Source organism: Streptomyces sp. WAC00040 (assembly GCF_056835925.1).
This window is the reverse complement of the sequence record NZ_JAKQZE010000003.1, coordinates 1-57091: the sequence shown is the minus strand read 5'-3', so window position 1 is coordinate 57091 and position 57091 is coordinate 1. Positions and strand designations below refer to the sequence as shown.

At 71.8% G+C, this 57091-nt stretch carries 48 protein-coding genes (1 of these 48 cut by a window edge); 13 read left to right on the top strand and 35 right to left on the bottom strand.

Annotated elements, in window-relative coordinates; all coding sequences use genetic code 11:
* Positions 1–657: the 5' portion of a MurR/RpiR family transcriptional regulator gene (locus tag MDN94_RS25750; protein ID WP_482728285.1), read on the bottom strand. 222 nt of this gene lie to the left of the window's left edge; the window shows 657 of its 879 coding nt (coding positions 1–657); its start codon is at positions 655–657; the stop codon falls past the left edge of the window.
* A 727-nt stretch (positions 658–1384) separates the two neighbouring features.
* Positions 1385–2707, bottom strand: a complete 1323-nt coding sequence (locus tag MDN94_RS25745; protein ID WP_482728284.1) for a DUF6777 domain-containing protein — start codon at positions 2705–2707, stop codon at positions 1385–1387.
* Between the two features lie 159 nt (positions 2708–2866).
* On the opposite strand from MDN94_RS25745, the gene MDN94_RS25740 reads away from it, so the two are divergent.
* Positions 2867–4150: a streptophobe family protein gene (locus tag MDN94_RS25740; protein WP_482728283.1), complete on the top strand. Its 1284-nt coding sequence runs from the start codon at positions 2867–2869 to the stop codon at positions 4148–4150.
* Here the strand turns inward: MDN94_RS25740 and MDN94_RS25735 are convergent.
* From MDN94_RS25735 to MDN94_RS25725, 3 genes are read right to left on the bottom strand one after another with little or no spacing between them, the layout of a single operon-like run.
* Positions 4144–5169, bottom strand: coding sequence for a serine/threonine-protein kinase (locus MDN94_RS25735; protein ID WP_482728282.1), 1026 nt, complete (start codon positions 5167–5169; stop codon positions 4144–4146). The two genes, MDN94_RS25740 and MDN94_RS25735, sit on opposite strands and share 7 nt — an antisense overlap.
* Complete coding sequence (locus tag MDN94_RS25730) at positions 5169–5996, bottom strand: hypothetical protein (RefSeq protein WP_482728281.1); 828 nt, start codon at positions 5994–5996, stop codon at positions 5169–5171. Before MDN94_RS25730 ends, MDN94_RS25735 begins: the two co-directional genes overlap by 1 nt.
* A 12-nt stretch (positions 5997–6008) precedes the next feature.
* Positions 6009–8387 carry an ABC transporter ATP-binding protein/permease gene (locus tag MDN94_RS25725; protein ID WP_482728280.1) on the bottom strand — a complete coding sequence of 793 codons (2379 nt, stop codon included), beginning with the start codon at positions 8385–8387 and terminating at the stop codon, positions 6009–6011.
* A gap of 224 nt (positions 8388–8611) precedes the next feature.
* On the opposite strand from MDN94_RS25725, the gene MDN94_RS25720 reads away from it, so the two are divergent.
* Complete coding sequence (locus MDN94_RS25720; protein ID WP_482728279.1) at positions 8612–9124, top strand: ATP-binding protein; 513 nt, start codon at positions 8612–8614, stop codon at positions 9122–9124.
* A gap of 443 nt (positions 9125–9567) precedes the next feature.
* On the opposite strand, the gene MDN94_RS25715 is transcribed toward MDN94_RS25720, so the two are convergent.
* The 3 genes from MDN94_RS25715 to MDN94_RS25705 form a co-directional block, all read right to left on the bottom strand.
* Positions 9568–9801 carry a hypothetical protein gene (locus tag MDN94_RS25715; RefSeq protein WP_053557612.1) on the bottom strand — a complete coding sequence of 78 codons (234 nt, stop codon included), beginning with the start codon at positions 9799–9801 and terminating at the stop codon, positions 9568–9570.
* Positions 9802–9923: 122 nt separating this feature from the next.
* A complete protein-coding gene (locus MDN94_RS25710; RefSeq protein ID WP_441264628.1) occupies positions 9924–10841 on the bottom strand; it encodes a S1 family peptidase in 918 nt (305 codons plus the stop codon).
* An 826-nt stretch (positions 10842–11667) separates the two neighbouring features.
* Complete coding sequence (locus MDN94_RS25705; protein ID WP_482728278.1) at positions 11668–11922, bottom strand: hypothetical protein; 255 nt, start codon at positions 11920–11922, stop codon at positions 11668–11670.
* 477 nt (positions 11923–12399) lie between these two features.
* Between MDN94_RS25705 and MDN94_RS25700 the strand changes: the two genes are divergently transcribed.
* Genes MDN94_RS25700 through MDN94_RS25685 form a run of 4 tightly spaced genes read left to right on the top strand, consistent with a single transcriptional unit; the run spans position 12400 to position 15526 of the window.
* On the top strand, positions 12400–12786 hold the full coding sequence (locus MDN94_RS25700) for a hypothetical protein (protein WP_482728277.1): 387 nt from the start codon (positions 12400–12402) through the stop codon (positions 12784–12786).
* Positions 12787–12828: 42 nt separating this feature from the next.
* Positions 12829–14232: an NADP-dependent succinic semialdehyde dehydrogenase gene (locus MDN94_RS25695; protein ID WP_482728276.1), complete on the top strand. Its 1404-nt coding sequence runs from the start codon at positions 12829–12831 to the stop codon at positions 14230–14232.
* Between the two features lie 4 nt (positions 14233–14236).
* On the top strand, positions 14237–15202 hold the full coding sequence (locus MDN94_RS25690; RefSeq protein ID WP_482728275.1) for an LLM class F420-dependent oxidoreductase: 966 nt from the start codon (positions 14237–14239) through the stop codon (positions 15200–15202).
* Between the two features lie 12 nt (positions 15203–15214).
* The gene (locus MDN94_RS25685; protein ID WP_482728274.1) at positions 15215–15526 is read left to right on the top strand and encodes a hypothetical protein; all 312 of its coding nucleotides are present in this window, start codon (positions 15215–15217) and stop codon (positions 15524–15526) included.
* A gap of 84 nt (positions 15527–15610) precedes the next feature.
* On the opposite strand, the gene MDN94_RS25680 is transcribed toward MDN94_RS25685, so the two are convergent.
* The 22 genes from MDN94_RS25680 to MDN94_RS25575 form a co-directional block, all read right to left on the bottom strand.
* Complete coding sequence (locus MDN94_RS25680; protein ID WP_482728273.1) at positions 15611–16486, bottom strand: peptidoglycan-binding protein; 876 nt, start codon at positions 16484–16486, stop codon at positions 15611–15613.
* Between the two features lie 40 nt (positions 16487–16526).
* On the bottom strand, positions 16527–18077 hold the full coding sequence (locus MDN94_RS25675; protein ID WP_482728272.1) for a DUF6519 domain-containing protein: 1551 nt from the start codon (positions 18075–18077) through the stop codon (positions 16527–16529).
* Positions 18078–18117: 40 nt separating this feature from the next.
* Positions 18118–20277 (bottom strand): hypothetical protein, encoded by a 2160-nt coding sequence (locus MDN94_RS25670; protein WP_482728271.1) that lies wholly within the window; start codon positions 20275–20277, stop codon positions 18118–18120.
* Complete coding sequence (locus MDN94_RS25665; RefSeq protein WP_482728270.1) at positions 20274–24041, bottom strand: putative baseplate assembly protein; 3768 nt, start codon at positions 24039–24041, stop codon at positions 20274–20276. The genes MDN94_RS25670 and MDN94_RS25665 overlap by 4 nt, the downstream gene beginning before the upstream one ends.
* On the bottom strand, positions 24038–27220 hold the full coding sequence (locus tag MDN94_RS25660) for a putative baseplate assembly protein (protein ID WP_482728269.1): 3183 nt from the start codon (positions 27218–27220) through the stop codon (positions 24038–24040). Before MDN94_RS25660 ends, MDN94_RS25665 begins: the two co-directional genes overlap by 4 nt.
* A complete protein-coding gene (locus MDN94_RS25655) occupies positions 27217–27597 on the bottom strand; it encodes a GPW/gp25 family protein (RefSeq protein WP_307704818.1) in 381 nt (126 codons plus the stop codon). The genes MDN94_RS25660 and MDN94_RS25655 overlap by 4 nt, the downstream gene beginning before the upstream one ends.
* Entirely contained in the window at positions 27594–27962 is a 369-nt protein-coding gene (locus tag MDN94_RS25650) for a hypothetical protein (RefSeq protein ID WP_482728268.1), read from the bottom strand. Before MDN94_RS25650 ends, MDN94_RS25655 begins: the two co-directional genes overlap by 4 nt.
* 23 nt (positions 27963–27985) lie before the next feature.
* The gene (locus MDN94_RS25645) at positions 27986–28513 is read right to left on the bottom strand and encodes a phage baseplate assembly protein V (protein ID WP_482728267.1); all 528 of its coding nucleotides are present in this window, start codon (positions 28511–28513) and stop codon (positions 27986–27988) included.
* 38 nt (positions 28514–28551) lie between these two features.
* On the bottom strand, positions 28552–29691 hold the full coding sequence (locus tag MDN94_RS25640) for a hypothetical protein (protein ID WP_482728266.1): 1140 nt from the start codon (positions 29689–29691) through the stop codon (positions 28552–28554).
* The gene (locus MDN94_RS25635; RefSeq protein WP_482728265.1) at positions 29684–30064 is read right to left on the bottom strand and encodes a LysM peptidoglycan-binding domain-containing protein; all 381 of its coding nucleotides are present in this window, start codon (positions 30062–30064) and stop codon (positions 29684–29686) included. Before MDN94_RS25635 ends, MDN94_RS25640 begins: the two co-directional genes overlap by 8 nt.
* A gap of 5 nt (positions 30065–30069) precedes the next feature.
* Positions 30070–30765 (bottom strand): hypothetical protein, encoded by a 696-nt coding sequence (locus MDN94_RS25630; protein ID WP_482728264.1) that lies wholly within the window; start codon positions 30763–30765, stop codon positions 30070–30072.
* On the bottom strand, positions 30762–31451 hold the full coding sequence (locus MDN94_RS25625) for a hypothetical protein (RefSeq protein WP_482728263.1): 690 nt from the start codon (positions 31449–31451) through the stop codon (positions 30762–30764). The genes MDN94_RS25630 and MDN94_RS25625 overlap by 4 nt, the downstream gene beginning before the upstream one ends.
* A gap of 6 nt (positions 31452–31457) precedes the next feature.
* Complete coding sequence (locus MDN94_RS25620) at positions 31458–38240, bottom strand: eCIS core domain-containing protein (RefSeq protein ID WP_482728262.1); 6783 nt, start codon at positions 38238–38240, stop codon at positions 31458–31460.
* Positions 38237–38533, bottom strand: a complete 297-nt coding sequence (locus MDN94_RS25615) for a hypothetical protein (RefSeq protein ID WP_482728261.1) — start codon at positions 38531–38533, stop codon at positions 38237–38239. Before MDN94_RS25615 ends, MDN94_RS25620 begins: the two co-directional genes overlap by 4 nt.
* A complete protein-coding gene (locus MDN94_RS25610) occupies positions 38524–40686 on the bottom strand; it encodes an ATP-binding protein (protein ID WP_482728260.1) in 2163 nt (720 codons plus the stop codon). Before MDN94_RS25610 ends, MDN94_RS25615 begins: the two co-directional genes overlap by 10 nt.
* Positions 40687–40719: 33 nt before the next feature.
* Entirely contained in the window at positions 40720–41601 is an 882-nt protein-coding gene (locus MDN94_RS25605; protein WP_482728259.1) for a Pvc16 family protein, read from the bottom strand.
* A gap of 4 nt (positions 41602–41605) precedes the next feature.
* Positions 41606–42322 (bottom strand): hypothetical protein, encoded by a 717-nt coding sequence (locus MDN94_RS25600; RefSeq protein WP_482728258.1) that lies wholly within the window; start codon positions 42320–42322, stop codon positions 41606–41608.
* On the bottom strand, positions 42315–43079 hold the full coding sequence (locus MDN94_RS25595) for a T4 family baseplate hub assembly chaperone (protein WP_482728257.1): 765 nt from the start codon (positions 43077–43079) through the stop codon (positions 42315–42317). Before MDN94_RS25595 ends, MDN94_RS25600 begins: the two co-directional genes overlap by 8 nt.
* A 28-nt stretch (positions 43080–43107) precedes the next feature.
* Positions 43108–43632 carry a phage tail protein gene (locus MDN94_RS25590; RefSeq protein WP_159694533.1) on the bottom strand — a complete coding sequence of 175 codons (525 nt, stop codon included), beginning with the start codon at positions 43630–43632 and terminating at the stop codon, positions 43108–43110.
* Positions 43633–43669: 37 nt separating this feature from the next.
* Positions 43670–45520, bottom strand: coding sequence for a phage tail sheath family protein (locus MDN94_RS25585; protein WP_482728256.1), 1851 nt, complete (start codon positions 45518–45520; stop codon positions 43670–43672).
* Between the two features lie 746 nt (positions 45521–46266).
* A complete protein-coding gene (gene nagB / locus MDN94_RS25580) occupies positions 46267–47052 on the bottom strand; it encodes a glucosamine-6-phosphate deaminase (RefSeq protein WP_482728255.1) in 786 nt (261 codons plus the stop codon).
* A 271-nt stretch (positions 47053–47323) separates the two neighbouring features.
* On the bottom strand, positions 47324–47911 hold the full coding sequence (locus MDN94_RS25575) for a CGNR zinc finger domain-containing protein (RefSeq protein ID WP_482728254.1): 588 nt from the start codon (positions 47909–47911) through the stop codon (positions 47324–47326).
* A 161-nt stretch (positions 47912–48072) separates the two neighbouring features.
* Here MDN94_RS25575 and MDN94_RS25570 point away from each other — a divergent pair, with 161 nt between their 5' ends.
* The 4 genes from MDN94_RS25570 (at position 48073) to MDN94_RS25555 (ending at position 51008) form a co-directional block, all read left to right on the top strand.
* Positions 48073–48555, top strand: coding sequence for a VOC family protein (locus MDN94_RS25570; protein ID WP_482728253.1), 483 nt, complete (start codon positions 48073–48075; stop codon positions 48553–48555).
* 79 nt (positions 48556–48634) lie between these two features.
* Complete coding sequence (locus MDN94_RS25565; protein WP_482728252.1) at positions 48635–49570, top strand: pyridoxamine 5'-phosphate oxidase family protein; 936 nt, start codon at positions 48635–48637, stop codon at positions 49568–49570.
* The gene (locus tag MDN94_RS25560) at positions 49567–49755 is read left to right on the top strand and encodes a ferredoxin (protein WP_482728251.1); all 189 of its coding nucleotides are present in this window, start codon (positions 49567–49569) and stop codon (positions 49753–49755) included. Before MDN94_RS25565 ends, MDN94_RS25560 begins: the two co-directional genes overlap by 4 nt.
* 2 nt (positions 49756–49757) lie before the next feature.
* Entirely contained in the window at positions 49758–51008 is a 1251-nt protein-coding gene (locus tag MDN94_RS25555) for an NAD(P)/FAD-dependent oxidoreductase (protein WP_482728250.1), read from the top strand.
* 260 nt (positions 51009–51268) lie between these two features.
* On the opposite strand, the gene MDN94_RS25550 is transcribed toward MDN94_RS25555, so the two are convergent.
* Positions 51269–52048 carry an SCO2400 family protein gene (locus MDN94_RS25550; protein WP_482728249.1) on the bottom strand — a complete coding sequence of 260 codons (780 nt, stop codon included), beginning with the start codon at positions 52046–52048 and terminating at the stop codon, positions 51269–51271.
* A gap of 347 nt (positions 52049–52395) precedes the next feature.
* Here MDN94_RS25550 and MDN94_RS25545 point away from each other — a divergent pair, with 347 nt between their 5' ends.
* Positions 52396–52650 carry a hypothetical protein gene (locus MDN94_RS25545; RefSeq protein WP_482728248.1) on the top strand — a complete coding sequence of 85 codons (255 nt, stop codon included), beginning with the start codon at positions 52396–52398 and terminating at the stop codon, positions 52648–52650.
* 30 nt (positions 52651–52680) lie between these two features.
* Here the strand turns inward: MDN94_RS25545 and map are convergent, their stop codons facing one another.
* Positions 52681–53448 carry a type I methionyl aminopeptidase gene (map, locus tag MDN94_RS25540; RefSeq protein WP_482728247.1) on the bottom strand — a complete coding sequence of 256 codons (768 nt, stop codon included), beginning with the start codon at positions 53446–53448 and terminating at the stop codon, positions 52681–52683.
* Between the two features lie 62 nt (positions 53449–53510).
* Between map and MDN94_RS25535 the strand changes: the two genes are divergently transcribed.
* Positions 53511–53786, top strand: coding sequence for a helix-turn-helix domain-containing protein (locus MDN94_RS25535; protein ID WP_482728246.1), 276 nt, complete (start codon positions 53511–53513; stop codon positions 53784–53786).
* 184 nt (positions 53787–53970) lie between these two features.
* On the opposite strand, the gene MDN94_RS25530 is transcribed toward MDN94_RS25535, so the two are convergent.
* The 3 genes from MDN94_RS25530 to MDN94_RS25520 are packed head-to-tail and all read right to left on the bottom strand — an operon-like array spanning position 53971 to position 55842.
* Positions 53971–54480 carry a GNAT family N-acetyltransferase gene (locus tag MDN94_RS25530; RefSeq protein WP_482728245.1) on the bottom strand — a complete coding sequence of 170 codons (510 nt, stop codon included), beginning with the start codon at positions 54478–54480 and terminating at the stop codon, positions 53971–53973.
* 30 nt (positions 54481–54510) lie between these two features.
* Positions 54511–54882 carry a helix-turn-helix domain-containing protein gene (locus tag MDN94_RS25525; RefSeq protein WP_482728244.1) on the bottom strand — a complete coding sequence of 124 codons (372 nt, stop codon included), beginning with the start codon at positions 54880–54882 and terminating at the stop codon, positions 54511–54513.
* Between the two features lie 51 nt (positions 54883–54933).
* Positions 54934–55842, bottom strand: a complete 909-nt coding sequence (locus tag MDN94_RS25520) for an aldo/keto reductase (RefSeq protein WP_482728243.1) — start codon at positions 55840–55842, stop codon at positions 54934–54936.
* 76 nt (positions 55843–55918) lie between these two features.
* Here MDN94_RS25520 and MDN94_RS25515 point away from each other — a divergent pair, with 76 nt between their 5' ends.
* Positions 55919–56908, top strand: coding sequence for an ArsR/SmtB family transcription factor (locus MDN94_RS25515; RefSeq protein ID WP_482729078.1), 990 nt, complete (start codon positions 55919–55921; stop codon positions 56906–56908).
* The last annotated feature ends 183 nt before the right edge of the window (positions 56909–57091 follow it).

Here is a 57091-nt window from a genome sequence, read left to right as displayed (position 1 = left end):
GCCGCCCCGCTCCCGGGCCAGTTCAGCGATGAGGGTCTTGTCGGCCTCGTAGCGCCTGTAGTCGAACAGCACGGTGACGTCACGGCGGGCGAGTTGTGTGAGGAAGGACGTTCGCTCCACGTCCTTATGAGGCAGCAGGCTCACCTTGTCGCGGAACTGCATCAGATGCAGGCCCAGGTACTCGGCCAGGAGGTGCGTGAATCGCCCTCCCGCCAGGTGCACCCGGCGCCTGGGGTCGGCGAGGAGACCCACCGCGTCCTCGAACTCATCAGGTGCCACCTCGTCGAAGGTCTGGGACACCGCCTGCTGCACGAGCGCCGAACGCTCGCCGAGAGGGGCCGCGGCCAAATCCTGCGGGGCTGTCGCCGACTCTCGCTCCGAAGCGTCTGCCGCCGTGTACAGGGTGATCGGTGAGGCGTTGCGAGCGTCGAGCTCCGAACGGAGGTCAGCCTGCAGATCGGGGAAGCCCTTGTAACCCAACCGCGAAGCGCACCTCAACACGGTGGGCGCTGACACGCCGGCGCGCTCCGCGATCGTCGCGACCGTCTCGAAGACCGCGGCGGGATACCCCGCCAGCAGGACCCGTGCGACCTTTCGTTCGGCCGGGCTCAGCTCTCCGAGCCGACCGCGGATCTCGTCGGCCAGGGTGGGGCTCATGGGTTTCCCTTCTGTGGCGGGAGTTCGCCGAAGGCTTGCGGGCAGCCGACGGGGCCGCACGGTCCGGTCTCCCGTGTTTCAGAATGCCGCACTTCAGACCAAGAATGTACCGCCTATTACGGTGGCTGGACAGTCTCCTGAGGTGGCCCGGAGGACGTACGTCCGTGGATCGCGTCCTGTCGGGGGCGGGTCGATCCACGGACGGGCCGCACGGAATGGTGCCCCGAGCTCCTCGGGCCGCTTCGTTCGGATCATGTGCTCGTTGGTCCGCATGTGTCGTTGTCCGACGTGCAGCGGGCGCGGGTCGAGCCGTTGCTCCCGGACCGGACGCCCAAGCGATGCGATCGCCTGGAGTTTCCGGTCCGGATCGCAGTGGGTCCCCCTGCCGGGGAAGTACGGCAACTGGCGAGGCGTCTTCAACGGGCCGTGCATGTGGTCCGTCGACGGCACGTGGGAGCGGGTCTTCACCGGTTGGTCTCGCCCGGGCGGATACCGACGAGGACCTGGAATCAGCGGTCTCGGTGGACTCCACGATCGTGTGGGCTCACCAGCACGCGGCCGGGGCCCGCAGGGGGCCCCGGCCGGCGAGCCGGACGACCACGCCATCGGTCGGTCCCGCGGCGGACTGACCACCAGGACTCACTTGGCGGCCGTCACCATCTACCCGGCCGGACTCCACATCGCGGGTATCTCCCGCTGGTCCGCCCGATGATGCAAACGAAACGGCCTAGATGAGCACAGATCCGAGGACGACCGGCGCGCGTGCCGGGTCCCGCGGGCCGGGAGCGAGGCCGTTCGTGCTGCCGGGCTGCTCAGGAGCCGGCTCCTCCGGCCCTTCGGGAGCAGGTCCGTCCGGGGAGTCGGCACCCGACTCGGGCGCCGGTTTCACAGGGGGTTCCTGCGGCTCCGACGGGGGCTCTTCGGGTGGAGGTTCCGACTCGGGCGGCGGCGCCGGCGGCGACTCCTGCGACGGCGGTTCCGGCGGGGGCGGGGCCTTGGGCGTCTCCGCCGGCGGCCTGCCGCCGTCCGACGGGGAGGCGTCATGGGAGGGGGAGGGCTCGCGGGAAGGCGGCTCGGTCTCCTTGTCGCGGGTGCCCGTGTCGCCGGCCGGCCGCTTGATCCACTTGTCACCGTCGCGGAGCACGAAGGCCTTGACGGGCTTGTCCGCCGGAGCGACGACGACGACCTTCGAGGGCCGGTAGCCGGGCCAGGCGTCGCCGACGGCACGGGGAGTGTCCTTCTGTGCGACGGGCGGGAGCAGCGGATTGCCGCAGGCGCAGCGCACCCGTGGCACACCGCGGTCGTCGACCAGCACCGCGGTGCCTGCCTGCAGCACGGCCTGGTAGGCCCTCGGCCCACCGTCCTTGTAGCCGTGGTTCGTCACCCGGGTGTCCATCCGCAGCTGCACCGGGGTGAGCGAGCGCAGAAAGTCCGGGACGCGGGAGGGTTCGATCCGGTGGACCTGCGCGAAGGCCCGGTTCTTGGCCGGGTCCGCGCCGAGGGCGGTGATCTGCTTCTCGACGTCGCAACTGGCCGCCTTGCGGCTGCCCCCGTACAGCCCCGGCGCCGACCCCTCGACGCTGCGGGTCACATTGGGCGACGCTGTCGTGGCTCCGTCCGGCTCGGCGGCCGGCGTCGACGCGGGCGGCGAGCTCTCCTTCGCCGTCGACTCGGTGAACGGATCGGGCCCGGTCGCCCCGGCGGCCTGGAGGAAGACCTCGCCTCCGCCGCCGGACGCGCCGGACCCGCCCGACCCGCTGGGTCGGGTCAGCACGACGGCGAGCACCACTGCGGCCACCAGCGCGACGGCGACCGTCGCGATGCGGGGGACGGACCGCCACCAGGGCCGGCCCGGGCCCCCGTCCCCTGGCCCCGGACCGCCGGGACCGCCCGGTCCACTCGGCGGACCCGCGGCGCCGCCCGAAGGGCTGCTGCCCGAGGGACCGCCGGGTGGGGGCGGCGGCGTGGGACCGCCCGGCTGCGAGGGGCCGGAGAGTGGCCCCGGAGGTGGGCCTGTCGGGCGGCCGGGGGGTGGCGGTTCGGCACTCACAATTCTCTTCTTCCCGGGCGTAGAAGGCGGAAGAGATGATTCCTTCTGATCTGTTGCTCGATGTGCCCATTGTCTGCCCGGTACCCGTGCGAGCCGCAAGCCGACGCGGTCGGCCCCGCCCGGGAAGCGCGCCGCAGCCGCCGTGCATAGCGTGGCAGCGTGAGTCAGCAGGCATCGAGCAGCCCCGGCGGCGCGACCCGGCCGCCCCACGGTTGGGTCCATGCGCTCGCCGCGGTACTCGCCGGCCTCGTCGTCATGGCGGTCACCGCGGCCCTGGGCCTGTGGGCGGCGGGCGCGGGGGACCTGCCCGACGGCGGCTTCCTGCCGGTCGTCGCGGCTGTCGTCGTGATGGCGGCCGGCGGCACCGTGGAGGTCGCCGGGGAAGCCGGTGTGATTGCGGAGACAAGGGCCGGACTCACGGCCCTGCCCCTCTCTGTGACACTGGCCGGAGCACTCACGGTGGCAGCAGGCTTTCTCCGGCCGCTGCGCCACAGGGCCGTCGCCTCCGCCGGCGAACTGGCGGGCTGGGCGGCCCGGCTGGCCTTCCTCTGGCTGCTCGCCCTCATCGGTCTCGGCGCGCTGGCCCGCCACACCTTCACCATCCCAATCGAGGATCCCACCGGCGGATTCCTCGAGGAATTCCTGGACGCCACCCCCCGCGTGGGATTCCGCACCGATGTCCCGCTCACCCTTCTGTTCGGCCTGCTGTGGCTGGCCGGTGTCCTGGCCCTCGCGGTGGTCGTGTCGCGCGGCAGCCCGCTCCCCGCCCGGCTGCTGCGCTTCCAGGAGTCGGTGCGGCCCGCCGCGTACGCCATGGTCGCCCTGCTGCTCACATACGTGGCGGTCGGCGTGGTCATCGCCGTCGTCGTGGCACTGACCCGTGACAGCGCCGCCGACACCTTCGCCGTGATCTTCCTCGGGCTGCCCAACCTCGTCTGGCTGGCCTTCACCCTCGGTCTCGGGGCCTCGTGGGAGGGCAAGGTCGAGGGTCCCTTCGGCCTGCCGATGCCGAAGCTGCTCGACGAGGTGCTGCGCACAGGCGACATGTCGACACTCGACCTTGCGGCACTCGTCGAACGCGACCCCCGTGCCTGGTGGCTGCTGGTGGTCGCCGCCGTGCTCGTGCCGGCGGCGGCCTTCCTGATGGCCGTCCGCTCACCGGCGGGCATGCGGCTCTGGCAGCACGCCGTCCACATGGCCGTCGCCCTCGTGCTGACCGTGCTCACCGTCTGTCTTCTCGTCAGGCTCTACGCGCACTACGGCCTCTCCCTGCTCGGCATCGGCGACCTCGGCGGCGACCTCGCCGGCGAGGTGGCGCTGCGTCCGAACCTCTGGCCCGCCCTCGGTCTCGCCGCCGCGTGGGGACTGGTCACCGGCGCGATCGGCGGGCTCCTTGCGTCGCACGTCCACCGCCGTGGCCAGACCGACGTCCCACGTCACTGACGACCGGACCCGCCCGAGTCAGGGAAGACCGGCAGCGCCCACCGCGGCGGTTCCGGCGGGGCAGTGGCCCCCTGCGGCACGAGCGTGCCGCGTCCGGCCACCGCCGTCGCCGGGTGGCCGCGCCCGCCCGGTCCCGTGGACGCCGCGGCCGTCGCCGCACGCAAGGCCGCCACGAACTCGCCGCACGAGCCGTAGCGGTCGTCCGGACTCTTGGCGAGCGCCCGCGACATGACGTCGTCGACGGCTCCGGGCAGATCGGGCCGCTCCCCGGTCAGCGGCGGCGCCGGATCGAACTGGTGCGCCCAGAGCAGGGCCATGTCGTCGTCACGCTGGAACGGCGGGCCACCGGCCAGCGTCTCGAACACCACGCAGGCGAGGCTGTAGACGTCGCACCGCCCGTCGACCGGTCGGCCGGAGATCTGCTCCGGAGCCACATAGTCGAGCGTTCCCACGAACTGCCCGACAGTCGTGAACCCGGTCAGCGACAGGGACTTCTTCGTCAGACCGAAGTCGGTCAGATACACGTGCTCCGGATGGTCGCTGTCCGTGCCCTCGGCCACCAGGATGTTGCCGGGCTTGACGTCCCTGTGCACCAGATCGTGGGCGTGCGCCGCGTCCAGCGCGGACGCCACCTGCGCGGCGATGCGACCCGCCGCGACGGCGGGCAGCGGGCCCATGCGGTCGAGGAGCACCCGCAGGTCCTGCCCGGCGACGTAGCGCATGGCGATGTAGAGCAGGCCGTCCGTCTCGCCCGCCTCGAAGACCGGCACGATGTGCGGATGGTCGATCGACGCGGCGACGCGCGACTCGTGCGTGAACCGCTTGCGGAAGGTGTCGTTGCGGGCCAGTTCGGGAGCGAGCAGCTTCAGGGCGACGGTGCGGTCGAGGCGCAGATCCCGCGCCCGGTAGACCACCGCCATACCGCCCCGGCCGATCTCCCGCTCCACGAGATAGCCGGCCACCTGTTTGCCGACAAGCTCGGACGGCCTGCCGCCGGGCATGCCGGGAAGCGGCGGCATCACCGCTCACCACCACGGGCGGACGGCCCTTCAGGGTGATCCACGATGCGCGTGGCGTCGGGATCTTCGTCCCGGTCGACGACGCGGGTGGGGTCGGGCGGTGGTTCGGCCTGGTCGACGACGCGTGTGGTGTCCGGTAGGGCGTCGGGTCGGTCGACGACGCGCGTGGCGTCGTGTCCTTCGGGGTGGGCGACGACCCGGGTGGCATCCGGGCCCGGCGTGTCCGTCGCTACCACCTGCGTCGGATCCCGCGGGGGCGGGCCGGATGCGGACGCGCCGGACGCGCCGTCCGCGTCCGCGTTCGCGCCGGTGTCCGCGGGCGGCTCCGGCTCCGCGTGCGGCGCCGGGCCCGACGAGGTCGCGAACGTGCTGAGCCCGAGCCCGTCGCAGTAGACCCACCGCTCGTGCTCCGCGTCGTACAGCCACACCGCTTCGCCGTCCACGACGAGGCCCGCCCGCAGCCCTCTCGTACGTCCACGGAAGGTCTCACCGTCGGACAGTCCATCGGCCAGGTCGTCGGCGGCACGCCGGTAGCGGGCCAGGGTCTCGGCGACCCGGGCCAGCAGCGGCCGGGGGTCCGCGGTCCGGGCCAGGGGCCGGTCGGCCGCCGGGGGTTCCTGTGGCACGGCGACCAGCAGACGTCCGTCGACCCACGCGGACCAGCCGTTCGCGCACACGATCTGCCCCCAGTCGCCGCGCCGCTCGGCGAGCTGGACCGGCAGCAGCGGGTCGAGCGGTGTCGTGGGCCGGGACACGTCCGGCGCCTCCCACGCGGGCATGCCCCACGGCGGCACGACATGTGTGGCGCGGAACTCCCAGGCGGCCATGGCGGACCCGGCCTACTTCCGCATCACGGCGGGCTCGTGCCGCCGCAGCAGGCGGGCGACCAGGCAACCGAAGAGTACTGACAGCACCACCAGCATCCCCATGTCGAGCAGCCACACCCCTGCCGAGTGCTCGAAGAGCGGATCGGCCGTCAACCCGCCGGGGACGATGCGGCCGAGGTCGATCGTTCCCGCCATCGCGCCGAGGGCCCATCGGGACGGGACCAGCCACGCCAGCTGCTCGATCACCGCCACGCCGTCGAGCTTCAGGAGCGCGCCGCAGAAGACGACCTGCACGATCGCGAGGAGCACCAGCAGCGGCATGGTGACTTCTTCCTTGCGCACCAGGGCGGAGATCAGCAGACCCAGCATCATCGCGGTGAACGACAGCAGCGCCACAGCCAGGGTGATCTCCGGAAGAGGTGGCAGCAGCACTCCTTCGCCGCCCGGCGAGCCGGGGTCGACCCCGGCCAGGGCGACGAGGGTCAGCACGATCGCCTGGAGCACTGTGACCGTCCCGAGGACCACCACCTTGGACATCAGATACGCCGACCTGGACAGTCCCACGGCCCGTTCCCGCTGGTAGATCGGCCGCTCCTTGACGAGCTCCCGCACCGCGTTCGCCGCGCCCGTCAGTACGGCACCGACGCAGAGAATGAGGAGGGCGTTCAGTGCCGTCTCCCGGTCGAGTCGGCCGCCGGCCAGGGCGCGGGCCATGGCACCCATGACGAACGGCAGCGCGATCATGATGACGAGGAACGTGCGGTCCGCGCTCAGCGCGGCGGTGTACCGCCGCACCAGCGTCAGCAGCTGGGCGCTCCAGCTCTGTGTCTTGGGCGGCGGGGGGACGGGCCCCGGGGCCGGCCCGGAGGGCAGGCGCGGCTGTGCGGTGGCGCCGACGATGTACTGCGCGTTGAAGCGGGACTCTCGGTACATCTCCGCCCAGTCCCTGCCGCGGTCGCTCTCGAAGGCCTCGAACGCCTCGGGCCATTCGGCGAAGCCGAAGAAGCCGAGGGCCTGCCCCGGCGGCCCGTAGTAGGCGATCCTGCCGCCGGGCGCGAGGACGAGCAGCCGGTCGCACACATCCAGGCTGAGCACGCTGTGGGTCACCACGACGACCGTGCGCCCGTCGTCGGCCAGGCCGCGGAGCATGTGCATCACGGAGCGGTCCATGCCGGGGTCGAGCCCGGACGTCGGCTCGTCGAGGAAGAGCAGGGACGGTTTGGTCAGCAGCTCGAGCGCCACGCTGACACGCTTGCGCTGGCCGCCGGACAGCGAGTGGATCGGCTGGCCGGCCCGCTGCTCGAGCCCGAGCTCCCGGATCACCTCCGTGACCCGGGCCTCCCGCTCCGACCGGTCAGTGTCCTGGGGGAACCGCAGCTCGGCGGCGTAGGAGAGGGCGCGGCGTACGGTCAGCTGGGCGTGCAGGATGTCGTCCTGCGGCACGAGCCCGATGCGCCGGCGCAGCTCCGCGTAGTCGTGGTAGAGGTCGCGCCCGTCGTACAGGACGGTGCCCCGCTGCGCGGGCCGCAGCCCGTTGAGGGCGTTCAGCAGAGTGGACTTTCCCGCGCCGCTCGGCCCGACCACGGCGAGCAGGCACTTCTCACCGACCGGGAAGGAGACATGGTCCAGGAGGGTCTTGCGGCCCCCGTCCACGGAGACCGTCAGGTCCTGGACGTCGAGCGACACCTCGCCGGTGTCGACGTACTCCTGGAGTTCGTCATCGACCAGCACGAACGCGGAATGCCCCACGCCCACGATGTCACCGGCCCGTACCGGGGCCCGGTCCACGGGCAGGCCGTTGAGGTAGGTGCCGTTGTGGCTGCCGAGGTCGACGATCTCGAACGTGCCGTCGGGACGCGTGCGCAGTTCCGCGTGCCGGCGGGAGACCACGAGGTCGTCCACGACGAGCTCGTTGTCCGGCGACCTGCCGATGCGCACGGTGCGGGCAGGCAGCGGCCGCACGCTGGTCGGGCTGCGGAAGGTCCCGGTCGCGGCGGGCACGGGCACGACGGGCGGCGGTCCGGGTTCGGCGGCCGGGCGCCGGCCGGCCGAAGGGTCATCGGCCCGTGGTGCGAGGTCGGCGAGTACGGCCCGCGGGCCGTCGGCGGCGCTGCCGAAGCGGATGATACTGCCGGGGCCGACTTCCCGCACGTGGACCCGACGGCCCTCGGTGTACGTGCCGTTGGTGCTGTTCTCGTCCGCCACCGTCCAGTGCCCGTCGTCGGCCCGCAGCACGGCGTGGTGCCAGGAGACGCGTGGGTCGTCGATGACGATGTCGCTCAGGGGATCACGCCCGACGTGGTACGCCCGGTTCGGATCCATCACCGTGGAGCCGGTGTCGGTCTCCATGACGAGTGCGGGCGCAGTCGGCGTGCCAGGCCGCTCTGCCATGTTGGAATTCTATCGATATGCGCCGTTCTGCGCCCTGCGGCCGCCACCGGGGCGGCCGATCCGTCGCCATGAGTCCCGGGTCTCCAACGGGCCGTTGGTGTCGCGTGTTGCGGTGATCGGGTGGCCGGTGCACTCTGATGGTTACCCAGAAGCGACACAGGCTCACTCTTCGTACTCGGGGGCCACATGCGAATGACGGGCCGTCGCGGTGAGGAGCCACGGTCATGAACGTTCCGGTTGCCTGCCAGTACAGAATCGAAGTACCGGCCTCCCCAGAGCGCATTCCTCAGATCCGGCGCATTCTCGCAGCGCATCTGAAGTACTGGGGGCTCGACGCCCATGTCATGCCGGTCTGCAGCGCCGTCGATGAACTCGTCGGCAATGTCGTCCAGCATGTCGAGGGCGACAAGACGTGTGTGGTGGAGCTGCGTTGGGCCGGGCGCCATCTCACCACCTCCGTCTCGGACCGAGACGGCACCCTTCCGCGGCTGCACACGTCGTCCCCCGCCAAGGGCGGACTCGCCAGGGTGGCGATGCTCAGCGACAGTTGGGGCACCTGTGCCACCGAGCACGGCAAGGTGATCTGGTTCAGCCGCCGCGTCAAGGAGCCGCAGCGCGTGATGTCCGGTCCGCACGTGCCTCAGTCGCCGGTCCGGGAGTTCCGGCCGCTGCCGCTGGAGGCGGTGCCCCCCGAACCGTTCGAGGCGCCCTCCCTCGCCGTGCCCGCGGTGCGGTGACGCGCGGATGTTCCGTACGGCTCGGACGCCGCCGGGCGCCCCTGGGTGTCCGGCGCGGCACGGACGCCGGCGACCGTCGCTGCGGTGCGAACGGTCCGTGTGTGTGCCGGACCCGCCCCGCGCGGTGCGCCACGGCCATGGGTCCTGCCCATGTAGGCAGCACTGCCCATGACGGCAGGGGTTCCGGCGTACCGCATGCGTCCGTGCCGCGGGCGGTCCCCGGCCGGCGCTGACGGCGGGGCGCACAGGCCGCCGGTCCGGACTCCCCAGCGACTTCGAGGTCCTTCAAGCAGCCGGTCGTCTCGAGCGGCCGGTCGCGCCGGGCGCGCGACCCGTACCTCGCCACGGGAGCCGCTGTGCCGGCGGACCGGCCTCGGACCAGGCGCCGGTGCACCGGGTAAGGCCCCCGCCCGGGTCCGTAGCCGGACGGGGGCCGCCGCCGTTCACGCGGCCCTCCTGCCCTCCCGTTCCGCGGGATGCAGCGTTGCGAGCAGCCGGAAGAAGTCCGCCTCGTTGCCAGCGAGGCCGACCGCGCGCAGGGCGTCGTCGGCCTCCGCCATCGGGACCGTCAGCAGCGGGACCGCGAGCGGCGCCTGCTGCGGGTCGGCGAGCACGGCCCTGGTGGTCTGGAGCAGGCGTACGTACGCCTGCGCGGCGGCGATCTCGGAATCGTTCATCTCGCGGTTCCCCTCCTCGAGGTGTCGGACCGTCAAGCATCCACCGAGCCACTGACAACGACGGAGGCCGGCGGTCCGCCCAGGGGTGGCGGACCGCCGGCCGAAGGCCGTGGGGGGAAGGCCTAGAAGACGCTCACGCCGTACGCGCTCAGCGCCTCGGTGACGGGCTGGAAGAACGTAGTGCCGCCCGAGGAGCAGTTGCCGCTGCCGCCGGACGTCAGGCCCAGAGCCGTACTGCCCGAGAACAGGGCGCCGCCGCTGTCGCCGGGCTCGGCGCAGACGTTGGTCTGGATCATGCCGTACACGACGTCGCCGTTACCGTAGTTGACGGTCGCGTTGAGGCCGGTGACCCGGCCGCTGCGCAGACCGGTGGTGCTGCCGCTGCGCTGGACGGTCTGGCCGACGGAGGCGTTGCCGGCGCCGGTGATGTCGCGGTAGCTGCCGTTGTAGAGGTAGACACGGCCGTCCGCCGCGGAGGCGTTGGAGTGGCGGATGATGCCGTAGTCGTTGTTCGGGAAGCTGGAACCGGTCCGCGTGCCGAGCACCGTGGTGTTGGCGGAGTTGGTGTACCAGGTGGAGCCGATGTTGGTGCAGTGACCGGCCGTCAGGGCGTAGTAGGTGCTGCCGCTGCGGACGTTGAAGCCGAGGGAGCAGCGTCCGCCGCCCGCGTAGATGGCCTGGCCGCCCGCGATCAGCTTGCTGAAGGTGCCGGGGGTGCGCTTGATCTCGAGGACGCCGGCGCGCTCGCCCGCCGCCTTCTTGATCTTGGCGATCTCGGCGGCGGAGACGGTGGAGTCCGCCGTGACGACGACCTTGCCGGTCTCCTTGTCGGTGTACCAGGCCGTGCCGGGCACGTCGGCGCCGAGCACCGCGTCGTCGGCCTGGGCGAGCTGGGCCGTGGTGGCCCGCGCGGAGTCGGCCGGGTCGGCCAGCGCGGACGGGGCCGCAAGCGCGGAAGCGGCCACGAGTGCGGCGGCGACGGCGGTCAGCCGTGCGGCTCTCGAGACGCCGGTGAGGGGGGCGAAGCGCTTGATCTTCACTGCATCCTCCGGTGGGGGATTCCGGGGCCCGCTGGGTGGGCGGGCCCGTCCAACGCCGGTTGCCGGACCGTGACGGAACGTTCAACGTCATGATCCTGACAACCGCCGCGGAAGGAATCCTGCGGCTCCCGGCAGTTGCGCGGCAAGATCGCCTTTCGGCCGCTCAACGCGCGTCCGGCCGTCGTGCCGACGGTGCCGTCCGTACCGGCGCCCGGCGGGACCACCGGCCCCGCCGCCGGGCGGCCCGGGTCGGAACGGGTCGCCGCGCCGCGTCCGGCGGCGGAGCAAATGCTGCGAACATTTGCTGACCGGCCGTCAGGAGTGGGCACGTCCGTACGGAGCGGCCGGACGGTAGGGGAGCGCTCCCGCGGAATAAGCGGAATGGCACGCGCCATTTTTGCTGCTCAGTGTCGATGGGTCGTGATCCGCGCGTGACGTGCCACGGTGGGCCGCCGCCCGCTCTTGCCCACTGCAACGTTCCAGTCCGGCGGTGGAAGCGTTGCAGTGGCTCCCGCACATGCCGGCCGCCCGCGTGCCCCGCATCGGAAGCCGGTGCGCAGCACCCACCGGCGGCGCGCCGGGCCGCCGTCCCGGGACGGCGGGCGCACCGCCGCAGCGGCGGAGGTGATAGGCCGTCACTCCTTTATGCCTCAATCACTCCTGTTCGCCCAGCGCCCCTGGGTGTCCGGATCCCGACCGTCGCTGTGGATCCTCGGGTACGGGGTGGCTGCCGGGGGCGGTGATGTGCGCACGGAGGCGATCGCCGCGATCGCGCACCGGGCGGGACGAATGCGGCGGTTGCCCCCTCGTGCTCATCGCCCGGTTGCTACGAGGCCGAGAGGCCGGGCCGCTGCCCGGTCCTGCCGCCGGCCCGGCCGGTGGCGCCCGCCCGCCGGTCAGGGGCGTCCCCGCCGGAGGCCGGCAGCACCGGCCGCTTCGTGCTGTCGCGCGACGGCAGGAACGCGGCCAGGACCAGGCCGGCGAGCACCGTAGCGGTGGCGATCAGGAACGCGATGCGGAACCCCTCCATGGAGGGCACCTCCACCGCGCCGTGGCGCACGGAGGTGTGGGCGAGCACCATGCCGAAGCACACCTGCGGCATCCGGGCGGCGGTCGTGGCGGAGCGCCGGGGTCCGTCCCGGCGCTCCGTTCGCTGACGACGGCGGGACAGGGTGCCCGCAGTCGAAGTGTGTGCGCATTGAACCTTCTCACCGGTCCCGGTATTCCGTGCCTGAGGCTCCGATGTTCCGGCCGGCGGCACCGGGGTACCCGGCGTCGCGCACCGCCCCGTACGCCGGAAGGGGCATCCGGCCCAGGTCCGGTCGCACCCGCCGGGCGCCGGGGTCACGCTGGAGAAGGACCCGGTCGGGTCCGGAGCCATGACGGCGACGCGCCGGAGGCAGTGCGAAGGGCGTCCGACCGACCCGCCGCCGGGCCGCCCCCGCCGCCGTGCGGACCGTCGGGTGCGCCGGCAAGGGGACGACGAGTGCCCGGCGGCGCGCCGGGAAGGCAGGAGCAGCACGCACGGGGGGACACGTCCCGACAGACAGGAACCACGGTGAACAGTGCACAGGAATCCGCGACATCCGTCGTGGTGACGCTCAGTGGCTGCTCGCGGGAGGACGCCGACGCGGTCTTCCGGGCCCTGAGCAGGTCCTTCGAATCGGACCGCGCGGCCGACGACACGCCCCAGTACGTCTCGGAGGGCCACGCGACGGTCTGGACCGCGACCTTCGACGTGGCCAGCACACGCAATCCCGCCGAGCCCGTCCGGCTCGCGGCACCCGTCACGGCCGAGCTCCAGGGCGGCTACTGGGCGGTGGACCAGATGCAGGTGGCGCTCGCCGCCGCCTTCGACCTGGTGGAGCAGGGCATGGCGGCCGGTGACCAGGAGAAGGACGTCCAGTTGCTCCTCAACAGCGGCGTCCACCAGGACGAGATCTGACAGCGGCGTCCCGCCGCACGAGACCTTGAGGAGGAGGCCTTCATGCCCATCGCCACGGTCAACCCCGCGACCGGCGAGACACTCGAGACGTTCGACGCGCTGGGCCCCGAGGAGGTCGAGCGCAGGCTCGACCTCGCCCGCGCTGCCTTCGGCCGGCACCGCACCCGGTCCTTCGGCGAGCGTGCCGCCCTGCTCAACCGGGCCGCGGACCTGCTGGAGGGGGAACAGCACGACATCGCCCGGGTGATGACCACGGAGATGGGCAAGCCGATCGGGGCCGCCCGCGCCGAGGCGGCCAAGTGCGCCAAGGCCATGCGGTGGTACGCGGCCCGCGCGGAGGAACTGCTGGCCGACGAGCACCCGGCGGCCGCTGACGTCGAGGACTCCGGGGCCGTCCGGGCCACGGTCCGGTACCGGCCGCTCGGCGTCGTCCTCGCGGTCATGCCGTGGAACTTCCCGCTCTGGCAGGTCGTCCGCTTCGCCGCCCCCGCCCTGATGGCGGGCAACGTCGGACTGCTCAAGCACGCGTCCAACGTGCCCCGGACCGCGCTGTACCTGGAGGACCTCTTCACCCGCGCCGGATTCCCGGAAGGATGCTTCCAGACGCTGCTCGTCGGCTCCGACGCGATCGAGTCCGTCCTGCGGGACAGCCGCGTGGCGGCGGCGACGCTGACCGGCAGCGAGGGCGCCGGCCGGGCAGTCGCCTCCGTCGCCGGCGACGAGGTCAAGAAGACCGTGCTGGAACTCGGCGGCAGCGACGCGTACATCGTCATGCCGTCCGCCGACCTCGGCCGCGCCGTCGGCACCGCCGTCACGGCCCGCGTCCAGAACAACGGCCAGTCCTGCATCGCCGCCAAGCGCTTCATCGTGCACGCGGACGTGTACGAGGAGTTCTGCGACCGGTTCACGGCCGCCATGAAGGACCTCACCGTCGGTGACCCCATGGACGAGTCCACCGACGTCGGGCCGCTGGCGAGCGAGCGGGGCCGCGCCGATCTGGAGGAACTCGTCGACGACGCCGTGAGCAACGGAGCCACGGCACGCTGCGGAGGCCGCCGTCCGTCCCACCTCGACCGAGGCTGGTACTACGAGCCCACCGTCCTGACCGAGGTGTCCCACCGGATGCGCATCCACCGGGAGGAGGCGTTCGGACCGGTGGCCTCCGTCTACCGGGTGGCCGACGCGAACGAGGCGCTGGCCGTCGCCAACGACAGCCCCTTCGGGCTCAGTTCCAACGCCTGGACGCGCGACGAGTCGGAGGTGGAGCTCTTCTCCCGGGACCTCGAGGCGGGCGGCGTGTTCTTCAACGGCATGACCGCCTCCCACCCGGCGCTGCCGTTCGGCGGCGTCAAACGGTCCGGCTACGGACGCGAGCTGTCCGGGCACGGCATCCGGGAGTTCTGCAACGTCACGACCCTCTGGCACGGCGAGGAGACGGAGAAGTAGAGCCATGGTGCAGTTCGGGTACACGATGATGACCGAGCAGGCCGGACCGCGTGAACTGGTCGGCCATGTGGTCGGCGCGGAGGCGGCCGGATTCGACTTCTCCGTCATCTCCGACCACTACTTTCCCTGGCTGGCCTCGCAGGGCCACGCCCCGTACGCCTGGAGCGTCCTCGGAGCCGCGGCCCAGGCCACCTCGCGGATCCCGCTGATGACGTATGTGACGTGCCCGACCACCCGCTACCACCCGGCCGTCGTGGCGCAGAAGGCCGCGACGGTGCAACTGCTGTCCGAGGGGCGCTTCCGCCTGGGACTGGGCTCCGGCGAGAACCTCAACGAGCATGTCGTGGGCGGCGACTGGCCCGCCGCGCACGTACGCCTGGAGATGCTGGAGGAGGCGGCCGGGATCATCCGCCGACTCCTCGACGGCGAGCATGTCACCCACCACGGCGCCCATTTCGACGTCGTCGACGCCAAGCTGTGGGACGTGCCCGCCGAGCGTGTGCCGATCGGTGTCGCCGTCTCCGGCGACAAGTCCTGCGCCGTAGCCGGCCGGACCGCCGACCTGGTCATCGCCACCCAGCCGAAGAAGGAACTCCTCGACGCCTTCGACCGCCACGGCGGCACGGGACGGCCCCGCGTCGGCCAGCTGCCCGTCTGCTACGACACCGACCGGGACGCCGCGGTGAAACGGGCGCACGACCAGTTCCGCTGGGCCGTCGGAGGCTGGCGGGTCAACGCGGAACTCCCGGGCCCCAAGTCCTTCGAGCAGGCCACCGAACTGATCACGGAGGACGACGTCGCCCGGACCGTCCCGTGCGGCGACGACGTCGGCGCCTTCGCCGACGCGGTCCGCGCGTACGTCGACGCGGGCTTCACCGAGGTCGCCCTCGTCCAGGTCGGCGGCGACCAGCAGGAGCCGTTCCTCGAATGGGCGCGGAGCACACTGCTGCCCGCGCTGCGCGAACTGTGAGGGTGACGCCGTATGAACGATTCCACACACACCGGGTCCCACACCCCCTCCGACGAGGAAGTGGCGATGCGACTCGTACCCGTCTGGCTGGCGGAGGCCACCCGCAACGACGCCGGCGCCGCGGAGCGGGCCAGAGGCGAATGGGAGCGGCGCGCCCTGTCCGCGGAGTCCGCACGCGAACTGGCCGACTGGGTCACCGCCCGGGTCACCGACACGGCCTTCAACACGGACAAGGGCCCCGCTCCGGACGCCCCCGCACGGGTCAGCGTCGCCGACAAGGCGGCCGTACACCGCTGGCTCGCCGCCCACGGGCACCACGTGTGACCCGGGTGGTCGCGGACTTCCGAACGGTGACGGCCCCGTGCCTCGAGGCACGGGGCCGTTCGCGTGTCCCCGCGGACGCGCCGGTCAGACGTTGGGGACCTTGAGTTTGTCCCAGCTCGTCCTGCCCGGTATGCCGTCCGCGTCGCTGCCCGAATAGCCGAGCTTGCGCTGCCATGCCGCGTACGACTTGCGGTCCGCCTCCGACCAATCGGGGCCCGGGCCCACCTCGTAGCGGCCGCAGCCCTCCGCGACCAAGCGTCTTCCCATCGCCGTGATGATGGCGCTGCGTCTGCCCACCTGGAAGAACGCCGCCCCGGGGAACGGCTCGTAGGTCGGCGCGGGCGGCGTGGTGGGCCCCGACGGTGCGCCGCCGAGCCGTTCCTTGATGCGGCCGCGCATCGCGTCCATGGTGAAGCCGCGCGGGTCGACCTTTCCCGGCTGCCACTCCTTGTGCCCGATGACCGAGCGCTGCGACCAGCCGTGGGCACGGCAGATCGCGGCCGCCGCCTTCTCGATCGCCTCCAACTGCGCCGCCGGCCACGGGTCCTTGCCGTCACCGAGGTTGACGCATTCGAAGCCGTAGAAGTGGCGGTTGCCGTCGGTATTGGCCTCGTTGTCGGCGGGCAGCGTCGCCGACTCGTTGATCACGGCGCGCAGCACGTCGTCGTCGCCGAGGCCGGCGTGGTTGGCCCGGCCGTTGCCGACCAGATACACCGTCCCGTCCTTGGCGATCACGCCGTGGCACAGCGGGCCCGGCAGACTGGAGTAGCCGTTGTAGCAGAGCTCGACGGAACTTGTGGTGCCGGAGGTCACCGTGTGATGGATCATCACCCCGTTCACCGGTCCCCAAGGGCCCTTGTGGTTGCGGTTGTGCGTGCGCCAGCTTCGGTGCTCGACGACACGCAGTCCCTCGTTGCGTAAGGCTCTGAGCAGTTTGTCGGCGGACAGCGGCGTTGCCATCGTGGTGCTCCTTCCCGGCGGACCGTCAGTTCTCGGACCGTCACTGATCGTGTTGCCCGTTGGCGGGGCCCGTCGAACCGCCCGACGCCCCGCGCTCCGCGGCGACGGCCTCCTGCTCGGCGCTCTCCTCCGCGGCGAGTGCCTCCGCGTCGGCGGCGGGCAGCGGAGCGGCCAACGGCCCGAAGGCCAGCCGGAGATCGGCCACCGAGCCCTCGCCGAGGACCCAGGCGAGCGGGGCGCGGTGCACCCGCACCCCGTGCGGGGAGCGCAGCAGCGGGCGCCGGGCGCTGTCCACCGGCCACTCGACCGATCCCGTCGCCGTGCGCGCCGGGACCGTCCAGAAGTCACCGGAGCGGTAGGTCCTGCCCGCTTCGAAGTAGACGAACACCCCGTCCTCCAGGGGCAGCCAGACTCCCTCCTCGATGCGCAACGCGCCCCCGCGGGACTTCGACGCGACCGTCCTCGAGCGGCCGGAGTCGGCCGGACGGGAACCGGGACGGTGGTCCCAGCGCCGCAGATACGGGGCGAGTTCGGGCCGCCTGCCCACCGACGGGTCCGGCTCGCCGGACAGCCGCACCCGCCGGCCCGGCAGGTCGAGCTCCTCGACCCGCAGCAGCGGCAACGGTTCCCGGCGGCTCGTGTAAGCGGTGTCGATGAACTCGACCCAGTCGCCCACGTTCAGGCCGAGCTTGTCGTCGCTGCCGATCGAGCCGAGCTCCACCCATGTGCCGTCGAGTTCGTCGACCGGGAGGGTCACCGACCCGTTCTCCCTGGACCACTTGAACGTCGCCTCACCGGCCGGACCGCCCTCATGGACCTCCACCCGGTAGAGCTGGTTCTCCGGTCCCCGGTAGCGGGCGTCGGGACGCACCAGGCACGGGTCCTCGTCCGCCCGGTCCGGGCGTTCGCTGCGCGCCGCCATCCGCGCCGTCGGCGCCTGTGCCGCCTCCCACTTGGCGAATGCCTCGCGGACCTGGTCCTTGGTGGCCCCGTCCTCGAGTTCCAGCTCCGAGCCCGGCACCGGGACGACCTGCCACACCACCTTCCGGCGGGCCGCAGTGTCCGGCATCGCCGCCCCGAGCGCGACCTCGCGCAGCAGCGGGTCCTCCGCCGCCGTGACCGTCCGCTCCCACACCTGGAGGCAGGCCAGGTAGGGGAACCGGGTCGGCAGCCGGTCGCCGGGGCGCTCAGGGTCGCGGTGGCCGTCCGGCTGGTCCCAGTAGGTCCAGGTGGCCGGCGGGGCGGGCGGCTCCGTCGCCGCGTCGCCGGTCTCGTCGTCGTCCGGCACGGGTACGCCGGGAGCGGGCCGGGTGGCATCGACGAGGATGCCGTCGACGTAGTAGCGGCCCCCGCCGATGGACAGGTCGTCGAGTTCCCGGCTGCCGCCGAGGAAACGCACCTCGAAACCGGTCGCGCCCTGCGGCCCGCCGTGTGTGCCGATCAGGTCGGACAGAGCGGTGCGGGCCTGGTGGAGCTGGATCGCCGCCTGCTCGTTGGCGTCGGCGTCGAGCTGTACGCGGCCCTGCTGTGCGATTACCGCCGAGTAGTGCCGCTCCGGCCGGAAGGTGTCGCGCGAGATGTCAGCGTGCATGGGTTCGGTGTCCCCCTCGGGTAGTTCGGAAGAAGTCGTCTCAGGTGACGGGGATGATCCCGGCGTCCGTCCCGGCCGGGGTGTACTCGGCGAGCCGGGCCCGCAGGCTGTCCTCGCGCTGCGGTTCGTACAGATCGTGGAAGACGCCCATCTCGGAGCCGTCGTCGGCGCCCCGGCGGATCTCGGGCGGGCACGCGTCGGACAGCCGGCCGTATGCGGGTGTGCCGTACCGCTCACTCGTGAACAGCGGCCGCAGCGGCTCGCCGCCCGCGAGGTCCGGCAGGCAACGGTGCCGGCGCGGAGTGCGGGAGCCCGGCGGCACGTACGAGTACCGCAGGCAGCCGACGCCGCGCCGGGCCACCCGCATCTGCCCGGTGAAGACGCTGTTCTCGCCGATCTCGACCGCGTGCGTGTGCACCTCCCCGATCACCGTCGTGCGATGGGCGTGCAGCACGGCGTGCGCCAGGCGGCAGTCCGGCGCGGACAGCGCCTCGCGGTCGTGGCCGGTGGCGTCGAGGACGCTGTCCCGGATGTGGATGGGCAGCGGATCGTGGTTCACTTCGTCGCCGATCACCTCGATGGTGCCGAGGATGCTCCGCTCGATCTGCACACAGGCGGTGGTTTGCTCCAGGACCAGGCTCGGCTCCTCGGGCGAGTGCGGATCGCACTCCGGTTCCAGCGACCAGCCGGGCACCAGCGTGCAGTGCCGCAGCACCACCGCGCCGACCGGGCCGCTCACGTTCAGCCCGCGCCCGGTGATCAGCAGCCCGTCGAGGACGATCCGCGGCGCGTCCCGGCCCGTCGGGCAGTCGTCCTGGGCGCGGATGTTGAGCGCGTCGGGACGGTTGCTGTACCAGTCGAGCAGCCGGATCACCGGACGACAGCCCTCGGCGGCCCGCAGCTCCAGCCGGTCGCCGCGCTCCAGGTCGAAGTCCAACTGCTCCTGGTAGGCGCCGCTGTGGGTGATCTCGATGACGCCCTCGGGGCCGCAACGGCCGGCCCGCCGGTCGCCGCGCCACTCCTCGTACGCGTCCATGATCTTCTGGAAACGCTGTCCGGGGCCCACCCGGTAGAACTCCGCCGCCGGCGAGGTGTCGCGCTCGCGCGGGTACTCGCCGCCGCCGGTGTCGTCCCCGAACGCGTAGTGGTAGGTGACCCACACGCCCTGCCGCGGCGCCGAACGCGACCCGAAGGCGATCCGCCCGAGCTCCGGGTCGACCGCCACCTGGCCACGCCTCGGCCGGTACCGCCACTGCGAGAGGTCCGCCACGACGATGTCCGACATCGGGACCGGCTCGTCCTGGCCGTCCCGCCAGATCGTGAAGCTCTTGCCCGGACCGTAGTGGTCCGCGAGCCGGTCGGCGAGCTGCCTGCGCCTGATGTACGCGGGCACGTTGTCGATCGTCGCGATGTGCGCCGCGGACGGCTCCGGCACCGGCTTCGTCACCAGCGGGCTGTCGTTGCCGAGGATGGAGAACGTGTACAGGCTGCGCGCCCGGTCGATGCAGTACGCCGGCGCCCGCGTCACGTGATACGGCTTCAGCCGCCACACGAACAGCCCCACACCGGCGGGGGACAGCCCGCCCTGCCGCCGCTCCGAGGCCGCCCTGCGCACATCCACGGACCGGGCCGTGGATGTGAACGGGGTACCGGCCAGGTCGAGTCGCGCTCCGTCGCGCACGTCGGCCAGACGGCCGCGGTCCAGCCGGCGGGAGTCGGCCGCGGCCGACCCCGACCCGTACAGCCGCACCGGCTGGTGGTGCGAGACCAGCCGGGAGAACTCGATGGCCCTGGCGGGCCATCCCGCGATCCCCTGCGCCATCTCCTCCAGCAGGTGCAGCGTGCCCTTGCGGCGCCGGTGGGCGACCGTGGCGGCCACGTCACGGCGCGGGGCGAGCGCCTCGGCGAGCCGCCGACGCGACTCCTCCTCCCCGCCGGCACCGCCCAGGCCGCCGGTCGGAACCCGCTCGTACCCGGGCAATGGCGTATAGCCCACCAGGTCACCGAGATACGGCAGCACCCAGGGCGCCGCCGTCTCCACGAACAGGTCCTCGTACCCCTGCTCGACGCCGTCCCGCACCAGATCCACCTGCTCGGCGATGACCGCGAGCAGCGCACGCAGCGGCTCCCCGCGCTCGGCGTCGCGCAGCCGGTGCCACTGCGGCAGCAGATCCGCGAGACCGTCCGGTTCCCTGCTCATGCGGTGACCTCCGTCAGAATCAGCGTGTCGGGCACCTGCGGTGTGAGCAGGGCGAGTTGAGCCGGCCGGACACCGCGGAAGACGAACACCCGCCGCCCCTTCTCCAGCGGCCGGGTGTCGGTGATGTCCGGGTTCAGACGCAGCAGTTCGGCGAGCGGGATGCCGTGGCGGCCCGCGACCGAGGTCAGCGTCTCGCCACCGTCGGCGGTGACGCGGTGCACCACCTCGTCGTACTCGGCGTGCCGGGCCGGGACCGTGTCCGCCGGCCCGCCGAGGCGTTCCGCCAGGCCGGCCAGTCCTTCCGGAGTGGCCGAGGCCGGGACGCCGCCGAAAACGTCGACGTCGACGTGTTCCACCCCCGGCACCCGGTGGGCCGTCGCCATCACCTCCGACAGCCGCGCCGGCCGGCCGAGTTCCCTGCCCCCTGGGCCGAAGGTGCGCAGCAGGGCCTGCCGGAGCCTCGGCTCCACGACCGTCCAGGTGTGGTCGGGCGCGACCTTCACCTTCGCCGCGAGGAGCAGCAGCACCGGCTCGCGGACGTCGACCCGCACCGGTAGCCGCCCGTCGCCGTACCGGGCCAGCGAGGACCGCAGGGCCCGAAGGACGTCGGAGTCACCGGCGACCGGGATGTCGTCGACGCCGGCCACCGTCACGTGCAGCACCTGGCGCCGGCCGTCGAAGACCTCCCGGGCCACGGCCCGGCCGATGCCGGCCCGCGAGCGGGCGAAGTCCTCGTAGTCCTTCACCGACACCAGCCTGTCGAGCGCCGACGCGGCCAGCGGGACCGTGCGCCGGGTCAGGCCCGGCCCGTCGGCGTCCGCGCCGCCCGTCGCGGCCTGCGGGTTGGTCACTCCGGTGACGCCGAGCGGGCGGGTGACCGCCTGGGTGATGCGGTTCGCCCGCACGTTCGCCGCCCGGCCGGTGCCGAAGCGGTAGCGGGCCCGCACGTTCTCGCTCCCGGTGGGCAGCCGGGCGCCGTGCACCCCGTCGCCGAAGGTCACCGTCGTACGGCCGTCGGCCGTGGTGCCCGTGACGTACACACGGTCGCGCGGCCCGCGCCCGGCGAGGCTGTCCACCTCGTGCCACAGCAGCCCGTCGACGCGGATCTCCAGCTCCGGAGTCGCGCCCAGGGGATTGCCGGCGGGCAGCCAGGTCAGCGGGGACTGCCACAGGGCGAAGGTCTGGTTCGGCCGGTCCGTGCTCCCGCTGCCGATCGGCTCGTCGCGGCTCTCGCCGTGCGTCGCCGCCACCACGTTGCCCAGCACGCGCACCGTGTCACGGCGGTAGCGGTACGCCAGCTTCGAGGTGAGCCGCAGCCGGGTGTGCACATGGTCGCCCGGCAGCCGCGGATCGATCACCTGCTCCACCCCCGCGACCACCACCAGCTCCGTGCCCGCGACTCCCGAAGCGCCCGGGGAGCCGGGCTGCACGTCCGTCCGCTCCCCGGAGACGATCAGATGTCGTCCGGGTCGTAACCCGTCGTACAGCTCGGCGAGTTCGATCTCGTCGCCGTGCACGTCCTCGCCGAGGGGCTCGTCGGCGGGGCGCAGCGGCTGCCCGTCGGCGTGCACGGTGGTGTCGCGGATGTTGGACAGCAGCACGTCGTGCTCGTCCAGCCACGGATCGGCGAGCGTCAGCTCCGTCCCGCGGCCCGTGATGCCGTAGTTGGTGTACACCGCCGTGCGGACCGCGGTGACCCGTGTCGTGACGAACTTCAGCTTCTCGTCGCCCGGGATCCCGTCCGGGCCTTCCGCGCCCTTGCGGGGACGCTCGATCGCGACCCAGCTGCCGACCGTGATCGAGTCCCGGACCGAGTCGAGGGGCAGGACATGGCGGTTCGCGGGCTCCGGCACCGTCGCGATGCCGATGACGACGTTCGCGGGCTCGCTGCCGACCGTGTAGGACACCGTCAGCTCGAAGTCACCGTGCCGGATCTGGTGGTGCTCACCGGGGGCCAGGTGCCAGGCCTTCGTGTCACCGTTGTTCACCGCCACATGGACCCGCCCGTCCTCACCCGGACGCGATACGAACAGCGTCCGGTCCGGCAGACCGTCGTGCAGCTGCGCGGTGACGCCGGGCTCTTGCGAGTCCGCGGGCCTTCGGCTCAGCCAGCTCAGATCATTGTCCTGAGCTGCCCGCGTACGCAGTGTGATCCGGCCGGGACCGAGGTCGAACGACTTCTCCGACGGCAGATTCTCCGACACCTGCACGGACGAACCGGTCTCGGTGTGCTGGAACTCCGCGCGCACCGGCACCCGTCCCGCGGGGTCGTACACCAGCCGCATCGTGGTGAGCGCCGCGCCCGTCAGCGGCCAGTCCGCCTGCCGGATCACCCTGCCGCGCTCGTCCTGCACCGGCCGCAGCGGAGCGGTCGCACCGAACGGTGCCCCCGTGAAACGCATCGCCTGGAGCTCGCGCAGCAGCGCGGGCTCCGTCGGGGACGTCTGCCGCCACGCCGCGTACATTCCGTCCGCCACCCGCGGATCGAGCGCCCGGAGCAGCTGCGCGCCCAGCTCCGAGCCGGCGACCGGCAGCCGGCCCGCCGCCCGACGGATGCCGGCACCGGGCCGTACATCGCGGGTGCGCAGGGCCGGCAGCACCGCGCCCAGCGCCCGCAGCGCCGACGCGCCCTCCGACGGGCGCGTCCCGTCGGGCGGGGCCGGGCGGGACGGCTCCAGGGCGGCCGCCCGCTCCCGCAGCTCGCCGACCACCGCCTCCAACTGCTCGAACCAGGCCGCCACGTCCTCGTGGGCGGCGGCCACCACCTGAGCCTCCGCCAGCCGGTCGTGCGGTTCCGCGAGACGCGCGGCGAACGCGGCGGGCGTGCCGATCGCTTCCAGATCGGCCCGCAGAGGGGCCAGGACCTGGGCGTCGAACTCCGCGATGTACCGGCTGACCGGACGCGGATCGGGGTTGGCCGGCGTCGGTTCCCCGTCCTCGACATCCCGCTCGTCCTCCGTGATCCACTGGCGCAGCTCGTCGACCAGCTCGGCCAGCATCGGCGGCGCCGACTGCGGCAGCCCGATCGCCGTGACGTCGTCCTCGCGGTCGGTACGGATCCGGGCCACCGGCAGCAGCAGCCGCCGTCCCTCCGGCCCGCCCTCCTCGCCCGCGAAGACGAACAGCAGCCGGTCGCCCGCCGTCAGCGCGGTGGACGTTCCCGACACGAAGATCTCCGAACGCCGTGTCAGGTCCGCCGGCGTCAGCAGCGACGGCCGCCGCCTGCGCACCGACAGCGTGTTCCACGCCGCCCGCGCCGTCAGGTCCTCGCTCGTCTCGAAGACCTGCGAGTCCTCGCCGGACTTCGTCGGCACACTGTTGCTGCGTGCGCCCCGCGGAATCACCACGGAGATGTCCGGGTCCCGCGGATCGTGGTCGAGGGAGTACGCGAGGTGGGTGTCGGCGGCGATCCCCGGCCGCGGCCGGTGCCCCACCAGCCGGCCCAGCAGGGCCAGCGAACGGTGTTCGTCGGCGGTCCGCAGATACGCCTCGTCGGCGATCCGCTCCGAGTGGAAGGTGAGCAGATCAGCGACCACCGCCCACGAGTCGAGCAGGCCGATGGCCGGATCGTCGGGCGTACGGGCCGTCAGGCCGCGCAGCGCCGGATAGGCGGGCGAGGCCAGCCGGTCCAGCATGGCCGCCAGGAACGAGCCGTACTCGCCCACCCGGTAGTCCAGAGCGCTGCGGCCCGGAGGGTTGTACAGCGCCCTCGGCGCGTGACGCTCGTCCTGGCCGCCGCAGCCGCAGTCGCACGCGCCGGTCATCGCGCACCTCCGCCGAGCTCGATGGACAGCCGCCCGTTCTCGGGCCGGTCGGGGTCGTTGTCGCAACGCGCGATCTCCAGCGGGCCGAGCCGCAGCACGCCTGCCTCCAGTGCCGTGTGGTCGATGTGTTCCGGATACGAAGCGGTCGGTTCGAAGAGCCTCTGGAGCCGGGTCACCCGCACGCTCTCCACTCCCTGCACGGCGGCCGCCGCGGCCACCAGGCGGCTCAGCCGCACCGGCTCGCCGAACGTCAGCGCGTCCGGGTGGAAGAAGCCGAGCCGCCCGCCGGGCAGGCGCCGGCTGCCCAGCAGCCGGTACAGCTCGGCGAGGATCCGACCGTGCTGATGACCCGGCGCCGCGCACACCTCGATCGCCACGTCCAGCGGCACACTGCGCGCCGGACCCACCACCAGGTCGTGTCCGATACGCCGGCAGCCCTCCAGGGCGTGCGCCACCGCGTCCAGAAGCTGCGGGCCGGCGTCCCCGGCCACCGCCGCGTCGACGGCCACATGCGCCTCCTGCACACTGCCGGTCCAGCGGATCTCCGCCGCCGCCCGCTGGACACCGGGCACGGCCGAGGCCAGCGCTGCATAGTCCTCGGCGGTGACCGCACGCAGCCGGGAGCGCTTGAGATCGAGCGGTGCCAGCTGCCGCACCTGCTCCAGCGGCTCCGGCTCCGTGCCGCCCACCGCCGGCAGCGGGTTGCGCACACCGGCGACAGGCATCGCCCCGCCCGCGTCCGACGCGTCCGGATCACGGCACAGCACCAAATGGTTCACGGCCTCCGCGCCGACATTGCCGGCCGTACCGCCGCCGAGCCGGTAGTGCAGCTTCAGACGGGCTCCCGGCCGCGGCCGCGCCCCGTGCCGGCCGTCGCCGAACCGCAGTGCGATCCGGCCGTCGTCCTCCAGCTCGCCGACGAAGTGACGCTCCCGCGCCCCACTGCTCAGCAGATCCCGCCGCGGGGACCAGACGTCGTCCCGGTCGACGACCGTGACCGCCGGCAGAGCCTCTCGCGGATCCTGCCGCAGCGCGGCGGCCGGGCCTCGCAGCTCCGGCTCGTCCGGATGGAGACCCGCCGCGTACGCCGGGCCCCAGGTGTGCGCGACCTCCCAGGCGATGCCGCCGTCCAGCACCGCGCCCGCACGGGCCCGCGCCGTCAGCACCTCCAGCCGGCGCAGCTTCCCGGCCAGCAGCCGCTCACTGCGGTGCAGCAACTCCCGCAGCGCCGCGACCGGATGACGCCGCAGTTCGACACGCTCCAGCACCTTCAGCCCGAACAGCACCGTCAGCTCGCTGATCTCCGCCTCCGTGAGACCGTCGCAGTCCCGGGCGCTGCGCCACAGTTCCACCAGCCGGTCCCGCACCCGCCCCGGGACGGCGGCGAGCCGGTCCGCCTGACCGGCGGACACATGCGCGGACAACGGGAACGGCACGGCCTGCACGACGGGGGAGCGGTGCAGTACCGGACGGAACCGTCGCCGGATGCCCGGATACACCAGCTGCGCCAGCAGCGTCTCGAGTGCGTCCGCCTGCTCGTACGCCGTTCCCGGCACCACCTTCTCCCGCCGGCGGCCGGCGAGTTCGAGACCGAGCCCCGCACGGACCGTCTCCTCCTCGCCGACGACCTCGAACAGCTCGCGTATCTGACCGGCGGTCAGCAGCCCTCCCCGCCGAGTCCGGTCCAGGCGGGCGCCGATCAGATCAGCGACCGCGTTGCCGGCGTCATCGTCCCGGCAGCCGAAGCCGGACGGGTCGCACGAACCGAGCACGGCCGGTTCCGCGGGCACCGTCACCGTCTCCGGGGTGCCGCCGCAGAAGGTGAGGGAACGGCCGTGGTCGACCAGCGTCACATTGCCGCGTGCCACACTCACGTCGGCGACCGGTTCGCAGTTCCTGCCGCCGCGGGTGGACAGGCACACGGGGAACGTGAGCGCGTCCTCCTGCGCCCATGTCACTTCCAGCACCGGCTGATCGCACAGCGTGTCCACAACAGGGGTCACGGAGGTGAGCCGTACGGCCTGCCGGTGCGCCGGATCGGCGTCGCCGGGCGTACCCGAACGCGGTCCGCGAACCTCCTCGATCAGCAGCAGATCGCCCGGCACCAGCCGCAACTCCCGGCGTGTGCACTCCTCGTCGGCCCACTCGTCGCGCAGCGTCGCCGACGTCGCCCCCTTGGGCAGCGAGCACACCTCCTCGCCCCAGGTCCAGAACCGGACCCTGTTGTGCGCGGGGTGCAGCACCAGCGGCTCGGTGGCCACGACCGGTTCGAACACCTCGACACCACCGCGCTCGTTGAGGACCGCCAGCTCGCGATCGTCGATCACCGTGCCGATCTCCGGCCGGTCCCGTGGGCCGAGCCCGCGTACGTCGACGGCCGCGAACCGGAACGTGCCCGGCAGCAGCGTCAGTTCCCGCGCCACCTCCACCGTCACGAACGTGCGCGCGTTGCAGCCGTCGTGCATCGGATAGTCGATCAGTCGTACGTGCCGGCGCACGGACACTCGCCGCCGGGCGGTGTCCAGGTACGCCTCCGTCGCCACCGCGTCCTGCTGGTAGCTGATCCGGTCGCCGGTGTGCGCCAGCAGCTCCACCAGCGTCATCCCCAGATCCGCCGGGTTGCGTTCCACCCAGTCGGGAGTGGTCAGCGCCAGGCGGTCCAGGACCAGCCGGCGGATCGACTCGTAGTCCCGCGCGGTGTAGTCGACGACGGGTGCGGCCGGGAGGCCGGGCCGCTCGCCGCCCGGGTCGTCCTTGCAGTCGAACGGCGTCGGACAGTCGATCCGGAACTCGAATTCCGCGGAGAAGTAGCGCTGGTCGAAGCCCGGGAACGGCTCGGTGCCCGGCCGCCCGTACGGGTCCGTGTCCACCACGGAGAGCCGGTAGCGGCCGGTGTCGCCGGTCCGGTCGACCGTCACCAGCAGCCGGTCGTCAAGCTCCGGGTCCTCCTCCCGCTCGACCGAGACGTCGACCGCCCGGACCCCCGTGATCCGACGCCCGCCGTCGATACGGATGTTCTCCGGGCACAGCCCGTGCGGGGCCTTTCCGAGGAACGTCACCGTGAGGGTGAGACCGTCGTCGCCCACCTCCACCGCGTCGACGCCGCCGAGCTGCGCCGAGCGCACCTTGCCCCGCCTGCCGTCGGTGCGGCAGACCAACTCCTCGCTCACGCCGCTCATGCGGGCCCGCTCCCCTCGAACACGTCGTCACGCCGGCTCCCCGTGGAGCGCACCGTGTAGGACAGATGGACCCGCACCACGTTCTCCTCGCTGACCACGTCGAGGGCCTCCACCTCGATCACCTCGCCCAGTACGCGCTGCAGAGACGCCTGCACCGACAGCTCCAGGGCGGATGCCAACTCGGGACTGTTCGGCGTGAAGACCAGATCCAGCAGCCCGCAGCCGAAGTCGGGCCGCATCACCCGCTCGCCCGGGCTGGTGAACAGCAACTGCTCGATGAGATCCCGCACATGCTCGTCGTACGCGGCGTGCGCCGTACGACCGCGCCGGTCGCTGCGGAACGGGAACGCGATGTCACCGCGTCGTCGGACCGTCATCCGCACATCACCCCCCGGCGGTCCCCGGAGACGACCGCCGGCCCCTGCGGCACGAGCGCGGCGTCGAAGCACTGCGCCGCCGTGGTGTCCAGGAGCACAGCCACCCCGTCGACCAGCACACCGCGCTCCGGCGGACCGAAACGGATGCTGGTGCACGGGCGCGGGACACCGTTCACGGTGTGCGCGCAGCCGGCCACGGCGAACACGTCGGACGCCGTGCGGACGGGCTGCCCGTCGACGAGCACGTCACTGGCGGCGCCCGCGGCGAACGCCCGGCCGCCGTGCGGACAGTGCAGCACGGAGGCCGCGCTGACGCAGGTCCCTGAGGCCCCGGAGTTCCCCGAGGCCCGTGTGTATCCGGACAAGACTCTTCTCTCCCCGTTGTCGATCACTGCTTGCCCGGCACGATCAGCCGGCCGTCGTTGACGTTGACCTCGGCGCCACTGAGCACGATCGAGGCGCCCTGGCCGTTGGCGATCGTTACGCCCTTCTCGTCGACCTGGATGTACGCGCCGCTCTGCGCCTGGAGCCTTATGCCGTGGCCGCCCGGGACGTCGCCCATCACCAGCTTGTGCTTGTCGGACGTCTGGATCACCACGTTCTGGTGCGCCGGACCGCCCGTGAGCGCGTCCGGCGGCAACTCCGCACTGTCCCCGTACCAACAACCCGTCCAGATCGGGTAGCTGGGGTCGCCCTGCTCGAACTCCACCCACACCCCGGCCCCGCTCGCGGGCACGACGTACTGCCCCGAGCCCGGCCCGGTGAACGGCAGGCACGGCAGCGCCCAGGTGGAGGTCTCGTTGCCGAGAACGTCCGGTACCTGCACCGTGACGCGGCCGATCTTCAGCGGATCGTCGTTGCTCACCACCCGCCCCCGGAACTTGCCGAGAAACCGGTTGTTCGGTCCTGCAGCCATGCGTGGTTACTCCTGGTCCCCTGGTCCTTGGTGCGCGCCTACGGCCGCACGGTGCCGCTTCGGGCGATGAGCCCCTCGCGCGAGAGCGTGAAGTTCTGCTGGTACGAGCCGGGCCTGATGTTGTGCGTCACGGACTTCACGTAGTAGTCGCCGTCGTACGTCACACCGGCGCCGCGGACGCCGACGAGTTCGCGCGGCCGCAGGATGTACCCGTGACGGTTGACGTCCAGCGAGCCGGAGCCGGAGATCGCGTCGGCGGACAGTGCGGCACGCGCCAGCAGTTCGGCCTGCGCCTGCTCCGACTCCATCTTCGCCGTCCCGGACAGCCGCCGACGCCGGAGCGCGGGTGTCGCCCGGCGCCCCAGCGGCGGACGCAACGGCCCGATGTCGGGCTGCGGGAGCAGCAGGCTGTCCCGGGTGGTCATGTTCTGCACCCGCGCCTGCGGCTCCTCGCGGGCCGTCCCGTCGTACGCGAACGTCAGCTGGTCCACCGTGGAGTTGGCGTCCATGTTCACGTTCAGGGCATGCTGACGGTCCCCGATCCGGCGCTCCGGGCCCCACACCGCCGTGGAGAGGCCCGGGCGCGGGCCCGGCTCCAGATAGAAGATGTAGCCGTTGGCCCGGGCCAGTTCGGTGAGGTACCCCAGGTCGGTCCCCGTCTTGTATTCGACCCGCAGCCTCTCGCGCGGCGGCTGCTCGATCTTCTCCTGATAGACCCGCGGCTCGATCCCGTAGTCGGCGTACTTCGCGAGGATCCGGCCGACCCGCTGCGACGGCCGCATGTTCGGGTACCGGTCCGTGTACTCCTCGAGGTCCATCAGGATCGACAGGTCCTCGCCGGTCACCGTGAGCGTCGAATGCCCCGGCTGATTGCTCGCCCCGACCTCCTGACGCACGATCAGCCCGTCGAGCAGCACCTCCGGGGTGCCCCTCACGCTCACCGACAGGATCACCCGGGTCTTCGGGTCGAAGAACCCCTCGGGCAGCAGCCGCCGGGACAGGGCACCCGTCTTGGTCAGGTCGAACGCCAGCTGGAAACCGCCGCGTTCGCCGGCCGTCGCCGTGATCTGCGCGGACAGCAGCGCCTCGACGACCTCCGGCGGCACGGGCCGGGTCAGCCGGGGGCCCGTCTGCAGGGTGATGTGAACGGGTCCCTGCCCGACCGGCTGCTCAGACATACCGGTCCCCGTGGACGGGGAAGCCGCCGGCGTGCGGGATCCGGATGTCCCGGCCCGCCTCGCCGGTCAGCTCCTGGGGGTCCAGCACCGGATTGGCGTCCGCGATCTGCCACCACTGACCCGGGTCCCCGAAATAGCGCTGCGCCAGCAGGTCAGGACGCTCTCCGCTGCTGACGGTGTGCGTCGCGGAGTCGTCGTCGGCGCGCTCGTCGCCGAGCGGGGGCAGCAAGCGGCGCTTGGTGTACCGCACTTCGGTGCCGTCCGGGGTGCGGTGCACCCCGATCTCGGCGTCGTGGTAGCGGCTGGAGCGGGGGTAGGGGTGGGCGCCGGGTATCGCGTCCATGGCGCTCTCGTAGGGCTCGATCTCTGCCATGTCCTTCAGACCCTCCCCGTGATGCCGCTGATCCCGTTGCGCCCGGCCAGCCCCAGCACGGCGAGCCCGCCGCCGCGGGCGGCCCTGGCGAGCTGCTCCTTCTGCGCGAGATGCGCCATGTACAGGTCCGCGCCGCGGTGCCCGGCCGGCAGATCGCTGACGCTGAGCACCTTCATGCCCATGCTGAGGCTCGCGCGGATCGGATTCAGGTTCACGTCGAACGCGGACTCGTTGATGGACAGCTCCGTGAGCCGCACGGGCATGACGCGCTTGGCCCCCCACGTGAAGAGGGTGAGCGGCATCTCGATCGGACTGATCTCGATGGTCCCCTTCTTCGTGAGCCGGGACGCCTCGCGCAACTGCGCGGTCGTCGGATGCACGAGCATCTCGAGGGTCGCGAGTTCGGGGTGGATCCCGTCGGGAGCGGCGACCTCGAACTGATCGGTGGCGTCGATCTCGGCGGTGAACTTCCACGTCTCCTGGGCGGGGCCCTTGAGGCGGAGGGCCTCGTTCCTGTCCCCGGACCCGCTGCCCCCTCCGCCGGCATCACCGGACCCTCCCGCGGCCTGGGGCGAGAGACTGCGCTCGAGAGTGTCCGGGTTGAATTGGAGCACGATGATGCGCTGGGGGGTGCCGCGCTCGGGGTCGACGACGACGATGCCGGAGCGGATGGGCTTGGGGATGTCGGCGTAGCGGGTCACATGCGCTCCCGGAGGCGGGCCTTGAGGTCCGTGTAGTCGTGATCGGGAAAGAACCGCGGAAATACCTCCAGCATTTCCTTGAGTCCCTCGGCGATGGGCGTGAAGCCTTCATCACCGAAACCTGCGTCACAGAACAGGTACTGCCAGCCGATGGTTCCCTTGGTCACCATCAGCGTGTCCAGGTACGTTCCGTAGTCGAGTTCCATCTCCATGGCGCCCTGTCGCATGTCGAAGAACCAGATCTCGGGATCCGTGGTGCCGGGCGTGGCACGCAGCCCGGCCATGCGTCCGCTTCCCGTCTGAGGCGTGTTGTCGAAGATTCGCAGCTCTTTGTAGAGCGCGCGCTCCCGGTCGTCGGTTCCTTCCCATGTGTGCGACATGAGCCTTCTGCTGTACACATGATTTAGATCGAATTCGCCGACCAGCTCGGAGCCCTGGTCTGCCGATTGCCAATACGCTGAAATTTTTTCGAATCGGAAGAAATTTCGACGAACCTCCGGGCCGAACGGCAAGTCATAATCCTCGGCCAGACTTCCGAAGACGTAGTCAGGGTCGTCCAAATACTCCGGCACCTCACCGAATTTTGCCTCCCATACCGTCAGTCCGGATGAACTTTGAATCTCCTCGAAGACCTTTGCGCAGAGCCCTTCGAACGGAAAAGGTTGATGCTTGCCGTCGGGATTCATAATTCCTCACACCCTCAGTTTGACCTTGTCCTGTGCGATCAGGTCGTCAAGCTTGCGGAGCATGTCAGGCAAGCCGCGCATGAAGTCGGGCCCACGCCTTCCCTTCCAGGCCCGAAGAACCGGCTCGATTCCAAGCAGCGTCTTGAACTTTCCTGCGTCTTCACGTGCATCAATGACGTGTCCGGCGAGCCTCTCGGAGCATTCGAGCATGCCGGCGATGGTCGTCGCACCGGCCGTGTTGATGAAGAGGGTTCCCCCTTCGTCCTTGTCGGGCGGCTCAACGTGCCGGGGATACTGTTTCTCCGTGCCTTTCCGGGCCCAATCGCTCCGCTTTTTCCCGGTACCGCGAACTTTCTCGTATCCGCCGTACGCGGCATGGATATAGCTGGGGAAGTCGGCGAAGTCCTTGGTGCGCGAGTACCCGAACCGGACCTCCGTCTTGTACCAGATGATCTTCCCCTGCTTGGGGATGGCACCGTAGGCCTCATCCTCGATGTTCTCCCGGAACGGGATATTGGTCTGCGGACCGCGTGCGGGCACGAGGTTGTTGCCGGTGGCCTTGCCGCCGAGCCGCTCCGGCAGGAGGTGCATCCTCACCCAGGCGGAGTTCTCACTCAGACCGTTCTTCGTGATGTAGTCCCAACCCGGCGGCTGTCCCTTCTTCGCCTTGGAGGCATCCTGGCCCGGTCCACCGAACGCCGTCTTCGCGGAGGTCCCGAGGTACTCGGAGAAGTGTCCCGCACTCCCGCGACCAGGCTTGACGTCATTGAAGTCCGGCCACTTGGGATCGGGGATGTCGTTGTACTCCCGCAGCCTCGCCGCGTTGGCCAACTTCACCATCTGCTTCCGCAGGGCCCGACGGCGGGGCTTGTACTTGTCCCGGTCCGCCTTTTTCACCTTCGCCGGAATTCCCTTCTGGATTCTCGTGGCGCGGTTGTACTTACTCACGGCGGCCTTGAGATACAGCTCCTGGTTGTCCCGCTCGGTCGACGGCTCCTGCTTCGCGATGTCCTCTCGCCATTCGGCAATGAACTTAGTGACCTCTTCCGGAATGCTGTGAACGTAAAGACCTGCGTCCGTGCCGCGGCCGTGGAACCTCAGCACGTGCCGCTCCCCGTCGTCGGCGTCAGCGAACGGCACATCCGGCAGGTCGACCGACTCGGTCCCGTCGTCCCGCCTGTCCCGGCGGATCCTGCCCGGGTCGCGCGAGCGGTCGTCGTCGCGCATCCGGTCCCGCCGGCGGCGCCACAGGTCCTTGAGGCGCCGCAGCCGGTCGTTCAGGCGGTTGCCGAACTTGCGGCGGGCCTTGCCGCGGAGCTTGTCCGCCGCGCGACGCGCCCTGTTACGAGCCGACTTGACGGTCTGGTGGGCGCGCCGGGTGCGGCGGCGGTCCTTGTCCCGCCTCCTGTCCCTGTCGCGGTCCCGGTCCGTGTCACGGCGTCGGCCGCCCTCGTCCCGGTCGTCCGTGCGGCGGCCGTGGCCGGGGCGGTCCCGGTCGGGATCGCGGTCGTTGGTGCTGCGGCGGTCGGAGCGGAGCGTGTCGCGCGCGGGACCGCGGCGCGCGGGGCGGTCGTCACGGTCGTCGTCGCGGGTTCGTCGCTCCCCGTCCCGCATCCGCTTCCGAGCCGCGTTGACCTCGCGCCCCTCCTCACGCCGCTCCTCGTCGTCCCGGCGCTTCTTCGGCCTCGTCGTATGGCTGAAGCGCGACTTCTTCTCGGGTGAGGAACGCTTGCCGGGACGCGGCCGAGCCGGCGGGCGGGATGCCTTGTCCGGCGACGGTTTGCGCGAGGGAGGCCGGGTGGTCGGCGTGTCGGATTCCTTGTCGGCCGGGGGGCGGTCGTCGTCCTTGGGCTTGCTCGGCGCGTCCGGCGGCGCAGGGGCGTCGGAACCGTCCGGCTTCTCCTTCTTCTTGCGCAGGTTCTTCAGCATGTCACCGAGCTTCTCGGCCACCTTGCCCATGAACCTCCCGACGCCCTCGATCAGGAACTCGTAGATCAACTCCAGGAGCGCGACCACGCCCGCGGCCACCGCCTTCGCGAAGGGCTGGGCGCCGTTGCCGCTCTTGACCGACTTGAGAAAGTCCATGAATGCGCCGAAAGCGGCGAGGATCTCACTCAGCGCGCCCCACGCCGTCTTCAGGGCGTCGATGATCGCCATGACCCAACCGGCACCGGGGATCAGTTTTGCGACGACCTTCTCGACCACCAGCACACCGATGATGACCGGAAGTTGGGGCAGTGCCTCGTCCCACGCCATCTGCGCCATCTGCTCGACGGTCACCCCGCCGGAGATCAGCTCCTGGAACTGGTCCATCGGGATCCCGATGATCTCCTGGACCTTCTGGTTGAACCAGGCCTTGACCGCGCTCGTGACCTCGTTGAAGAGGTGGTCCCTGGCACCGGTGTCCGCGGCGGCACCCGCCTTGCTGATCCAGTCGCCGGGGTCGGAGACGATGTCGTTGAAGATGGCCGCCCACTCGCCGAGGCCTTCCACCACGGCGGCACCGAACTCCAGCGCACCGACGGCAGCGGTCTCTGCGACCTCGACGGCCGCCAGCATTCCGGTCTCAAGGGCGTCGAGTCCGGCGAGCAGCGCCCCGCACAGGCCGTCGAGCAGCTTCCCCGCGACTTCCTTGAGCCCGTCCGCGAACTGGTTGACCTTCTCGACGGCCCAGTCGCGCGCACCATCGATGGTGTTGCGCCACTTGTCGCGCATCGCCGGGTAGTCGGCCAGAAGTTCGTCACCGAGAGCGATCAACGCGTCGGCGAATTTGTTGATCTTGTCGATCACCCAATTGCGCGCGTCCTCAATGAGTTTGAAGACCTGCTGCTTGAACTTGTCGATGAGGTCGGTGACGATGTGCCGCGCCTTCTCGAAGACGCTCTTGATGGCGTTCTTGAGATCCTCGAAGAACTGCTTCAGCTTCTCGATCGCCTCTTCGAGCCAGTTGTCGGCGTCGTCCTTGCCCTCCTCCTGCTTCTTTTCCGCCTCCTTCTCGGCGTTGGCCTGCTCGTCCGTGATCTTCTTGTTGTCGTCCTCGGTGCGCTTGTCGACGTCCTTGTCGGTCTCCTCTTCCTTGCCCTTGATGTCCTTGCGGACCTCGTCGTACTTCTTGCCCTTCTTGCCGTCGATCTCCGAGGTCTTGTCGTCCTGCTCCTTGCGCCACTTGTCGCGCGAGTCGGAGATGTCGGAGCGGCCCTTGTCACGGGTGTCGGCCTGCTTCCTACTGCTGGCGTCGACCTCGCGCTTCAGGTCCTGGTCGTGCTTCTGCCGGTCGTCCCGCGCCTTGTCGTCCTTGTTCTTGCGCTCCTGCGACATCTTCTGCCGGCCCTCGCCGAAGCCGGCCTGGATCTGAGGCCCGCGGTCGTGCTCGGCCACGGCGGACGCGGACTCGATCGGCACCCCTCCGCCGGGCATCGTGCGACCGGCGCCCTTGGCGTTCTTGCCGGTGCCGCCAGGCACCTTGCCGGTCAGGGTCTCGGTGGGAACGTCCGGATAGATCTGGTCCTCGCCCATCGGGCGAGCCGCGTCCGCCCGGCCGGAGCGGTGCAGTTCCGTCTTCCGCTCGTCGAGCTTCTGGGCCTGTTCGTCGGTGCGTCGAGGGTCCGAGTCGTTCTCCAGCGGGAGCCTGGGGGCGTCGCCCACCCTGGCGTTCTGCAGGCCCTCGTCCTTCGTCGGGAGTCCGAGGATCGAGTCGATCAGGTCGTCGAGCGGAAGGATCTCCTTCAGGAGCTTGCCGAAGAGCTGTGCGCCGATCGTGACGGCGATGTCCCACCAGCTCGGCTCGGGCACGTTCGCACCCGGAATTTCACCTTCCGGCTTCTGCTCCCCGGCGATCTCGGGAGTCTTGCCCGGAGCGGCCTCGGTACGGGCCACCTTGGCGTTGGTGTATGTCCCCGGCGCCGACGCCGTCGGGCCACCGGGCACCGTCCGCGGGGAGCCGGACGGCCGCTGCTCCCTCGGCGGCGCCTTGCGCAGGGCGGTGCGCTCCTTGTCCACCGACCGGCCGACCGCGCCGTTCACCCCCTTGAGCGTGTCCAGCATCTGATGTGGCTTGAGGCCCGCCGCCGTCGCGAGCCCCGCCTCTGGCGTGGTGTTCGAGACATCCGGCGCGGCAGCCTGCTTATTGGGCTTGGCCGGGGACGATGCGCCTGCCCTGCCGCCGCGGCCCCGTGCCGGCGGGGGAGCGGAGGACGAGCGACCGCCGCCGCTTCCACCGGCTCCGCCTCGGCGCGCGTTCCGCGCGACTTGCCGTGCGGCCTGCCGCTTCCTGCCCGACGGCATGGACCGGGCGGCTGCGCCCGCCGTGCCGGAGCCCTGACCACCTCCGGCCTTGGGCGTGTTGGTTTTCGCCTCCGTGGCGGACATGGGTGAGGGGCCGTTGCCCGCCGCCAGTTGCGGAGCAGGGCCGGACCCGGAGCCGGACCCTGGTGCGGAGACCCTGTCCGGGCCGGTCTCCGGTCCCGGCGATGTGGCGTTGCCGTTGCCCTCGGTGACGCCCTGTTGGTCGGGGCCGGGGGTCGCCTTGGCATCGGGAGCGCCCTGGCCAGTGCCAGTTCCTGGTCCGCTGCCGCCGGCACCCGTTGTGTCCTCGCCCTCGGCGGTCGGCTTGCCGGCCCCCTTGTCCGATGCGGCGCTCGGCTCCGTCTCGCTCTTCGCCGGGGCGCCGGCGGGCTGCGAAGGCTGCTTCGCGGTGCCCTCCGCCTGGCCGCTGCTGTCCGCCTTCTTACCGGACGCCTGGGGCGAACCGGCGTCCTGGGTACGGGCGTCCTCGTCAGCCTTGGCCAGACGTTCGGACCCGGCCGGTCCGCCGGCCGTCGGGGGCGCGTCGGCTTCCGCACCGTCGGCGTTGCGGGCCTCATCATCCCGTCGGCGGGCCTCGGCGTCCTCCGCTCGTTGCTCCGACTGTCGCTTCTCGGCGTCCCCTCCTACGGCTTCCGCCGAGGTGGGCCCGGACAGCGGCCCACTATCGCCCGGTCCGCCGGTTCCCCGGGGCCCGAGGTCCTGCTCGGCGGACGTGACGTCCGACAGCTCCAGGGCGGTCCGGCTCTCGGAGTCCGCCTCGTCCGTGCGATCGGGTGCGCCCCGGGACCCCTTGGACCCCTCGGGCTCCGCCGCTTCCTCGGCGGTGTCCGATTCCGAGTCGCCCTCGGTGGACGAGATTCCCGGTACCCGGGGTTCTCCCCTCCTGCGCCGCTGGAACAGCCGCGGATCGTCGGCGGTGTCCGGGCCCTTCAGATCCGCGTCGGCGTCCGCCGCACCAGAGCCTTCCGCCGCCCCGGCGTCCGGTTCTTCCACCGCGTCCTGCTCGGATTCGGCCTCCAGCCCCAACGGCTCGTCGTCGACGCCCTGTTCGTTCGTGGGGTCGCCCGTGGCGCGGGATGGCCGCGTGTCACCGGTACGGGCCCTCTCGCCGGGCTCGGCGCCGCTCCTGTCGACGGGCGACGGGGCGGAAGCGGTGTTCTCGGCGGCCGCCGACCCCTCGCCCTCGCCTGCCCGCTGCTCTCCAGCCTGCTGCTCCGCCTCCTGCGGTGCCTCCTCCTGGCCTCCGGCTTCCTTCCGCTCCTCCTCGGCGGCCCGGTCGTCCTGCGTCGCCTCGTCCTTCTGCGCGCTGTCGTCCTGGGCCTTCTGCTGCTGCTCCTGAGCAGAGGCGTTCCTGTCCTCCCGGGCGGAGGCATCCCTGTCCACCTGCTGGGACTGCGACCGGTCCTGCTGCCGCGCCGCGGCCTCCTCCCGGTCCTGTGAAGCGGCCTCCTCCGGCGAAGTGCTGCCCTTCCCGTCGCCGGCCGCTCCCTCCTTGCCCTCGGTCCTCGGCCGCCTGCCGTCGCCCGCGCCGGACTCGTCCTGCTCGGGCTCGGGACCGCCTCCGGCGCCCTCTCGCCGTTCGCGGGCATCCGGCCGCTCGTCGGCGGACGCGTCGCGCCGACGCTCCTCCGCGATCTCCTCTCCCGCCCCGGGCACAGCCACGGGCGCCACCGCTGCATCCAGCGGCAGGGGCCCCGCCGCCTCGGTCTCCTCGACGAGGTCCAGCACCCGGTCGAGGACGGGCGCCGACAGCCGTGTCTCGAGTCGGTCGAGGACCAGCTCCTGCACCTGAGGTGCCAGTCGCGCCAGTTGGAGCCGGACCCGGCCCGATCGGTCTTCCGGGTCGCCGCGCAGCGATCGCAGGACGCCATTGGCGACGCGGTCGATCAGGGTCGCGGGGTCCAGCTCCTCCATCCGGCGGCGATCGGCGTCCACGGTCGCATAGCGCAGCCAGCCGGGCGTCGCCTGACCGGTCCGTACCTCGGCCTCCTCGGGCCGTACGGCCTTCTCGCCCGAGGGGGCTGCCGCCTCCCGGACGAGGCTCTGTGCCGCCGACTCCGCCTCGCGCTCCATCGCCTGCTGCGGCAGGCTCACCGCGCCCAGGTCGCGCCCGGCCCGCAGGGTGCCGAGACCATGCGGGTTCTGCACCGTGTGCAGCAACTCGTGGGCGAGCAGGCGCTGTCCGTCGACCGTGCCGGGCCGGTAGGCGCCTTCGCGGAAGAAGATGTCCTGGCCGACGGCGACCGCGTCGGCGCCCAGCATCTCGGTGAGTGCGCCCGCGTCCCGGTCGGTGTGCAGCCGTACCCGGCCGAAGTCGTGGCCGAGCTGCTCCTCCAGCTCCCTGCGCACACTCACGTCGAGGGGCTGTCCCGCACCGCTGACGATGTTCTTCGGCTCCGGCACCCCGGACTTCGCACGGTCCTTGCGCTTGCGCTGCTTGCCCGACCGGTCCGGCCGTGACTCCTGCGAGTGGGCGGTGCTCATGACGCCACCTCGCCCCGGCCGGACAGACCGGCGTGCACCGCGCGCGCCAGCTCCTGGCCCAGACGGCGGGCGGAAGCGGTCGCGGGCAGCGGCGGCAGCCCTGCGAGCCCGTCCAGCGCACGGCCGCCGTCCGCCGCGAGCGGCACGCCCCGCTCCTTCACGAGCCGGACCAGTTCGGCCTGGAAGGCCGCACAGACCCGCTCGGCGTCGACGCCCCGGCCGAAACCGTCGAGCGCCAGCTCGCCGATGTCCACGCGCACGGTCGCTTCGCGCGGAGCCTCGTTCAGACCCATCCGTGGACCTCCGAAGGCGTCAAGGAGCGGTCCAGCTTGAGATATTCGGTGCGGGCTGCCTCCAGCATGTGACGCATCTGGAGCCGGTCGCCCTCCTCCGCCGCGAGGAACGCGCCGGACAGTGCGATGTTGCGGATGGAACCGCCCGCCACGGTCAGCCGGGCCAGCAGTTCGGGGTCGATGTCCTTCATCGGCGCCTGCGCAGGCAGCACCCGGCGCCAGATCTCGGCCCGCTCGCTCTCCCCGGGGAAGGGAAAGTCGACCACGAACCGGATACGGCGCATGAACGCCGTGTCCAGTGCCTGCTTCATGTTGGTGGTCAGGATCGCGAGACCCCGATACGCCTCCATCCGCATGAGCAGATAGCTCACCTCGAGGTTGGCGTACCGGTCATGGCTGTCCTTGACCTCGCTGCGCTTGCCGAACAGCGCGTCGGCCTCGTCGAACAGCAGCAGCGCGCCGCCCCGTTCCGCGGCGTCGAAGACCTTCCGCAGGTTCTTCTCGGTCTCACCGATGTATTTGCTGACCACCTGGGACAGATCGATGATGAACAGGTCCAGGCCCAGTTCCTTCGCCATCACCTCCGCTGCCAGCGTCTTGCCGGTGCCGGAGCCGCCGGCGAACAGGGCGGTGACGCCGAGGCCCCGCCGCAGGGTGTGGGCGAAGCCCCACTCCTGATAGACGGTGGGGCGCCGGCGCACATGCGCCACGATCTCGCGCAGGATCTTCAACTGCCTTTCCGACAGGACGAGATCGCCCCACCCGGCCTTGGGTTCGATGCGTCGGCCGAGCTCGTCCATGCCCATCCGGGCCTCGGTGAGACCGGCACGCCAGGCGAGCCCCGCCGCGTCCAGCTCGTCCTCACCGGGCAGGTCGCGTGCGACGGCCGCACCGGCCGAACGCACGAGGTGCGGCGGCAGGGAGAACTGGGCCACGAGGTCACGGAGGGCGGCCTCCGGCACCTCGGGCACCGACGCGAACGCGTCGGTCCACACGCCGAGCTGCTCGTCGGCGTCGAGCGGGGGCACACAGACGCGTTCGCCCCTCGGACGGTCCGTCGCCCGCGGTTCGAGGCTGGAGACAACGAGCGGAACGGCGGCGCTCTCGATGAACACGTCCGCGGCGGCCGCCTGTTCGCGGTCCAGGTCGCCCAACTCCACCAGCAGGGCGGCGGGCAGCAGGATCGCCTCGCGCTGCCACAGCCGGGCCAGCCGGTCCCGGTCGGCCGGCCCGGCCGGGACGTCGGCCGCCGACATCTCGTACAGGCCGAGCCCGGAACGTCGGGCGGCCGCAGCCGCGATGTCCGCGCGGCTGCGCAGGTCCCCGCCGACCAGCTCCACCCGCAGCGGCGCCCCCGGGACCGCGCCCGCCCAGCCGGCCGCGACCCGGCTCGCCGCCAGGTCGTAGGAGGCGGGGAGGGAGCCCGGGACGGAGGTGCGGCGCAGCAGCCCGTGCAGCCGGGAGTCGAGGTAGGGGGAGCCTGCGAGGAAGTGCAGGATGCGCTCGTCGAGGCGGAGCCGGGAGGTGGTGAGCCGGGTCTCGTCGTCGAGCTCGACGATCCGCCACCGACGCAGCGGTGCGACGGGGGTCAGCGCGCTCCAGTGGGGCGCGTCGAGTGCCGCGAGCGCCAAGGAGAAGGTGGGATGGGCACGCTCGGGGTCTCCGCAGGCGGCGGCGCACCGGGCGCCGGTCGTCGGATCGAGCTCGGCGGCGGCGGCGAGCAGCACGATGTCGCGTTCGAAGGAACTGAGTCCGAAGCAGGCGACGAGCGCGTCGAGCGCGGTGGGCCCGTCGACGGGGGACGTGTCGCCGTGGTGGTCGTCGCGCCGTGCGAGCCCGTCGCCGCGGCCGGCGAGCGGCTCAGCCGCTCCGGTCGACGGGGCGGTGTCCGCCCGGTCGGGTGCAACGCCTTGACCGCCTCCCGCAGGAGTCGCCGCCGCCCGGTCGGGGGCCGTGTCCGCCCCGGCTCCCCGGGCCCCGCCCCCATGAGCTTCGTCCCGCTGCCGGGTGCTGTCACCCGCGTGCCCGCCGAGGTGCCCCGCCCGCGCGGCGTGCGCGTCGACCCGGTTCAGTACCGCCCGGATCGCCGAAGTCAGCGCGTGGCCCTGGGCCGCCGCCATGGCGGGGCCGCCACCCTCCTCGTACGTGCCCATGTCCTCACCCGCCCCCGTCCCCGACACCCCGGCTCAGCTCGTTCCGTCCTGCTGCGGCTGTGGCTCGCCCGGTCCGCCCGCCTTACGGGAACGGCCCGGCGCCGCCGCCCGCTTGACCGCCTGCTTCGCCGGCGTACGCCCGCCGGCCGGCTGCTCCTTGCGTGCGCGTGCCGCAACGGACCGCTTGGCCGCCGCCGCTACGCCCGACCCGGCGCGAGACGTCTCCACCGGCTCGGCGGTACCGTCGGGCGCCTCTCCGGTCTCTTCAAAGGGTGTGCCGGAGCCCGGCGGCACCGGCGCGCCGGGCGCGCCGAACGGCAGTACCCGTACGGTCCGTTCCGTCACCGGCTTCGCCGGCACCGGCCGTTCGCGGCCCTCGATCAGCACCAGCGAAGCCTGGTACGCCACCGACAGGGCGTACGGGGTCTGGTGCAGCATCCCCCACAGCTTCGACGTCTCGTCGATGTCCATCACCGTCGGCGTGAAGCGGACCTTCTGCGTCGACTCGGCCAGATCGGAGCCCGCGAGGTACGGCGCCTGGGCCGCCAGTTCGATGACGTCCTTCGGCAGCACGGGGATCTCGTGGAGCGTGCGGATCACGCAGCCGATGAGCCGCTGGCCGACGAGCGTGGCCTCTTCCCCGTAGGCGCTGATCAGATAGTGCAGGTCCAGTGCGGCGGCGGGGCGCTTGCGCAGGGTGCCGTCCGGCCCGCGGGTGGGCAGGTCGGCATGGCGCATGGCCGGGTTGGGCGTCACCTGGTAGAGGAACACCGTGATGGTCGGGTCGGTGGGCGGCTCGTTCGGCGGCTTGCGCGTCTCGACGTTGACTGCGAGGTCCATCTCGGGCGCCAGGTTGTCCGCGATGAGCAGGCTCAGTGCCTGGGTGACCGTCGCGACGGCGAGTGCGTTGCTCATGTCGTCAGTCCCTCTTCCCGCCGCGTGAGGCGCGTGACAGATAGTCGTCCAACGTCAGTGCCGGCGCGGGCCGGCCGGCGGGGGTCGCAGGCCGCCGGTCCTGACCGGACGGTGGAGCGGCGCTGACCTCCAGTCGGCCGATCTGCACGTGCACGACCCGCTCGGCCGGCCTCGGCGCCCGGCGGCCGACGGAGGCACGGGCCGCGCCGCGGGCGGCCATCGTGTCGGACCCGCGCGGCACGGGCGTGGCAGCCGCGGGAGCGGGCCCGGCGGCGGACGGCTGCCGGCCGGCGGCCGCCGTGGCGGGCGGCGGAGTGTCCGGGGCGTCGGCGGTGCGGCCGCGCCGACCCGCGCGGGCCGGTGGCTGCTGCGGAGCCGGCCGCACAGGGTTCCGTTCCGTGGCGGCGGGCCGCGGCTGCGGTTCCGGCGCCGTGCGCCCCGCCCGCGCGGAGGCGCCCGGCCGGATCCGCTCGGTACGCACCACCGTGTGACGCTCGGTGCGCACCTCGTGCTCGTGACGCACGGTGGTGGGCGGTGCGGCCGGTGCCGCCGGCGCGGACGGGATCAGCGCAGCCGGCTCGTCCGGGTCCGGCGGACCGTACCGAAGCGCCTCGACACGCTCGAACGGTCCGGGCAGGCGCGGCCGCACACGCGCCGGCGCGGGCTCGGCCGCACCCAGCGGCGTGTACCGGGCGAGCAGCCGGTCGAAGTGGTCAGACATCTGCGCACAGCTCCAGGTAGTAGCGACGCCGCAGCGGGCTGAGCGCCAGGATCTCCGGCTCGCTCCACCCGTAGGCGGTGGCGAGCAGGTGGACGTCGAGCAGCAGGTCCCGCGCCCAGGTGTCGAGTTCGGTCCACAGGTGGGAGGTGATGTCCAGCTCGGCCGGGGTGGCGTCGCCGCATTCGGGGCAGGCCACGTTGAGCCGCACGTCCGCCGTCGGGTCGGCCTCCGCCGCCGCCTCCGCGATCCGCCGCTCCACCCGCTCGGGCAGCATCCCGGGCAGGGCGTCGGCGTCGACCGGTTCCCCGTGCCGCAGCGCCCGTACCGTGCAGGCCCGCACGAGCCGGCCGCGGGCCTGTGCCGGGGCGGACGCCGTCGCGGCCTCCGTGAGATCGGCGACTGTGGGCAGCCGGAAGTCGACCACCCACTCGCCCTCCGTCACCCGCAGCGGTTCCCGCGGCAGTTCGGCCCCGGCGCCCAGCACCCGGGTGTCGAGGTCGAACTCCATCTCCTCGCCGCACGTGCCGCACTCGACGCGCACCTGCATGCGCTCGCCGAACAGCGCACGGCGCAGCGCGATCAGGTCCGCCTCCCGCTGCCCGACCGGTACCGACAGCAGCTCGTCGGTACCGGCCCCGGGCCTCGCGGCCCGGTGCAGCAGCAGGGAGCGGTCGGACGGGTGCTGAGCCAGCCCGGTCTCCCAGACGGTCAGCAGCTCGGCCGGCCCCGCGGCCGACGCCCCGATGGGACCGTTCATCGTTCGCCCCTCCGCGCGCGGACGGCGGTCAGGCCGGGTGCGTGAAGGACGGTTCGACCGGCTCCGGCACCTCGTAGTCCCGCTCCCAGCCCTCGCATTCGAGCTTGACGCTCTGGATGGCGACGGCGTTCGCGTTCGCGTCGAGCTCACCGAGGACCTGGTACTCGCTCACCCAGGCCCGGTAGAGCTTGTGCGAGACGGCCACCTGCCCGGCCTCGTTGAGGACCTGGATGATGATGTCCTTGCGGAAGTCGCGCAGGGACACCTCGGAGCCGAGCCCCGCACCGACCTGCCACACCTTGTTGGCCCATCGGTCGAACTCGGGGTCGTGGGTGACACCGCGCTCCAGGGTGACGCCCTCGAACTCGGAGCGGCCCGGGGACTTCCGCGGCGAACTGGGATCGCCGCCGTGCCGGTGCTTGACCACCTCTGTGGTGCGCTTGAGCGGACTGATCTTGCTGATGCCCGCGACCGTCCGACCGTCCCACAGGACCAGGAACTTGAAATTCTTGTAGGGGTCAAAACGATGGGCGTTTACCTGGAACTCAGCCATCGGTTTCCTTTGTGTTCCTTTTCCTCGGGCCTGGAGACTATGAGAGGTCGAACTGGCCGGTCATCTGCTGGATCTTGACGATCACGAACTCGGCGGGCCTGACCGGCGCGATACCGATCACGACATTCACCACGCCCCGCTCGATATCCGCGTCCGTGGTGGTGTCCTTGTCGCATTTCACGAAGTACGCCTCACGGGGTGTGCCGCCCTTGAACGCGCCCAGGCGGAACAGATCGTTCAGATACGCCGACGCCTTGAGCCGGATCTGCTGCCACAACTGCTCGTCGTTCGGCTCGAACACGACCCACTGCAGCCCGCGGTACAGGCTCTCCTCGACATGGAGCGCGAGCCGGCGCACCGGCACGTACTTCCACTCGCTGTCCGACGCGTCCGCGCCTTTGAGCGTCCGGGCGCCCCATACCAGCGGGCCCACGACGGGGAAGGTGCGCAGGCAGTTGACGCCCAGCGGGTTCAGCAGACCGTTCTCACGGTCGGTGAGCCTGACGGTGAGCGAACGGACGCCCGCCAGACGCGCCTCGGTGCCCGCGGGCGCCTTCCACACACCGCGTTCGCCGTCCGTGCGGGCGATGACACCGGCGACCGCGCCGGACGGCGGGAAGGCCCTGAGCCGGCCGGTTAGCGGGTCGGTGAGCTGCAGATGCGGGAAGTACAGGCCCGCGTGGTCGCTGCGTACGGAGTCGAACGCGCCGATCCCCGCCCGCGCCGAGTCCACGCTGCCCCATGTCGACGGCGAGTCGACCAGCAGGAAGATCCGCCGCTCCCGGCACAGTTGCTCCGCCGCGGAGATCACGGTGACCATGTCCTCCATGGACGCGTAGGCCGCGAGCTCCGGAAGCGCCAGCAGGTTGACGTCGTCGACGTCGCGCAGCGCCTGCACGCCCGTCTTGTCCGCCGCGCTGCCGATGAGGTCGCGCGGCCCGGGCGGGTCACCGTCCTTGCCGCCCTCCAGTGGGAAGACCGGCGGGTTCACCGACGCCTCCAGGCCGAGGTCGTTGGCGCACTCGCCGACGAAACGGACGACGTCGTCGGGGTCCACCGAGCCGGCGACGACCTGGAGCCGGCGGCCGAAGGCGGTGACCTCGGCCCCCGCGTAGGCGTGCTTGCCCGGGGCGTCGGGCAGGGCTCGCAGCTTGCGCTCGAGCAGCAGGGCCAGTTCGGTGACGTCCGTCGGCGGTTCGCCGTCGCGGTCGGGCTCGTAGAACGTGAACTCCCGCTCCACGTCACCGATCTTGACCTTCACCTCGACGTTCAGGTTCGGCAGGTCGGCGGCGAACGGCTTGGACACGGTGCCAGAGGGGTCGGGCCGGTCCTCGTCCAGGACCTTCACCCGCACCAGTGACGAGCCCGCGTTCACGACGGTCTCCGCGAAGCGGCCGTGGCCGGCGTGCGTGGACAGGCCGGTGAAGCTCTCCCGCGCGTCGCCCCGCGCGTCCAGGACATGCAGGTTGAACGTCTTGTCCGGTGTGGGGGTGTCGTGGTCCACTGCCACCCGCAGGCCGGAACCCCACACTCCCGGTTCCTTGGCGTGCACCTCGAGCACCGGGCACTCGCTGCTCCCCTCGGTGGATTCGAGCGTGACGCAGGCCTCTTCGCCGGTGCCGGCCTTGGCCACACGGACGACGACCGCCACCGTGCCGCCGTTGCCGAAGAACTGGTGCACCGCGTAGCCGACGGCGCTCTGGGCGGTGAGGCCGCCGAAGCGCCTCTCGAAGTCCGCGAAACTCGTGATGCGCACCGGCTGGTTGAGCGGGCCCCGGCGGGTGTGCCCCACGAACGCGGTCACCGATGTGGTGACCGAGGCGATGGTACGGACGCTGCTGGGAAGTTCCTCGATGTATACGCCGGGATAGCCCATGTGCGTCGGCATTCCCCCTCCATTCCCTTCCGCGCACCAAGAGATGGGAAGAGGGGGTCGAGAATTGGTCGCATGCGTAGAACGCATGCGACATCTTCGCTGTTTTCCCCCGCCGCACACCCCGTGCGATATCGGTCTCGCAGGGCCATTCGCTGGCGCATGCGCCTGTGGCTCCTGATGCATGAGTGCCACTGCGAGTCTCGTTCGTCGCTCGAGTGCGGGTCAAGAGACCGATTCAGTCAGTGGTGCGGATAGCGCATGTGAATGTCCGTCGGCCGGCAATCGCGTGGTCAGCGGCGCGCGTGGGATCGAATATGGAGACGAATTCACGATCGCTTCACAAGAATGGGACGCGTGAGGAGTGATTCAGGCCGAACGGGAACCGCCTTCGGCGCGCCGTCTTGCGTTCGTTGGCGGGTACGGGCCCATCGCTTCACTCGATCGTGAGCCAGTTCGACCGTGCCGTTCGAGTCGTCGCGTGGGCGACCGGGGGCGGACGAGGGCGTACAGGGGCGGGCGTACCTGGTGGCGGCCGGGCGGGTGGCGTGCGGTGGGCCGCCTGCCCGCCCTCGGGTGTGATGACACAGGGCCCGCCGGCGAGGCTACGGCCCGCTGCTCGTTCGTACCCGTATCGCCCGACGGCGTGGGTGTCCGGGGGTGTCCGGACGCGGCGGCGCCGAAGCGGTGGACGCCTACGTGAGCGCGCACAGCGGGCGGCGGCCTGGCCGGCCGCCGCCCGCTGTCCCGTGCCGTACCGCTCAGATTCCCTGCCAGTCCGGCTTGGCCGCGTAGGTGGCGCGGAAGTAGTCGGCGAGCTTCAGACCGGCCGCCGCCGCCTCGTCGACGACGACGGTGGCGTGCGGGTGCAACTGCAGTGCGGAGGCGGGCACCAGCGCCGAGAGCGGACCCTCGACGGCGAGCGCCACGGCGTCCGCCTTGGCCCCCCCGGTGGCGAGCAGCACCAGGTGGCGGGCCTCCAGGATCGTGCCGATGCCCTGAGTGATGACGTGGTGGGGGACCTGCTCGATGTCGCCGTCGAAGAAGCGGGCGTTGTCCACCCGGGTCTGCTGGGTGAGCGTCTTGATACGTGTGCGGGAGGCCAGCGAGGAGCAGGGCTCGTTGAACCCGATGTGGCCGTCCGTGCCGATGCCCAGCAGTTGGAGGTCCACGCCACCGGCCTCGGCGAGCGCCCGGTCGTATGCGACGCACGCCGCGGCGACATCCTCCGCCGAGCCGTCGGGCCCCATGAAGGAGTCCTGGTCCAGCCCGAGCGGTTCGACGACCTCGCGCAGCACCACCGAGCGGTAGGACTCGGGGTGCCCGGCCGGGAGGCCGACGTATTCGTCGAGCTGGCAGACGCGCGCGCGGGAGGCGTCCACCTCCTTGTTCGCGACCTTGGCCGCGAGGGCCTGGTAGATCGGGAGCGGGGTCGACCCCGTGGCGACGCCGAGAAGGGCGTCGGGCTTGCGTCGCAGCAGGTCGGCCATGGCTTCGGCGATGAGCTCGCCGCCCGCGGCGGAATCCGGAACGATGACAACTTCCACGAAGATCCCTGTCTCTGAAGCGCCCAGTGGTGTAGACCAATCTACCCGGTGAGGGGCGTCCTGTCCTGTCCTGACAGCATGTGGACGCGGCGAGGCATCCGCGGCGGGGCGGGATCGCCGCCGTCGCCGCGACCGTGACCTTCGTCGCCGTGCATGGGGCGCGGGTGCTCGCCGGTCCGTGGCGGCCGCTTCGGGACGCGGGCCGCTCCCCCGTCCTCGGCCCGGGGTGCTCACCGGTCCGCCGTCGTTGCGGACGCGTGGCGCGGGTCGCTCATCCGCCCGTGGTGGCCGGCGGGGACTGTTTGTGGCGGGCGTAGTGGCGGGAGGCCTTCGCCCGGTTGCCGCAGCCGGCCATGGAGCACCATCGCCGCTTGCCGTTCTTCGAGATGTCGTAGAAGTGCAGTACGCACGCGGGGTTGGCGCACTTGCGGATCCGGTCCGGGTGTTCGTCGAGAAGGCGCAGGTACGACTCCGCCGCGGTCCAGGCGGCCAGCCAGGCGGGGGAGTCGGTCTCGACGACGGAGAGGGGGCCCGTCCCGCCCAGCCGGCGCTGGATCCGGCCGTGGCGGAGGATCTCGTTCAGGTCATCGGCGGCCTGCTCCGCGTCGACGCTCTCGTCCAACAGTGCGGCCACCGCGCGGCGGGTCGCCAGGAGTGCGTCGAGGGTCTCCTGGTCGGGTGCGGCGCTGTCGGCGAAGCCGGCGGACCGCAGCCAGACGGACAGTCCGCCGGGCCGCTCCAGCAGGTCGTGGCGGACCCCTTCGTCGATCCAGACGGTGTTGACCAGGTCCAGTGGCAGGGGTTCGCCGGTGAGGGGGCGGGGATCCGCCGCCGGTCCGCGGCCCGGTTCAGTGCTCATGGGGACTTCCCTTTCGTGTCGTCGGGTACATGCGATCACATCGACCGGGTTCTAACCCTTGAAAGCTATTTCATAGGTTGACCTCATGGGAGTCAACCGTTAACGTTCGTATCACCGGTTAGCCGGGAAGTCGCCCGGCCGCCTTACCGACGGAGACCTTCATGACGCAGTCCATCGCCGACCAGCCCCTCCGGCACCTGCCCACCCTGCAGACCGGGCACGTCGGTCTCAATGTCACCGACCTCGATAAGTCGCTCCCCTTCTACCTCCGTGTCTTCGGCTTCGAGATCCTCGCCGAGGGCATGGACGACAACCGCCGATGGGTCTTCCTCGGCCGTGACGGGCGGATCGTCCTGCCCCTCTGGGAGCAGAGCGGCACCCCCTTCTCCACAAGCTCCGCAGGCCTGCACCACCTCTCCTTCCAGGTCGACACGATCGAGGACGTCGAGGCCGCCCAGGCCGTCCTGCGGGATCTCGGCGCCGACTTCGTCCACGACGGCGTCGTCTCCCACGGCGAGGGCGCCGCATCCGGCGGCATCTTCTTCAGCGACCCCGACGGCATCCGCCTCGAGATCTACGCCCCCACCGGCGCCGAAGACGCTCCGGCACCGACAGGATCCGCCCCGACCTGCGGCTTCTTCTAGAACACGAGGCGCGGGCCACCACGACCGGCGGCCCGCGCCCCCACTCCTGCCCGCCCACCACCAGAGGAAGGAGCCGGCCATGGGCGACTACCACCCCGGAGAGCGCACCGTGCAGCAGCGAGCCGGTCTGACCGACCAGGCGGGCTTCACCGCCGCCGCCATCAGGTACGAAATCCCGGACGTCGCCGTCGAGTTCCTCTCCCGACAGCACATGCTCGTCGTGGGCGCCGCCGACTCCGACGGCGCCATCTGGGCATCGCTGCTCACCGGCGCCCCCGGCTTCGTCACCGCGACCGGGCCGGCCACCCTGACGATCGACGCCGTCCCACCCGACGGCGACCCGCTCCACGGCGTCCTCGCCCGGCCCGCACACGTCGGCATGATCGCCGTCGAGCCTGCCACCCGCCGTCGTATGCGGATGAACGGCAAGGCCCGCCCGGCCGCCGCCGGCCTCCACGTGGACCTCGACCAGGTCTTCGCCAACTGCCCCAAGTACATCCAGCAGCGCCGACCGACCCCTGCCCCGGCAGCACACGGCGCCACCGCCACGCCCCGACACGGTACGAAGCTGACTCCCGCTCAACTTGCCTTGGTCGAAGGGGCCGACACCTTCTTCATCGCCACGGCCGACCGGGAGGGCAACGCAGACGCCTCGCACCGCGGCGGCAGTCCCGGCTTCCTCCAGGCCCTTACCCCGACCCGACTGTGCTGGCCCGACTACGTCGGCAACGCCATGTTCGCCACCCTCGGCAACATCGAGGCCGACCCCCGCGCCGGACTGCTCCTGCCCGACTGGGACACGGGCGCCGTACTCCAGCTCACGGGCACCGCCGCCGTCGACTGGGACCCCGGCCGTGCCGCCGCCGTCCCCGGCGCACAGCGCATCGTCGACTTCACCATCGACCGCATCGTGCAGGTCGACCGCGCTTCCCCTCTGCGCTGGACCGCCCCCGCCTACTCGCGCTTCAACCCGCCCGCGCCCGTGCCCACCGGAAGAGAAGAAGAACGACCATGAAGATCACCGTCGACATGAACCTCTGCGAGAGCCACGGGCAGTGCGTCTTCGTCGCCCCCGAGGTGTTCGCCTTCGACGAGGAGGACCGTCTCGTCCACGACGCGGAACCGGACGCCGCCCTGCGCGCGAAGGCCGTCGAGGCCGCGGCCGTCTGCCCCGTCCGCGCCATCCGCGTCGAGGGCTAGGCATGCCCGGCCGCCGCAAGCGGCCCGGGCTCCGTAACCCGCCCGGCTCCCGCAGCATCGTGATCGTCGGGGCGTCCCTCGCCGGCCTCCGCGCGGCGGAAGCCCTCCGCGCCGCGGACCACCACGGTCCCGTCACCCTCGTCGGCGCCGAGCGCCATCCTCCCTACGACCGGCCGCCGCTCTCCAAGGAGTTCCTCACCGGCGAGCGGACACCGGAGAGCATCCATCTCGGCCGAACCGCCCACCTGCGTCTGACCGAACGCTACGGACACCCTGCGGTCCACCTCGACACGGCCGACCGCGAGCTCCACCTCGACGACGGATCCGTCCTCGCCTACGACGGACTGGTCATCGCCACGGGGGCCGGCCCACGCCCCTGGCCCGGCCCGCTGCCCGAGACGGGTGTCCACACCGTGCGCACTCTGGAGGACGCCCGGGCCCTGAAGGACGACCTCTCCGGTCGTCGCAGGCACCTCCTCGTCGCCGGCGCCGGATTCCTCGGCTGCGAGGTGGCCTCCGTGGCCCGCGGGCTCGGCCACGACGTCACCCTCGTCTCCCGCGACCCGCTCCCGCTGAGCGGCGCGACAGGCGATCACGCCGCACGCTTCCTCACCCGGCTCCACCACGACGCCGGCGTCGAGATCCTCACCCGCAGCACCGTCACCGCCGTCCACGGCCGTGCCCGTGTCACCGGCGTCACCGTCGACAACGCCACGGACATCACCACCGACACCATGCTGCTCGGCCTCGGCGCCCGCCCACACACCGACTGGCTCGCCGGCTCCGGCCTGCGACTCGAACACGGCCTGCTCACCGACGAGTACACCCGCGTCCTGGACGCCCACGGCCGTCCGCATCCCGACATCGTCGCCGCCGGTGACATCACCCGCTTCCCTCACCCGCACGCCCCCGGCCCCATCTCCCTCGGCCACTGGAGCAACGCCGTCGAACAGGCCAGGTGCGCCGCGCACAATCTCCTCCACCCCGAACGGCGCACGCCGTACCGCCCCGTCGCCTCCTTCTGGTCCACCCAGTACGGCGTCCGCCTCCGAGCCGTGGGCCTGCCGCGCTACGCCGACCACGCGGAAGTCCGCGAACTCGACCACGAGAAACGCCGGCTCGAGGTCGCGTACTACAGCCGCGGGCAGCTCGTCGGAGCCCTCACCGCCGGCCGGGCGGCCCGCATCACGGCGTACCGGGCGGAGTTGGCCCGATCCCTCGCGGGCGTCGCGTCGCTGCCGACGGCATCCTGACCTGGGCGCCGGAAGTCCCCTGGAACGCCGGTCGGCTCGGCGTACGTCGCGTGCGCACCCTGTGGGGCGTGGTGCATGGCGGGTACCTCGGACCCTCAAGGTCGAGTCCGCATCCGGAACGGCGCACTGGACCTTTTCCCGGCGGTCCCGAACATCCGGTAATGGAGATCCAGTTGCACCGGCAGGGCGCAGATCACGCTGCCTCGCGACGCGATCGTCGATGTCGCGCACGCCGTTGAGACTCCGCTCGGGGCAGGGTGTCACCCTCGCGGCCGACCGTCGGGCACTGGCAGACCCGTGGTGCTCCGCGTGCCGGCGTTCGGCGGTGAGGCGCTGACGCCGGCGGACGGACTTGCGGGAGGACTCGCGGACGGACTGACGGGAGGACTTGCCGTAGGGGTCACCGTGGGGGAGGACGCCGACTGGCTGGGGCGGGCGTCGGAAGGGCGGGGCGTCGGCCTGGCCTGCACAGGCGGCGGCGGGCTGGTGGCGGCGGGAGCCTGTGGAGCCGGTGATTGCGGGGGAGTGGCCGTCGCGCGGGGGCGCCGGGTCCCGGCAGGCCCACGCTCCCTGACGCCTCCTCCTCTGGCCGGGCGCGTTGCCGGACGTTCCGGTGATCGTGAGACCGGCGGGGATCCGGCGACGTCGACATCGGCCTCGTCAGGGGAGGGCTGTTCCGGGCTCGGCAGTGCTCGTGGCGGCTCTGTGGAGTCCTGGGGCAGCAGTGACGCGGCTGCCAGGCCGCCGAGCATGGCGAACGTGGCCGCGGCAAGGGTCCGACCCCCGTACTTCTTCAGGCGTGCCGGTGGGCGGCGCCGGGCTGCCGGCACATCGGCGGAGGAAGTGGGGGACCAGGCGACGTCGGAGGACTCGAAGGAGCCGGGTTCCTCGCTGAAGAGGACGTCCCACACCGCCGGATCGGCTGCCGGAGTGCCGGCGCTCCGGTCGCTCGACGGTGCCGTGTGGGACTCGTACGCCCCGCACTCCGGGCACGTCACGGTGCCGTTGAGGGGACGGCGACAGGGAAGGCAGTAGTCCATGCGCTCGACCGATCAGTGCGTGGGTCGCTGGAAGGAACCGTGCGCCGCCGGCCGGGGCCGGCGGCAGTCACCGACGGCGGGAAGGCGACGCGCGTCTTTCGTGATCCTTGGCATGTGCGAACCTCACTCACTCACCGGTCTTCAGGTGGGTCACCGGTTACCGAGGAAAACGGGGCCGGGCGAGTCGCCGTTCAAGCATTGACGGAAACGTGGGATAGGTAACTCCCTTGAGGTTGTTGCTGGTCACACCGGTGCACCGCTCGGTGTGCGGGCCCGCAGCCGCGGGTCCGACCGCGTCGGCTGCGTCCCGTACGCGCGGCACGGCGCAGCGCCCGAGTGGTCCCGCCATGGCCCCGGCGAGGCGCGGCGTTCGCGCCGGACAACTCGACAGCGGCGGGCTGTCGGACGCCGAGCAGCGCCGGATCCAGGACGGGGTGGACACGGTCGCGGCCAGAGTTCCGGCCGCCGACCGGCCCCGTCCCGACCCGGCCACAGTGTGGCTCGCCGACGCGGGCGTGTGGGGTGCTCGCCGGGCCTGGCTGGGTGGTTCGGTCGCGGTCGGCGTCTTGAGCACCGTCGCCGCCCTGCCGATGGCGCGCTGAGGGGGACCGGTCGGGTGAGCACATCCGGGGTCACGGCAGGGTGAGGATGCGGGGCCCGTCCTGGGTGATGGCGATGGTGTGCTCGATGTGGGCGGCGCGGCTGCCGTCGATCGTGCGCAGGGTCCAGCCGTCGGCGTCGGTGTAGTAGTCGTTGTGTCCCCCGGCCATGAGCATGGGTTCGATGGCGAGAGTGAGGCCGTGGCGCAGGGAGAAGCCGCGGCCGGGTCGTCCGTGATTGGGGACGTGGGGGTCCTCGTGCATCTGGCGGCCGATGCCGTGGCCGCCGAAGTCGGCCGGCATGCCGCAGTCGGCCTTGCGGGCGACCGTGCTGATGGCGTACGAGATGTCTCCGATGCGGTGGCCGACGGTGGCGGCGGCGATGCCGGCGTCCAGGGCCTGCTGGGTGGCGGCGATGAGTTCGACGTCGGCGGGGCGAGGCGTGCCGACGGTGAAGCTGATCGCGGCGTCGCCGGTCCAGCCGTCGAGTTCGGCCCCGCAGTCGATGCTGACCAGGTCGCCGTCGCGCAGGCGGTAGCCGTCCGGGATGCCGTGGGCGACGGCGTCGTTGACGGACGCGCAGATCACGGCGGGGAAGGGGACGGAGGCGAAGGAGGGCTGGTAGCCGAGGAACGGAGAGCGCGCTCCGGCCTTGGTGAGAACGGCGTGGGCGGCTTCGTCGAGCTCGCGCATCCGCACTCCGACGGCTGCCGCTTCGCGGGCGGCCGCGAGTGCGTGGGCCACCACGCGTCCCGCTTCTCGCATCGCCTTCAGCGCCGTGTCGGTCTTGATCTCCACCATGTGCGGTGACTCCCTGGGATACGCCGTTGCCCAATACTTATACCGGTATTAGTATCACGGGCATGGTGAGAGTTCCTTTGAGTCCGCAAGAGCGGCAACGCGGGGAGCGCTTCGGGATCCTGCTCCGCCAGGCCCGCGGTGACCGCAGCATGGTCGACGTGGCAGCCGCCGCCGGGGTGTCCGCCGAAACCCTCCGCAAGATCGAGACGGGCCGAGCCCCGACCCCCGCTTTCTTCACCGTGGCAGCCTTGGCCCACGCCCTGCGTCTGTCACTCGATGACCTGGCCGCCGCCTGCGCGGAAGACGCCGAAGGCGGCGAGCGCGCCCTGTCGGCGTGACCCGACATGCGTCGGCCGAGGGAACGACTCGGTGGTGGCGGAACGACCCGGCCGGCAGGACGGGTGGCGACCGTTGACGGGCGGGGAGGTGGAGCGGGCCGTGGGTCTGATTCACCTCTCGGGCGGCGGCCGTCTCGCCCCGTCGGCTCCCGGCCCGTCCTGCACGCGGGGCGCGGGGGCCGGCTCAGCCGATGCTTCGGCGCATGGCCACGCGTGGCCATCGGTCGAGGCCGTGCTCTGCTTCCCGTTCGCGGATGGTGCGAAGCTTCGGACCGAGTGTGCTTTCCGGCAGGGGCAGGAAGTCGCAGCGCAGGTAGTAGGGCGCGTTCCACGGGACGTCCGAGAACGTGGTCAAGGTCAGCGCGGGGATGCCCTCGGCCGCGGCCCGGCCCGCGAGATGGTCCAGCAGGGAGCGGCCGACTCCTCGGCGTGAGGCGTCCGGGTGTACCGAGACCTGCTCGACGTGGAGGTTGCCGTCGACATGGTCGGCGATGAGGTAGGCCACCGGCACGTCGTCCCGGCCGACAGCCACCCATGCCCTCCCGGCGCGCTGATAGCGGGCGAGCTCCGGGACCGGCAGAGGCGGGTCGTCGGCGATCTCGGACATGCCGATGTCGCGGAAGCACTGTCCCGCGGCTCGCTCGATGTCCTGAAGTACGGACAGTTCTTCGGTGCGGACTGATCGGATACGCATGGACCCATTGTTGCCGCGGACCTGCCGCGGCTACGGACTCAAGTGGTCGGCTTCGGAAGTCCTTCGGGTGTTGATCATGCTGCCGGCCGGGAGCCGGCAGGCCAGGGCCTTGGCCTCGGCGACCTGCACGGGACTGGAGCGGGCCGGGCGCCCGCTGCGCCGGCGGTCGGCCAAGGCCGGCAGGCCGCCGTCGGCGAGCCGGCCCCGCCAGGTGCGCACGGTGTCCACGTGTACTCCCACCTCGACAGAGATCCGTGCGTCGGACCTGCCCCGGGTCGTCATGAGCATGATCTGCGACCGGACCCTGGGCCGGTGCGGAGTCCTGTGACCGTAGGCGGCCTTCTTCAACCGTTGCCGCTCGGCGGCCCTCAGGGTGATGGGGCGGGCGGCAGGAACAGGCATGGCGGACAGGCCGATCAGCGGAAGTGGATCACAGCGCGATGGGGGTCCTGCTCAAGCCGTCTCGTGGTGGAGGGCGTCCAGGGCGGTGAGTTCTTCCTCCGACAGGCGCAAGGAGCCGACGGCGACGTTCTGGGTGAGGTGGGCGAGGTCGCCGGTGCCGGGGATGGCCAGGACGTGGGAGCCCTGGTGGAGTGTCCACGCCAGCCGGATCTGGGCCGTGCTCACGCCGTGGGCGTGAGCGATGGCGTGCACCTCCGGGCTGTGGTCGGTGGCCGCGCCCCCTTCGCGTCCTGCGCCGGCGATCGAGTAGAACGGCACGAACGCGATGCGTTGTTCGTCGCAGATGCTCAGGAACTCCCTCTGCTCGTGTGATGCGCCGATCCCGTACATGTTCTGGACGCAGACCACCGGCGCAATGTTCTGAGCCTCGGCGAGGTGGTGGGGACGGACGTTGGACAGACCCAGGTGACGGATGAGTCCGGCCTCACGCAGCTCGGCGAGCGCGCCGAAGCGGTCGGCGATGGAATCGGTGCCGACGATGCGCAGGTTCACCACGTCGAGATGGTCGCGGCCGAGCTGGCGCAGGTTCTCCTCGACCTGGCCGCGCAGCTGCTCGGTGGTGGCGTGCGGCAGCCACTGCCCCGAGGGATCGCGGCCCGGCCCGACCTTGGTGGTGATGACGAGGTTGTCCGGGTAGGGGGACAGTGCCTGGTTGATCAGCTCGTTGGCGGAGCGCAGCGGGGAGAAATAGAACGCGGCGGTGTCGATGTGGTTCACACCCAGGTCAAGCGCGCGACGCAGCACGCTGATCGCCTGGTCGCGGTCGCGTGGGACGGCATCGGCCGCGAACGCCTCGCCGTGCTGCGTCAGGCGCATCGCGCCGAAACCGATTCGGTTGACCGTCAGGTCGCCGAGTTTCCAGGTGCCCGATGCCGCCGCGGTGATCGTCTGTGTGGTCATGGCGGGATGATCTCCGCGCGATACGCTGGCCCGCCATTGATTCATATATGCCTGAATCTATTGAGGAGTGGTTGTCCTGGCAGAGCTGGCGTTCTCGACGAGCGATCTGGCGCAGGTGCGGTTCGCCGTCTCACCGATGTGGGAGGTCGCACCCAGCTTCCGACTGCTGAGATCCGGCACTGCGCATCCGGTCCACCGACCCTGGGTCGACCAGGTACGCCCGCGTATGGTGGCAGCCGGGCTGGACCGGGGCTGGCTCTGCGAGCTGATCCCACCCACCGGCGGCTACGTCCCCGACTTCCTCAACCCGGCCCCCGCCGGACCGGCCCCCACCCCGGCGGCAGAGCGGGACGCGATCCGGGCCTCGCCCGCCGACCGGGTACGCCAGGACCTCGACCACCTGGCCCGGCACCAGGGGAACCTCGGCCCCCGGCTGCGAGCCCTGCACAACGACCCACAGGGCCTTCTGGCCAAGGTCGCAGAAGAGATCGAAGCGTACTGGGAGCTGGTACTCGCCCCCTACTGGGCACGTATCCGGGCAGTCCTGGACGCAGACATCCTCTACCGGGCCCGCCTGGCCGCCGAGCACGGCGCCGGCCACCTCCTCAACGACCTGCACACGTCGGTGAGCTGGGACGGCAATGCGCTACGGATGGCCCGCCGAAAGCAGCCGCTGACCCGCACGACAGCTGGAACAGGACTGCTGCTGATCCCCTCGGCCTTCACCGGCCCGGGACTGCGCACCCGAACGATGCTGCCGGATCCACCGCAACTCGCCTATCCGGCACGTGGTATCGGCACACTGTGGAAGCCGCACCCCGTAACCCGGGCCGACACCCTCTCCGCCGTACTGGGCCGCTCGCGGACCCTGCTGCTGACCGAGTTGGAGATGCCGGCCTCCACCACGCAGCTGGCCCACCGCACCGGACTCTCCCCCGCAGGAGTATCCCAATACCTCACCGCGCTACGCAACGCGGGCCTGGTCAGCGCCCACCGCGCCGGCCGCTCCGTCCTCTACGCCCGCACCGCCGCAGCCGAAGCCCTTCTCCAAGCCGCCTGCGCCTGACCTCACGTCAACCCCGAGGGATTTGCGGAGCCGACCACTTGGCCGTGAGCCGTGAGCCGCGCCCTGAGCCGCCGCGGCGGGGGGCCGGCCCGCCCCCCCCCCCGCCTCCCCCCCACCCCGCGCCTCGGGGGGAGGTCCTTACACCACACCGCACCCGCCCCGGGGCATAGCTGCGGGGCGGGC

Bases quoted from the DNA above. Each gene is read 5' to 3' on its own strand.
- MDN94_RS25665 (WP_482728270.1), bottom strand. From the start codon at position 24,041: ATGACCGGCGCGTGCGACTGCGGCTGCGGCGGCCAGGACGAGCGTCAC.
- MDN94_RS25645 (WP_482728267.1), bottom strand. From the start codon at position 28,513: ATGGCTGCAGGACCGAACAACCGGTTTCTCGGCAAGTTCCGGGGGCGG.
- MDN94_RS25605 (WP_482728259.1), bottom strand. From the start codon at position 41,601: ATGAGCAACGCACTCGCCGTCGCGACGGTCACCCAGGCACTGAGCCTG.
- MDN94_RS25595 (WP_482728257.1), bottom strand. From the start codon at position 43,079: ATGAACGGTCCCATCGGGGCGTCGGCCGCGGGGCCGGCCGAGCTGCTG.
- MDN94_RS25720 (WP_482728279.1), top strand. From the start codon at position 8,612: ATGAACGTTCCGGTTGCCTGCCAGTACAGAATCGAAGTACCGGCCTCC.
- map (WP_482728247.1), bottom strand. From the start codon at position 53,448: ATGGTGGAGATCAAGACCGACACGGCGCTGAAGGCGATGCGAGAAGCG.
- MDN94_RS25575 (WP_482728254.1), bottom strand. From the start codon at position 47,911: ATGAGCACTGAACCGGGCCGCGGACCGGCGGCGGATCCCCGCCCCCTC.
- MDN94_RS25565 (WP_482728252.1), top strand. From the start codon at position 48,635: ATGGGCGACTACCACCCCGGAGAGCGCACCGTGCAGCAGCGAGCCGGT.
- MDN94_RS25620 (WP_482728262.1), bottom strand. From the start codon at position 38,240: ATGAGCACCGCCCACTCGCAGGAGTCACGGCCGGACCGGTCGGGCAAG.
- MDN94_RS25560 (WP_482728251.1), top strand. From the start codon at position 49,567: ATGAAGATCACCGTCGACATGAACCTCTGCGAGAGCCACGGGCAGTGC.
- MDN94_RS25655 (WP_307704818.1), bottom strand. From the start codon at position 27,597: ATGACGGTCCGACGACGCGGTGACATCGCGTTCCCGTTCCGCAGCGAC.
- MDN94_RS25545 (WP_482728248.1), top strand. From the start codon at position 52,396: ATGGCCCCGGCGAGGCGCGGCGTTCGCGCCGGACAACTCGACAGCGGC.
- MDN94_RS25535 (WP_482728246.1), top strand. From the start codon at position 53,511: ATGGTGAGAGTTCCTTTGAGTCCGCAAGAGCGGCAACGCGGGGAGCGC.
- MDN94_RS25670 (WP_482728271.1), bottom strand. From the start codon at position 20,277: ATGAGCAGGGAACCGGACGGTCTCGCGGATCTGCTGCCGCAGTGGCAC.
- MDN94_RS25680 (WP_482728273.1), bottom strand. From the start codon at position 16,486: ATGGCAACGCCGCTGTCCGCCGACAAACTGCTCAGAGCCTTACGCAAC.
- MDN94_RS25705 (WP_482728278.1), bottom strand. From the start codon at position 11,922: ATGGTGCTCGCCCACACCTCCGTGCGCCACGGCGCGGTGGAGGTGCCC.
- MDN94_RS25730 (WP_482728281.1), bottom strand. From the start codon at position 5,996: ATGGCCGCCTGGGAGTTCCGCGCCACACATGTCGTGCCGCCGTGGGGC.
- MDN94_RS25530 (WP_482728245.1), bottom strand. From the start codon at position 54,480: ATGCGTATCCGATCAGTCCGCACCGAAGAACTGTCCGTACTTCAGGAC.
- MDN94_RS25555 (WP_482728250.1), top strand. From the start codon at position 49,758: ATGCCCGGCCGCCGCAAGCGGCCCGGGCTCCGTAACCCGCCCGGCTCC.
- MDN94_RS25735 (WP_482728282.1), bottom strand. From the start codon at position 5,169: ATGCCGCCGCTTCCCGGCATGCCCGGCGGCAGGCCGTCCGAGCTTGTC.
- MDN94_RS25525 (WP_482728244.1), bottom strand. From the start codon at position 54,882: ATGCCTGTTCCTGCCGCCCGCCCCATCACCCTGAGGGCCGCCGAGCGG.
- MDN94_RS25725 (WP_482728280.1), bottom strand. From the start codon at position 8,387: ATGGCAGAGCGGCCTGGCACGCCGACTGCGCCCGCACTCGTCATGGAG.
- MDN94_RS25675 (WP_482728272.1), bottom strand. From the start codon at position 18,077: ATGCACGCTGACATCTCGCGCGACACCTTCCGGCCGGAGCGGCACTAC.
- MDN94_RS25570 (WP_482728253.1), top strand. From the start codon at position 48,073: ATGACGCAGTCCATCGCCGACCAGCCCCTCCGGCACCTGCCCACCCTG.
- MDN94_RS25660 (WP_482728269.1), bottom strand. From the start codon at position 27,220: ATGAGCGGCGTGAGCGAGGAGTTGGTCTGCCGCACCGACGGCAGGCGG.
- MDN94_RS25600 (WP_482728258.1), bottom strand. From the start codon at position 42,322: ATGTCTGACCACTTCGACCGGCTGCTCGCCCGGTACACGCCGCTGGGT.
- MDN94_RS25635 (WP_482728265.1), bottom strand. From the start codon at position 30,064: ATGGCAGAGATCGAGCCCTACGAGAGCGCCATGGACGCGATACCCGGC.
- MDN94_RS25610 (WP_482728260.1), bottom strand. From the start codon at position 40,686: ATGGGCACGTACGAGGAGGGTGGCGGCCCCGCCATGGCGGCGGCCCAG.
- MDN94_RS25715 (WP_053557612.1), bottom strand. From the start codon at position 9,801: ATGAACGATTCCGAGATCGCCGCCGCGCAGGCGTACGTACGCCTGCTC.
- MDN94_RS25585 (WP_482728256.1), bottom strand. From the start codon at position 45,520: ATGCCGACGCACATGGGCTATCCCGGCGTATACATCGAGGAACTTCCC.
- MDN94_RS25550 (WP_482728249.1), bottom strand. From the start codon at position 52,048: ATGGACTACTGCCTTCCCTGTCGCCGTCCCCTCAACGGCACCGTGACG.
- MDN94_RS25615 (WP_482728261.1), bottom strand. From the start codon at position 38,533: ATGGGTCTGAACGAGGCTCCGCGCGAAGCGACCGTGCGCGTGGACATC.
- MDN94_RS25625 (WP_482728263.1), bottom strand. From the start codon at position 31,451: ATGAATCCCGACGGCAAGCATCAACCTTTTCCGTTCGAAGGGCTCTGC.
- MDN94_RS25690 (WP_482728275.1), top strand. From the start codon at position 14,237: ATGGTGCAGTTCGGGTACACGATGATGACCGAGCAGGCCGGACCGCGT.
- MDN94_RS25695 (WP_482728276.1), top strand. From the start codon at position 12,829: ATGCCCATCGCCACGGTCAACCCCGCGACCGGCGAGACACTCGAGACG.
- MDN94_RS25685 (WP_482728274.1), top strand. From the start codon at position 15,215: ATGAACGATTCCACACACACCGGGTCCCACACCCCCTCCGACGAGGAA.
- MDN94_RS25640 (WP_482728266.1), bottom strand. From the start codon at position 29,691: ATGTCTGAGCAGCCGGTCGGGCAGGGACCCGTTCACATCACCCTGCAG.
- MDN94_RS25590 (WP_159694533.1), bottom strand. From the start codon at position 43,632: ATGGCTGAGTTCCAGGTAAACGCCCATCGTTTTGACCCCTACAAGAAT.
- MDN94_RS25520 (WP_482728243.1), bottom strand. From the start codon at position 55,842: ATGACCACACAGACGATCACCGCGGCGGCATCGGGCACCTGGAAACTC.